Source organism: Bradyrhizobium sp. Cp5.3 (genome assembly GCF_000426265.1).
GTDB lineage: Bacteria > Pseudomonadota > Alphaproteobacteria > Rhizobiales > Xanthobacteraceae > Bradyrhizobium > Bradyrhizobium neotropicale.
Genome location: NZ_AUFA01000010.1, coordinates 274898 through 332568, shown reverse-complemented (window position 1 = coordinate 332568; position 57671 = coordinate 274898). Strand labels below are relative to the sequence as shown.

The window sequence follows — 57671 nt, the reverse complement described above, 5'->3', positions numbered from 1 at the left end:
GACCATGTCGTGCGCGCTGCTCCATTCGTGAGGCGGCGATACGAAAGTATGGGGGTCTGGCCGAGCCAAGGTAGGGGGAGGGGCTGGCGGATATTGTCAGCTATATCGCGCTCAAGGCGCGCTTCACGAAAAGCGCGTCGACTTCACTCACAGGGGAGGAGAGCGTGATACGTCTGCTGCTGCTGTTGCCGTTCATCGGTCTGATGATCGTGCCGTTCTACAATATCCGGGAGCCCCATCTGTTCGGCTTCCCATTCTTCTACTGGTATCAGCTCGCCTGGGTGCCGCTGACCTCGCTGCTCACCTACATCGTCTACAGGAGCGTGCGCCGTGCTGACTAATGTCGATAGCGCGGCGTTCGCCGTATTCCTCGTCCTGTTCATCCTCGTCACCGGCATGGGCTTCGTCGCCTCGCGCTGGCGCAAGCCGGAGACGCTCGCCCATCTCGACGAATGGGGCCTTGGTGGCCGCAAGTTCGGGACCTGGATCACCTGGTTCCTGGTCGGCGGCGACTTCTACACCGCCTACACCGTGATCGCCGTCCCTGCGCTCGTCTATGCGGTCGGCGCCTACGGATTCTTCGCGCTTCCCTACACCATCATCGTCTATCCCTTCGTGTTCGCGGTGATGCCGGTGTTGTGGAAGGTCGCCAAGGAGCGCGGCTACGTCACCGCGGGCGACGTGGTGCGCGGCGCTTACGGTTCGCGCGGGCTCGAGCTTGCCGTTGCTGCCACTGGCGTGCTTGCGACGATGCCCTACATCGCGCTTCAGCTCATCGGCATGGAGGTGGCGATCAAGGCGCTCGGCCTGAACGGTGAGGTGCCGCTCGTCCTCGCGTTCCTGGTGCTGGCGCTCTACACCTATTCGTCGGGCCTGCGCGCACCAGCGCTGATCGCCTTCGTCAAGGACATCATGATCTACATCGTGGTCATCGCCGCGATCGCGATCGTGCCATCCAAGCTCGGCGGCTATGGCGCGATCTTCACCGCGGCGGATACGGCGTTCGCAGCGAAAGGCTCGGGCGGCATCCTGCTGTCGCCGGCGCAGATCGTGCCCTACGCGTCGCTGGCGCTCGGCTCGGCGCTCGCCGCCTTCATGTATCCGCACACGCTGACCGGCATCTTCGCGTCCTCGGGCGGCAACACCATTCGCAAGAATGCGATGCTGCTTCCGGCCTATACGCTCCTGCTCGGCCTGCTTGCGCTGCTGGGCTACATGGGCCATGCCGCGGGCCTCAAGCTCGCGAGCAACAACGACGTCGTGCCGGAGCTGTTCAAGACGCTATTCCCGAGCTGGTTCGCAGGTTTTGCGTTCGCGGCGATTGCAATCGGAGCGCTGGTGCCGGCCGCCGTCATGAGCATCGGTGCGGCCAACCTGTTCACCCGCAACTTCTGGAAGGTGTGGGTCGATCCGAAGGTGACGCCGGCGGGTGAGGCGAAAGTCGCCAAGATCACCTCCATGCTGGTGAAGGTCGGCGCGCTGCTCGCGATCCTCTTGATGCCGACGCAGTTCGCGCTCGACCTGCAGCTGCTCGGGGGCCTCTGGATCCTGCAGACGCTGCCGGCGCTGGTGTTCGGCCTGTACCTGAACTGGTTCTCGAGCCCGGCGCTGCTGGCCGGCTGGGCCGTCGGTCTTGCCGGCGGATCATGGCTCGCCTGGTCGGACGGGCTGAAGCCGCTGCACGGCATCGACTTCGGCGCCGGCACGGTTGCGGTCTACACCGGGGTGCTGGCGCTCGCGCTGAACATCGTCGTCGCCGTCGTGGTCAACCTCGTGCTCAAGGGCCTGCCGCAGGCGCGGCTGTCGCGCGAGGCGGCCTGAGGTCAAACTCCAACCGGCGGCCGGACACCCGGCCGCCGGTCTGATTTATCCGATGGCTGAAAAGTGCCTTCCACGCGATTGAAAACGCTCTAGTATCCGCCCGCGTTCCGCACCCCGCGCGTGGGTGGGCGGATCGGTCTCGAGTGAGGATGTCTTGCAGGCGTGGTTCGTTCTCGCGGTCGCAGCCGGCTATGTGACCACGCTGTTCCTGATTGCCTGGTGGGGCGATCGGCGGAGCGTGGACGGACCGCTGGTTTCGCCAAAATCCTGGGCGGCCGCGATCAGCTATTGCCTGACGCTTGCGGTCTACAACACCTCGTGGAGCTTCTACGGATCGGTCGGCCGCGCCGCCACCAGCGGCCTGGACTTCGCCACGATCTATATCGGCCCGACGCTGGTGCTGTTGTTCGGCCAGACCTTGCTGTCCAAGGTGATCGCGATTGCGAAGGCGCAGAACGTCACCTCGATCGCGGACTTCATCGCCGCGCGCTACGGCAAAAGCCAGGTGCTTGCGGCCTTCGTGACGCTCGCTTCGCTGCTCGGCGTGCTTCCCTATATCGCGCTTCAGCTCAAGGCTGTCGGCAAGAGCTTTGACTATCTGATCCTGCAGCCGGAGCGGGCCGGCGGCGAGGCGCTGCAGTTCTGGCAGGACTCCGCCTTCGGTGTCGCCGCATCGATGGCGCTGTTCGCGATCGTGTTCGGTGTCCGGCACGTCCACGCCAGCGAGCATCATCGCGGCTTGATGCTGGCGATCGCCTTCGAGAGCGTGGTCAAGCTGGTCGCCTTCCTGATCGTCGCGCTGTTCGTGCTGTTCGGCCTGTCCGGCGGGCCGGTCGCTCTGCTGTCGCAGTTTCAATCGGATCCGCAACTGGGGAGCATCCTGACCTTCGATCCCACGCAGCCGGTCTGGCCTTCGACGATCATCATCTCGGCAATCGCCTTCCTGTGCCTGCCGCAGGCATTTCACGTCGCGGTCGTCGAGAACGAGGCGCCGAGCCACACGCGCACCGCGGCGTGGCTCTACCCAACATATCTTGCGCTGTTCAGCCTGCTGATCCTGCCGATCGCCGCGGCCGGGCTCAACCGCTTCGGCGCGATGATGGACCCCGACACCTACGTCATCTCGCTGCCGATCGCGGCGAATGCAAGCACCATCAGCCTGATCGCCTTCCTGGGCGGACTGTCTGCCGCCACCGGCATGGTGATCATGACCTCCGTCGCGCTGAGCACCATGCTCTGCAACGACGTCATCATGCCGCTGCTGCTGCGCTCGAGATTCTTCGGCCTGCGCGCGGAGAGCCGGCCGATGACTTCGGTGCTGGTCGCCGTGCGCCGGTTCTCGATCCTCGGCATCCTGCTGCTCGCTTATCTCATGCACCGCCTGGTCAACCAGGCGTACCCGCTCACCGTGATCGGACTCCTGTCGTTCGTCGCGGTCGCGCAATTCGGGCCGGCGTTCGTCGGAGGCCTGTTCTGGCAGCGTGCCAACAAGACCGGCGCGGCGATCGGGATCGCGGTCGGACTTTGCATCTGGGCCTATACGCTGCTGCTCCCCTCGGCTGCGCCGCTCTGGCCCGCGATCGAGGAGATCGTTCGCCAAGGCCCATGGCAGTTCGCTTCCCTCAGGCCCAACGCGCTATTCGGCCTCGAAGGGGTCGACCCGATCTCGCATGCCACGCTCTGGAGTCTCGGCGCCAACCTCGTCTGCTTCCTGATGTTCTCGGCGCTCGGGCGGCAATCGACCGTCGAGCGCAACCAGGCGGCGGCGTTCGCCGATGGCGTCGTCCGCGAGTCGATCCCAAAGCTGTCCTCACGCGTGGTGGTGCGCCTCGACGATCTCCGCGCGCTTGCGCTGCGCTTTGTCGGTGCTGAGCGCGGCGCGGCCGCCTTCGACAGCTATATCGCTGCTCGCTCGTCGGGCGCCGGGCCACGCCTTGATTCATCGGGTTTCGTCGATCTCGACTCGATCCGATTCACCGAGAACCTTCTTGCCGGGGCGATCGGCGCGGCATCGGCGCGCGTGGTGATCGCGGCCTCCCTGGAAGGGCACTCGCTGTCGCGGCGGGCGGCGATGGCGATGCTCGACGAGGCGTCGGAGGCGCTACGCTTCAACCGCAGCCTCCTGCAGAGCACGCTCGAGAGCGTGCCGCAGGGCATCTGCGCGTTCGACGCCGACTTCAACATCACGGCTTGGAACGGCCGTTTCATCGCGTTGCTCGACCTGCCGCCGGATTTCGTGCGCGTCGGCCTTTCGCTCGCGGACCTCATCGCCTTCAACGTCGAGCGCGGCGAATATGCCGCGTCCGAATTCGCCGCGCTCCTCGTCAATCGCGACGTCGCCACGCAGAGCTGGCCCTATTTGTACGAGCGCAAGCGGCCGGACGGCACGGTGCTCGAGATCGTCTACGATCGCGTCGCCGAGGGCGGCTATGTCTCGACCTACACCGACGTGACCGAGCGTCACCGCGCCGCGGAAGCGTTGCGGCGCGCCAACGAGGATCTCGAGCTGCGCGTCCGTGAGCGGACCGAGGCGCTCGAGCAGGCGAAGGCGGAGGCCGAGCAGGCCAATCTCGGCAAGACCCGTTTCCTGGCGGCCGCCAGCCACGATCTGCTGCAACCGCTCAACGCGGCGCGCCTGTTCCTGTCCGCGCTCGACGAGAGTCTGCATGCCTCGTCGCAAGCCGGTACAGCCGAGAAGGAGCGCACCCTCGCGGGCAGCGCCATCACCGCGCTGCGCTCGACCGAGCACGTGCTGGACAGGCTGCTCGACATCTCCTCCTACGATGCCGGCGCCGTTCGGGCCGAGCCGTTCGACTTTCCGATCGCGGATATGCTCGTGCAGTTGAACGTGGAATTCTCGGCGATGGCGCGTGAACGCGGGCTCGTCCTTCGCGTCGTCGATTGCCACCTTGCGGTGAACAGCGATCCGCATTTCCTGCGACGGATATTGCAGAACCTGCTGTCGAATGCGCTTCGCTACACGCCCAAGGGGCGCATCCTGCTCGGCTGCCGGCGGCGCGGCGGCGATCTGCGCATCGAGGTCTGGGATACTGGCGTCGGCATCGCCGCGGAGGACCAGAAGCGGATCTTTGAGGAGTTTCAGCGCCTCGTGCCCGGATCGGAGAAGGGGCTGGGCCTTGGGCTCGCGATCGTCGATCGCGTCTCGCGGCTTCTGGGCCATCCCGTCGATGTCCGTTCGCGCCCGGGACATGGCTCGTGCTTTGCCGTCACGGTGCCAATCGCGCGGGGGCCGGGCGTTCCGCTTCAGCGCAAGGCGGCGACTGTAGCGCCGGCGGTGGCGGAGCAGCCACTGACGATCCTGTGTCTCGACAATGATGCGGCGATCCTCGATGGCCTGACGGCGCTGCTTGGCGGCTGGGGGCATCGCGTGCTGGTCGCAACGGACGCCGCCAAGGCGATGGCTGCCGCCGCGGCGAGCCCGCCAGATGTCGTGCTGCTCGATTATCATCTCGACGGGGAGCGTAGCGGCTTGGACTTTCTCGACGATCTGCGGCAGAAGTCGGGGCGCGGCATCTGCGCGCTCGTCGTCACCGGAGATCGCGGCGAGGCGGTGCGCAAGGAGGCGAGGGCGCGCGGCTGCGAGGTCCTGTCGAAGCCGGTCAAGCCGGCAGCGCTGCGGCGCTTCCTCGGCGGCGAAGCCTTGAGCCGGCAGTTCGGGACGAAACAGGGAGCCTCTTCGGCGTAACCATGCGCATCCTCATCGGCGACGATCATCCGCTGGTACAGGCTGCGCTCCGCAGCGCGCTGTCGACCGTGCTGCCCGATCTCGACATCGTCGCCTGCCAATCGCTCGACGAGGCGATAGGCGTGCTGTCGGCCCAGTCCGACGAGATCGACCTGATCCTCTGGGACCTGACCATGCCGGGCATTCAGGGATTCGCCGCGCTGTTCATCCTGTCGGCGCAATTCCCGACGGTGCCGGTCGCGATCATCTCGGCGCGGCAGGATGCCGCCACGATCCGCCGGGCGATTGCCTATGGCGCATCCGGCTACATCCCGAAATCGCTCAGCCTGCCCGAGATGGCGGAGGCGATCACGAAGATCCTGGCCGGCGAGATCTGGATGCCGCTCAATGTCGGCGGCCGCGGCTCGATCCAGAGCGCCGATGTCGAGCTTGCGGCGCGAATGGCCTCGCTGTCGGCGCAGCAGCTGCGCATTCTCGCGATGATCGTCGAAGGCAAGCTCAACAAGCAGATCGCGGGCGAGCTCGATATCGCCGAGCAGACCGTGAAGGGCCATGTCTCGACCATCCTGCGCAAGCTAGGCGTTGGCTCGCGCACCCAGGCCGCCGTCCTGGCCGAGCGGTTGTCATTCGGCCAGCCTGGCGGGACTTAAGTCTTCACCTCAAAACAAAACGGAGGCCGCGAGGCCTCCGTTTTCATTGTGTTGTTCGCGAGCCTTGCCGCTTAGCCCAGCCGTCCCGCCGCGTGTGCGAGCAGGGTGTAGACCAGACCCGTTTCCGAGGTCAGGTGGCTGCGCAGCTCCTGCGGGCCACGGCCGTCGCGGGCGACTTCGTCGAGCAGGCGTTCGAACTCACTGATGTAGCGGTCGACCGTGCCCTTGAAGTTGCGGTCGGCGCGGTACTTGCGGGCGACCTCGTCGAAGGCCTTCTGGCCTGCGGGCGTGTAGAGGCGCTTGGTGAAGGCCTTGTTCTCGCCGCGCTGGTAGCGGTCCCACATCTCGGAGGCGAGATTGCGGTCCATCAGCCGGCCGATGTCCAGCGACAGCGACTCCAGCGGATTGCCACCATTCTGCGGGGCCTGCGGCTGCTGCGGAGTCGCAGCGCGGCCGCGCTGAGCCTCACGTCCGACGGGAGCCGGAGCAGCAGGACCGGTGTCGGCGCGGTTCAAGAGGTCCGACAGCCAGCCGTCACGGCCCTGGTCATTGCCGCCGGGCGCGACCGGGGGAGCCTCGGTGCGGCGCGAAGCGGGCACGCCGAGGTCCGGCGGCGGCAGGGTCGAGGCGCTGGCGCTCTCGCGCGCGCGCGTTTCGGTGCTGCGGCCGCCGACGGCTGCTGCCAGCAGCGGCTCTTCCTGGCGCTGGGCCGTGGCGCGACCCGCTGTCGAGACGTCGAGACCGCGGCCATGCTGAGCGACGATGCGGTTGAGCTCGGCGAGCGCCTCGATCTGGTCGACGATCACCTTGCGCATCTGCGCAGTGCTCTCGGCGGCCTCCTGCGGCATCTCGAGCACGCCGCGGCGCAGCTCGTTGCGGGTGGATTCGAGCTCGTTGTGCATCTCGAACGCCATCTGCTTCATGCTGGAGACGAGGTTGGAGAACTTCTCCGTCGATTGCTTGAACATCGCATCCGCCTCGTCCGTGGTCTGGCGGTAGATGTCGTGCATGGCCTCGATGGTCTGCCGGTGCTCCTCCTCGGACGCGGACCGCACCGCCTCGAACTGGCGGGTGATCGCGGCCGAACCGGCGCCGGCGGTCTCCGCCACGACGCGGGCGATGTCGCGGGCACGCTCTTCGGCGGCGGCGAGCGATTCATCGAGCAGGCCGGTGAAGCGCGAAAGCCGCTGGTCGAGATCGGCCGTGCGCAGGTCGATCGTGGTGACGAGCGATTCCAGCGCCTGCTTGCGCTCGGCAAGCGAAGCGGTGGTGTTCTTGTTGCTCTGCTCGACCACAGAAGCGGCATCGACCAGCGCCTTGCCGTGGGCGTCGAACTGGGTCGACAGCTCGCCGAGATCCTGGAGCGCCCTAGTGGTCTTGGTGTTGAACACGTTGAGCTGGTCTTCCAGGTTCTGCGTCGCAGCGCCGTTGCGCGAAGTGACGTCGTTCATCGCCGAGACGAAGTCTGCGACGCGCGTCACCAGCGCCCGTTCGAGCGAGTTGAGGTTGTCGTGCGCACCGGTCAGCACCTCCTGGAGGAGGATGTTGCCTTCGCGCAGCCGCTCGAACAGGGCGACCGTGTCGGTGCGCAGGATCTTGCTGGTTTCCTGCATCTCGGTGACGGCTGCGATCGAGACCTGGCGCGACTGGTCGATCGCCGAGCGGGAGGCCTGCTCGAGGTCCTTGAGCGACTTGCTGACCGCACCGGTGGCGATTTCGCTCGCCGCGTTGATGGTGCGGGCCACTTCCGAGCCGTTGCCCATCATGGTCTGCGAGAACGCCTGGCCGCGCGTCTCGATCGACTTCAGCGCGTCCGACGTGACGCGGTCGATGTCGAGCGTGAGCTGGCTGGTCTTCGAGCCGATCGCATCGACCAGCGCGCCGCGCTTGGCGTCGATCATGTTCGAGAGACGGTCGGCCTGCTGCTGCACGTAGGTGACGATCTCGTCGGTCTTGCCGGTCATGGCCTGGCCGAAGCTGCTGCTGGCGGCGAGCACCGAGCGCTCGACGTCGGCCGAGCTCGACTTGACCCGCGAGCTCGCCTCGTTGGAGGCCGAGATCAGCGCATTCTGGGCGTTGAGCGCGCTGGTCTGGATGTCGTTGGTCGCGTTGGTGGTGGCCGTGCTGAGCGCGCGCTCGATCTCGGTCGAGATCGTGCGGATCTGGCTCGCGGCGTCCGCCGACGTCGAGGTCAGCGACGTCTGCGCTTCACGTGCGCTGTTGAGGATCGTCGAGGCGGTGTCGGCGCCGACCGCGGTCAGCGTGCGCTCGATATCCGTGGTCAGCGACTTGATCTGGCTCGCCGCGTCGGTCGAAGCGGAGATCAGCGTGCCCTGGGCCTCGCGCACGCCGCTGGTGAGCGCCTCGATGGTGGCGCCGCCGGCGGTCGCCAGCGCGCGCTGCATCTCGGCCGCGAGCGAGCGGACCTGGCCGGTTTGCTCGGCGGAGACCGCGAGCAGGGTGCTCTGGGCGTCGCGGGCGCTGGCCGTGATCGTCTCGGCGGTCGACTGGCCGGCCTGCGAGAGCGAGCGGTGCACTTCCACCGCGAGCGACTTGACCTGGCTCGCCGCGTCCGAGGACGCGGTGACCAGGGTGGTCTGGGCCTCGCGGGCGCCGGCCGTGATGGTCTCGGCCGTCGAAGTGCCAGCCATCGAGAGCGAGCGCTGGACGTCCGAGGACAGCGCCTTGATCTGGTTGGCGGTCTCGGTCGAGGCCGCGATCAGCGTGCCCTGCGCATCGCGTGCGCCGGCGGTGATCGTCTCGGCCGTGGTGGCGCCGGCCATCGACAGCGAGCGCTGCACGTCGGCGGTGAGCGTCTTGACGTGGTTGGCGGCATCCGAGGAGGCGGTCACAAGCGTGGTCTGCACCTCGCGTGCGCCGGCGAGAATCGAGGCGGCAGTCGCCGCTCCCGCTGCCGACAGCGTGCGGTCGATGTCGGCCGACAGGGCCTTGATCTGATTCGATGCTTCGCTCGATGCCCCGACCAGGGTCGACTGCGCCTCGCGGGCGCTGGAGAGGATCGAGTTCGCGGCACCCGTGCCGACCGCGGTCAGCGCGCGCTCGACCTCGGCCGAGGTCATCTTGAGCTGGGCGTTGACGTCGGAGGAGACCGTCATCAGCGACTGCTGGGCAGTGCGCGCACCGGTCTGGATGGTCTCGCTGGTGTTGACCACGAGGTTCGTGAGCGAGCGCTCGGCGTCCTCAACGTGCGAGCGGATCGCGGTGGAGATCATCTCGGAGCGAGACATCAGGTCGTCGCTGGCCTGGCGTCCGCTGCTCTCGATGCGGCCGGCGACGGCCTCGACACGTGAGCCGAGCAGGTCCTCGAACTGGGCCACGCGAACGTCGATGTCGTTGGCGACCGAACCGACCTTGGTCTCGATGGCGTGGTGGATCTCCTGAAAGCGCGCCGTGACCGTGTCGGTCAGGTGCAGGCTGCGGCCGTCGATGGTCTCGGTGACGCCGGCGATACGGCGGTCGACCGCTTCGATCGCCTGCGCGGTGCCGTCCGTGAGCGTCGAGGTCAGGAGGGTGAGGCGCGTATCGATCGACTGCACGGCCTGCGATGCGCCGTTGGTCAGTGTGGCCGTCAGATGGGTGAGGCGGGCGTCGATGGAATCGAGCGCCTGCGATGCGCCCCCGGTGAGCGTCGTCGTGAGGTGGGTCAGCCGCGCATCGAGCGACTGGATCGTCTGTGAGGCGCCGTCGGTGAGCGACGTCGCAAGGTGGGTGAGGCGGGAGTCGATCGACTGGATCGCCTGCGTGGCGCCGTCAGTCAGCGACGTCGCCAGCGTGTCGAGGCGGCTGTCGATGGTGTCGGTGACTGCCCTCGCACGGGTATCGAACGACTGTTCGAGCAGTCCGACGCGGCCGCCGAGCTGGTCGTCGAAGGTCTTGATGTGGCCGTCGATGGTGGAGTCGAGGTTTGCGATCTTGCTGTTGAGCGAGGTGTCGAGGTTGCTGACGCGTTCGCCCAGCGTGGTCTCGAACTGCACCAGGCGCTGGTCGAGCGCCGCGGTGATCTGGCCGCTGTTGGAGGTGACGCGGGTGTCGAAATTCTCGACATAGGTCTTCAGGCTCTCGGCGATGTCCTGCGTGCGCTGACCCATGCGATCGACGATCTCGCCGCCGAAGGTCTTCACGGTGCGGTCGAACTCGGAGATGTGGCGCGTGATCAGCGCGCCCAGCGTGCCGGAGTCGCGGGCGAACTTCTCGACCAGCTCCGAGCCCTGGTTCTTCACCAGCTCGTCGAACGCGCTCATCTGGAGCGACAGCGAGTCGTGTGCGGTCTCGGTCTGGCTCACGACCTTGGCGACCAGCGTGTTCACGGTCGCGTCGAGCGCCTCGCTGGCCTTGTCGCCGGAGGTCATGATCTGGCCGGCGAGCCGGTTGCCGGCGTCGTCGATCTTGGCGGACAGGTCGTTGCTGCGCAGCTCGAGCTCGAGCAGCAGCGAGTCGGACGAATTCTTCAGGGAGTCGTGCACCTGCTCGGTCCGCTCCGAGATGCCATCGACGATCGCGGCGGAGCGCTGCTCGAACTCGCCGGTGATGCGGTCGATGCGCTCGTTGAGCATCTCGTGGACGCGGTCGGCGAGGTCGACGAACTCGTCGTGGACATGGCCGGTCTTGAAGTTGAGGCTGGTGGTCAGCCGCTCGCTGGCGTCGAGCACGGCGCGCGTGGTCTCGTTGCTGGCCTCCTCGAGGCGGTCGAGCAGGTCGCCGCCGCGCTCGCCGAGGGCGAGGATCATGTTGTCGCCGGCGTTGCTCAGTGCGCTCGTGATGTGGGCGCCGCGCTCTTCCAGCGCGCCGGTGATGCTCTTGGCGACCTCGTCGACACGCGAGGCGATCGCGTCCGAGATCAGCGCGATGTCGTGGCGCAGGTCGATCTGCACGCCCGAGATGGCGCTGCGGACCTGCTCGGCCTGGCCGACCAGGTTGTCGCGCTGATGCGCGATGTCCTGGAGCAGGGCGCGAATGCGCACTTCATTGTCGGAATAGGCGCGTTCCAGCGCCGCGACCTCGTTGGCGACCAGGGTCTCGAGCTCGCCGGCGCGCGCGATCGCGCGCTCGATGCCGTCGCCCATGGCCGCGACCTCGCGGCGGATCGCCTGGCCGACGGTGACCATGGAGTCGGAGGCGGAGCCTTCCGGCTCGGAGAAGCGCATCGCCACCTGCGCCATTGCCTGCGCGATCATGCGCATTTCCTGGCCGCGCCAGACGAGGCTCGCGAGGAAGTAGAACAGCATGATCGGCGCGAAGAACATCGCGATCAGGCCGGCGATGACCAGCACGCCGCCGCTCTGGCCCATGGCGGCCTGGATCGAGGGCAGGAAGCCGACGCTCAGCGCAGCGCAGGCCGCGAGCCAGATGCCGGCGAACACGGTCGCGAAGGTGTACACGCTGCGGGCAGGGCGGCCCTTCTGCAGCGCCTGGAGCAGCTGGCCGATGGTCTCGCGGTCGTCATTGGCCGCGCGGTGCGAGGTGCGCGGCTCCTCGATCGGCTCGAACACCGCGCGCTCATTGGCGGCCGGACGCGGCTCGAAGGCGGAATCGTCGAACACGGGAGGCGCTGGCGCTGTCACGGGAGGCACCGCGTCGCTCCGCGCTGCAGATGCAGCGCGGCTGGTATCGGCAGCCGTGTCGCTGATGTTCAGGGCTTCCTGGATCGCAGAGAGTGCCACTTCAGTGGGGTCTTTGACCTTCTTGGGAGTGTTCGCCATGTTCAGTCCGAGCCCTCGTTACTTGTACACGCCCATCGCGAGCCCCGCGCGCCACGCAAGCCCACAGACCGGATCATGCCGCTAAGGCGGATCGCCAGCCGTCCCCACCCGAACGGCTTGTCCGCCAATTTCCGCAACATCCTATTGGCAGAGCGTCGCGAATGAAATGCCCGCGATTAAGACATTCTTAATCATCGTTAACAGGATCGGGCCGTAACGCCTTAGCATTAAATGGAATTCTCCACGGAACTCGCCCGATTGCGGCAACTTTTCGTCAATAAACGGGCAGAATTACGCAAGCGGATCCAAACACTTCGTTAACCATTTCCATGCTTGGGTTGGGCAAAGCTCGCTGCTCGATCGGGGAGCGCCGCGCGATGCCGGGGGGCCTGTCGCCATGACGCCTGAACTGCAACGGATGGATTGGATGCCTTCGCCGCCGCTTGCACCCCTCGAAAGCCCCCTTGACCTCGACCATCTCGCACGCATGACGCTCGGCGATGCCGAGCTGGAACAGGAAGTGCTCGCGATGTTTGCCGAGCAGTCGGTCCGCCTGATCGCCGCGATGGCGGCGCTGCCGGCCGAGGCGGGCGCGCTCGCCCACAAGCTCAAGGGGTCCGCGCGCGGGATCGGCGCCTTTGCGGTGGCCGATGCTGCCGCCGGCCTCGAGGCCGCGATCCGGACCGGCGACAACCCGTCCAGCGCCTTCGCCGCGCTGAAAGAGGCGGTGGCCGAGGTCCGCGCCGCCATCGAGGCGAACCGCAAGGCCTGAGCCGAGATCCCGCGGGGACCCGTGGCTGTGCGCACTAGCGCAGGCCGGATCGACCCGTTATAGGACAGCCCGGACCCTCCCTTATTCCAAGAAATCCCGGCAGCACGAGCACACATGGCCAAGATTCACTTCATCGACCACAAGGGTGAAACCCGCACGGTGGACATCGAGAACGGCGCGACCGTGATGGAAGCCGCCATCCGCAACAGCATTCCCGGGATCGAGGCCGAATGCGGCGGCGCCTGTGCCTGCGCGACCTGCCATGTCTATGTCGATGAAGCCTGGCGCGAGAAGGTCGGCAGCCCGACGCCGATGGAAGAGGACATGCTCGACTTCGGCTTCGACGTGCGCCCGAACTCGCGTCTGTCCTGTCAGATCAAGGTGAGCGACGAACTCGACGGGCTCGTAGTCTCGACGCCGGAGCGCCAGGCCTAATTCTGCTCGACCATCAAGTGCTCGGCAGCGCGACCTCGATGCCGCGCTTGTGCCAGGGTCTGAGCCTCTCGATGATCTCGGCGGTGAGGGGCGCCGGCCGCCGCGTTGCCTCGTCGAGCATGACGCCGACTGACGTCGCCGACGCGATGCACTTTCCTTCCGAAAAAACGACCTGCTCGAAGGTCACAGAGGTCCGGCCCAGTTTCACGACGCCGAGGCCGAGCTCGATGGTGTTGGGCCAGTGCAGTTCGGCGCGGAAATGGATGTCGAGCCGCACCATGATCCAGGCGAGGCCCGGCGGCGTCAGCCCGTATTGCGGGCTCTTCATCAGCGTGACGCGGCCGGTCTCGAAATAGGTTGCATAGACCGCGTTGTTGACGTGCTGGTTGGGATCGAGATCGCCGAAGCGCACGTTGTCGCTGAGCCGGTAGGGGAAGTCCTCCAGTCGCGGCGTCGTGTCGAGGCGGGTTGGCGCGTTCACCGATTGATCTCCGTCATATCGTTAGCTCTTACAGCCCAGTTATCCTGCCCCGGCAAGTAGGCCTGCGTGCGGGGCGCTCCCGCTTTTATGCCTTCCCTGATCCATCCCCGTTGGCTAGACAGGAAAGGTTCCTCTGCCCGCCGGGCGCCGTCCAACCGATAACCACTGGCAAAGAGACGACATGAGCGACGCGATCAAAACCGATGTGCTGATTATTGGCGCCGGCCCCTGCGGTCTGTTCGCCGCCTTCGAGCTTGGGCTTCTCGACATGAAGGTGCATTTCGTCGATATCCTCGACAAGGTCGGCGGCCAGTGCGCCGAGCTCTATCCGGAAAAGCCGATCTACGACATTCCCGGCATTCCGCAGGTCTCCGGCCAGGGCCTCACCGACGCGCTGATGGAACAGATCAAGCCGTTCCACCCGACCTTCCATCTCGGCGAGATGGTGGAGACGGTGGAAAAAATCGGCGATCCCTTGTTTCGCTGCACCACCGACACCGGCAAGGTGTTCGAGTGCAAGGTGGTGGTGATCAGCGCGGGCGGTGGCTCGTTCCAGCCCAAGCGCCCGCCGGTGCCGGGCATCGAGGCTTATGAAGGCAGCTCGGTGCACTATGCCGTGCGCAAGATGGAGGCGTTCCGCGACAAGAACGTGCTGATCGTCGGTGGCGGCGATTCCGCGCTGGACTGGACGCTCAATCTGCATCCGGTCGCCAAGCGCGTGACGCTGCTGCACCGTCGCGACGAATTCCGCGCCGCGCCCCACAGCGTCGAGCAGATGCGTGCGCTGGTCGCATCCGGCAAGATGGATCTGAAACTCGGCCAGGTCACCGCGCTGTCCGGCGCGGACGGCAAGCTCACCGGCGCCACAATCAAGGGCAACGACAACAGCGTGACCGAAATTTCCTGCGACACCATGCTGCCGTTCTTCGGCCTCACCATGAAGCTCGGCCCGGTGGCCAACTGGGGTATTGCGCTGGAGAACAATCTGGTGCCGGTCGAGACGAGCGCGTTCGAGACCAATGTGCCCGGCATCTTCGCGATCGGCGACATCAACACCTATCCGGGGAAGATCAAGCTGATCCTCTGCGGTTTCCACGAGGGCGCGCTGATGGCGCAAAAAGCCCACCGTTACGTCTATCCGGACAAACGGCTCGTGTTCCAGTACACGACCTCGTCCTCCAGCCTGCAAAAGAAGCTCGGAGTCAACTGAGCTGCCGGGGCGGGGAGGCGATACCCCATGTTTCTGGTGCTGGAACCGTTCGCGAAATCGCCGTAGTCTGCGGCCACTCCAGTCGTGGCTTAGCAAGGTGATCATAATGCGGAATCTCTTTCCCGGCTTTCGGCTGCTCTCGCTCCTCACGCTCGCTCTCGCGCTCGGCGCGGTGCGCCCGGCTTCGGCGCAGACGCCTGAGCCCACCGCTGCGGGCCTCTGGCAGAAGATCGAGGACGGCAGGCCGGTGGGATGGTTTCTCTTCATCGACCACAACGGGGTCTTCGAAGGCGTGATCGCCAAGACCTTCCCGCGCCCCGGCGACGATCCGAACGAGACCTGCGCCAAGTGCGCGGACGACCGCAAGAACGCGCCGATCCTCGGCATCTCCTTCGTGCGCAACATGAAGCGCGAGGGCTTGAAGTACGAGGGCGGCAACGTGCTCAATCCGCGCGACGGCAACATCTGGAAGGCCAACATGAAGGTCAGCCCGGACGGGCAGACGCTGACCTTGCGCGGCTATCTCGGCATCTCGCTGCTCGGCAAGGACGAGACCTGGACCCGCCTGCCGGACACCAACATGGCGCAGATCGATCCGGCCATCATCGCCAAATATCTCCCCGCCCAAGCCGCCGCCGCGAAACCGCCGGCACCTGCGGCGAAGAAGGGCGGCGCGATGATGGCGCCGAAGCAGTAACGTACGCCCGCGCCTGTTCCGTTTTCACCGCCGTTAGCCCCACACGTCGCAGTCATTCCCCGCGAAAGCGGGGAAACGGTGCTTCCGTATTCCTTGTACAGTCTCTGGAATGCTGGAGCGCCCTCCCGTGTGCGCAATTGCGGCCACACCAGCCCGAAGACGAATGCCGGGCGTGCCTTGCGCCAGTAGTTCCCCGGAATGCACCTTGGCTCCGGATTTGCAAAGCTGTCCCAAAGCCGTTGGGGAAACGAGTCGCTGTCGCGGCGCCTGACGCTTTCGGCACAGACGGCGGGCGGTGTTGTCCCTTGCGGCGGTGATCTTGATCCGCGGAGACGACATGAGACTTGCAAGACCGTACGCGGCAATGCTGCTCGGCTTGACGACGCTGCCGGCGACATCGGCGCTCGCGCGTGACGACGGGCGCTATGCCAACTCGCCGCTCAAACCCTGGTTCGAGAGCCTGCACAGCGAATACGGGCAGTGCTGCTCGGACGCCGACGGTTACATCATTGCCGACGTCGACTGGGAGTCCGATCGCGGCCACTACCGGGTGCGCATCGACAGCGAATGGGTCACGGTGCCTGACGGCGCCGTCATCACCGAGCCGAACAAGATCGGCCGCACCATGGTGTGGAAGCACTATATCGACGGCCACCCGCGCGTGCGCTGCTTCATGCCGGGCAGCATGACCTGAGGGGGCGAGATCCCGACTGCCACGGCAGGCTAGCGCAGGCGCAGGGCCGCGTGACGGATGTCCGATGGCGTGGCGTTGTAGGCGCGCCGGAACGTGCGGTTGAAATAGGAGAGCTCGCTGAAGCCGCATTCGAATGCGATCACGCTGATCGTCAGTGCCGCAAAATCCGGGTCGCGCAACATGCGCAAAGCGCGCTCGAGCCGGCGGGCGAGGACGAACTCGGAGAAGGTCGTGCCGTCGCGTTCGAACAGCTTCTGGACGTAACGCGGCGTCACGCCGTGCCGCAAGGCAATGGTCGCAGCAGAGAGGTCGCCGTCGCCGACGCGTTCGCGGATCTCCGCCTTGATCGATTGCAGCCGTGCGGCGGCAACGCCGCGTTGCCGCGCCTCGTGCGCCGCATCGGCATTGGCGCCGATCGCAAGTGCCGCGAGATCCACGATGTGGTTCGCGGCGGCCTTCGCCAGTTCGACCTCGAGCGGGCCGCTCTCGTGCAAGGTCTGTACGTAGCGGATCAGCAGCTGCAGCGCGCCGTTCTCGGCCGGGATCTGCCGCGCATAGGCGGCGCCGAGATCCGGGACGAGCGCCGAGACTTCCGGCCGCGGCAGCACGATGGTGATGAAGCTGCCGAAGCTGTGCATCGTGTTCACCGAAGGATCGGTGCCTGATATCACCGAGGCCGTGCCGGGCCGGCAGATGATCTCGCGGCCAAGTTGCTGCGTGGTGGCAGCTCCACTCATCAGCATCGACAATCCGAAGCCGTCCCTCGCGCGGGCAAGGTGTTGCCGCGTGGCGTGATAGTGCGCAGGCGATCGCGATCCCGAGACCAGCCCGACGCCGGGCAGTCCCTGAAAGGTCACGCTGGCATGAAACGGCTCGTCGCCGATCGGCTCGATGTCGACGCTCGCGATGTTGCGCCCATAGAGCTCGCGCCACATTGCGAGGCGCTGGCGGGCCGGAAATGCGTCAGTCGATGCTCGAGCGGGCGAGAAGAACGGCGGAGGCGAGGTCATGCTGCGTAGTCGTGATCCATCGTCCGGCAGTTCGAGGGCCTATCCGCGTTGATAGCGGATTCCGGGGCGCCATTTCAATCGCGTTGGTCCACTGTGGCCGCAATACATCGACTGCCGGCAAAGCGAAAGGCGAGTTCGCTTCAGTCCCATCCAGTTCTTTCCAGTCCGAGCGCGTGACGGCCTCGCGCGGATAGGTGTTCGCTCTCGCGTCGAATTTGGCGCGATCGAAGCTGATTCTGGAGGAGTTGGAATGAGGTTGGGGCTCGGGATTCGCAAAGCGCTGCTCACGACGACGGCGGTCGCCGCGTTTGCTGCGTGTGGCGACACATCCGTCATGGCCGGCGATACCGAGGCTCTGCTTTCGCTGCTTGCCAGCAAGGGCGTGATCTCATCGAGCGAGGCCAGGGCGGTTACCTCCGCGCCACCTGCCGAGCAGAGCGATCGCCTGGTGGCGATCCTGCGCAAGAAGGGGGTGCTTGCCGACGGCGACATGCAGGCGCTGAAATCGAAGTCGCGGCCGGCGAGCGTGGCCACGACGGACGCCCGTCCAGCCCCGGCGTCCGTCGTGGTGCCGCCGGCGGCCGCGCCTGTCGGCTCCGCGCCGATGCCGCGCAAGGCCGCTTCCATCGAAGTCGGCGGCTTCGAGATCGCACCGGTCGGCTATTTCGCGCTGACGGGCGTGAGCCGCAACACCAACACCGGGACGGCGACCACGACCAATTTCGGCACGATCCCGTTCTCCAATACCATCCAGGGTCAGATGACCGAGACGCGTCTGTCGGCACAGAATTCGGTGCTCGGCCTGCGCGCGCACGGCAACATCAGAGGCGTCGATCTCACCGGCTATTTCGAGGGCGACTTCAACGGCAACGATCCCGCCAACGTCTACGTCAATTCAAACAGCCACACCTTCCGCATGCGCCTTGCCTATGCCGATGTAAAGGCCGGCCAGTTCGAGACGACCTTCGGTCAGACCTATAGCTGGCTGACGCCGAACCGGTACGGGATGGGTCCCGATCCCTCGGACATTTTCCTGACCAACAACATCGACCAGAACTATCAGGTCGGCCTGCCCTGGGCGCGCCAGGCGGCGGCGCACTTCGCCTGGCATGCGACGCCGAATTTCACCATCGGCGCCGGCGTCGAGAATCCGCAGCAATATGTCGGTGCCGGCGAGGTGATCTATCCGTTCGCTTTCAATGCGCAGCTCGGACCGCAGTTCGACACTGGATCTATCCCTGGCACGCCGAACCGGACGCCCGACGTGGTCGCCAAGGCTGCCTACGACAGCGACGTGTGGTCCGGGACGCGGCTGCATCTCGAGGCAGCCGGCATGTGGCGGCATTTCCGCAACACCAACCTCCAGCAGTTCATTGGAGGCAATTTCGTCTGGCATGATACGAACGGATGGGCGACGACGGTTGGGGCGAACCTAGAATTCTTCAACACCTTCACGCTCGTCGGCAATGCCTTCTGGAGCGATGGCGGCGGCCGCTATCTCGGAGGGCTCGGTCCTGACGTCGTGCCCACGGTGACGGGTAGCGCGGGCGCGTATGACATCGCGCTCTCGACGGTTCGCTCGCACGGTTATCTCGCCGGCTTCGAGTGGCGCGTGCTTCAGCCGACGGTCCTGGCGGCCTATTACGGTCAGGCGTTCTTCGACAACAATTACTTCCTCGATCCCACCAATCCGCAGCCCAACCGCTATGCCGGCTTCGGCGGCCCGAACTCGCCGGTTGCCGCCAACAAGCAGATCGAGCAGTGGACGCTCGACCTCAAGCATACTTTCTGGGCCGATCCGCAATACGGCGCCATCACGGGCCTCGCGCAATACTCCTATCTGCGGCGCGAGCCCTGGTTCGTGGCGGCCGGCGCGCCGCCCGACGCACATACGCACCTGTTCTTCACTGAACTGCGCTACCAGCTCCCCGGCAATTAAGCGAAACGCGAAGGATGAGACCAATGATCAAGCATGCAATTGCCCTCGCTTCGCTGCTCGGCCTTCTCGCCGGCCAGGCCGTGGCGGCGGATCTCGCGGCCGTGCCCTATGCCCAGGTCACGACCGCCGCACCGTGGACCGGATTCCATCTCGGCGTCGCAGGCGGTTGGGGACGCGGAACGTCGCGTCAGGACCAGACCGGCACTGTGTTCGGCGTCGGTGACTCCGGAGATTTCACCCAGACCGGATGGATCGCCGGTGCTACGGTCGGCTACGACTGGCAGTTCGGCATGTTCACCGTCGGCGTCGAGGGCGACCTCTCCGCGGCCGATATCGACGGTAACACGTCGAATGGCGGCTGTGCCGGCACAGTGCCCTGCCGAACGAAGATCACTTGGCTGCACACCGGCCGCGGCCGCGTGGGTGTGGCGTTTGGCCAGTTCATGCCCTACATCACCGGCGGCGTTGCTTTCGTCGGGCTCAAGGCTTCGAACTTCAACACGGAGAACTCCCAACCGGGCGGTGTGTGGGGCGGGGTCGTCGGTGGCGGCCTGGAATGGATGTTCCTGCCGCAATGGTCGGCAAAGGCAGAGTATCTCTTCATCCCCTCCTTCACGACGACGACACCGAGCGACATGTTCGGCAAGCTGACCGAACGCAATGTCAGCCTCGCGCGGTTCGGTGTGAACTATCATTTCGGGGACGCGCCAGTGACGGCGCGCTACTGATCGCCAGTACGGTACGTACCTGACGCAATCAAAAATGCCGGAAGCAGAGCTCTGCTTCCGGCATTTGTCTTGACTGAATTCACTTGGCGTTCCGAACTCGCGCCGGCAACGACCTTGCGATGTGACGACGGCACTGAAATCTGGGCCGGCGACGATCAGAGCCGGTGCCGTCGTGCCGCCTGCATCAAGCGGTTCCCGATTTTGTCTTCGATCAAGGCACCTGGCGCGTTCTCGTGCGTTACACGAGGTAGCCGAGCGCGAGGAGGTTGGGATGGCCGTCGAAGCCGAGCTGAAATTCCACGTGCCTGCACGCCACCTTGCGGCGTTCGCGAAGGGCCGTGTGCCTGGCGGCAAGGCGGCGGGGACGCGTGACGCGAGCGATCTGCTCTCGACCTATTTCGATACCGCCAAATGCAAGCTGAAACGGCACGGCCTGACGCTTCGCGTGCGGCGGGATGGCCACAAGCACGTCCAGACGGTGAAGTCGGCGAACGGGGCCGAGTTCGGTCGCGGCGAATGGGAGAGCGAAATTAGGGATGACGTGCCGCACCTCGGCAAGGCCGACGGCACGCCGCTCGAGCCGATCGCCTCCAAAAAGCTGCGCCGCAAGCTAAAGCCGGTCTTCGAGACCTCTGTCCATCGCATCACGTTGCCGATCCACACCAGGGGTAGCGAGATCGAGCTGGCCATCGATCGTGGCAGGATCATTGCCGGACAGCGCTCGAGCCCTATCGCGGAGCTTGAACTCGAGCTCAAGAGCGGCCGCCCAGTCGACCTGTTTCGGATGGCCAAGACGCTCGAACGCAAGTCGCAGGCCGAGCTCGACCTGCGATCGAAATCCGACCGGGGTTATGCGCTCGCGCGCGGCGAGGAGCATCCGGTCATGTCCGCCGATGGCATCATCCTGGATGTCGACATGAGCGCGGGCGATGCATTCAGGGTCGTTGCCCGTGCGACCGCGCGCCATTTCTGCGGCAATGCCAACGCCGTGCGCAACGGAGATGCGGAAGGCATTCACCAGATGCGGGTTGGCCTACGGCGCCTGCGCGCGGCGATCTCATTGTTTTCGAAAGTCCTGTCCGGAGCCGGTCGCGAAAGAATCAAGGCGGAGCTGAAGTGGCTGACGAACGAGCTCGCACCGGCGCGCGAGGTCGATGTGTTCGTGAAGGAGAATATCGAACCGGCAAGCCGCGATGCGCTGCTGCGCCGCGGCGGCAAGGCGATTAGACGCGAATTTGCCGAGCGGCGGGAGCGGGCCTTCGAGCGCGCGAGGAGAGCGGTCGATTCGGAGCGATTTCGCGCACTCCTGATCGATACGCTGCAATGGATCGAATCCAGCCGGACCGTCGCGCCGGACCAGGCGAAGGCGCGGATCGGAAAATTCTCGCGCGAGCTGCTCCATCGCCGCATCAAGAAGGCCCGCAAGGATGGCCGGCATCTCGACGAAATGTCGGCGCGCCAGCGGCACAAGTTCCGGATCAGGATCAAGAAGCTGAGATATGCGATCGAGTTTTTCGACAGCCTGTTCACGGACAAGGGCGAGCAGAAGCAGCTCGCACGGCTATCGAAACATTTCAAGAAGATCCAGGACGCGTTGGGTTCGCTCAACGATTTCGTTGCCCATCGCAGGATGGCCGTCGATGCCGCACTTCATGCGCCACGTCGCAACGGCAGAGCGGGCGCCTTTGCTTCGGGCGTCGTGGTCGGTCGCGAGGATCGGGCAGCGAAGCCGCTGATGGCGGCCGCGGCGCGGGAGGTGCGCGCGCTCGAGCGATTTTGAAGCAGTGCCGCCGGGGCGCGGCTTTGCGCGCCCCGGCATGACGGAAGTTGGTTTAGCGCGCCTCGCTCGTCGTGGTCACGCTGGCGAACCGCTTGGCGCGCGGCGACAGCACAGAGACCTGCGCAGGTGAGGCGGGCATGCCGGCGATGGTCAGAGCCGGGGCGGTCGATTGCTCCTGAACGCCGGCGCCGCCGAGTACCTGGACTTGCGTCGCCGAGATCGGAAACGACTTTACTTCATAAGAGGGAAGCTCGCCGGCGAATGCACTGGTCGCGCTCGCAATCATCGCGCCGGCAACGGCAATCATCGAAAGAACACGCATTTCAAATCTCCGTGGAAGGATACCAATCGGAGGTTGGTCGCGCCGGTGCCGGAACAGGTTCGCTTGTGTACGAACATTCGATCACTGTAAGCGGATATATTTGGTTGCGTACTGGGGCCGCAAGGAAGTGAGGACGAAGTTTTTTTCGCCAATGTTTCCGGACAGTTTCGCGCAACCGTCGTGAAATGACGCTGATCGTGCTCTACGCGCCGAGTTTGGATTCTCGCACCACTGCATCCGGTCGGCGGTGCAAACCCGGATTGAGGGCAAGTCCAAGGCCCGGCGCCGTCGGCGCCGACACGATGCCGTTGCTCACGGCCGGAAGCGCGGTGACGAGATCGCGATACCAGGTCGACAGCGTCGCACGTACGACCTCCTGGAAGATCGCGGTCGGCGCATGCAGCGCCAGGTGCAGGCCCGCCATCAGTGCCACCGGGCCGGTGCAGTCGTGCGTGGCGAGCGGCTTGTTGTAGGCTTCAGCCAGTGCCGCGATCTTGCGTGCTTCGCTGAGGCCTCCGCACCAGGCGATGTCGAGCATCACGACATCGACGGCGTCGGCGGCGAGCAGATTGCGGAAGCTCGCCGCGCCCGCCAGCGTCTCGCTGCCGCAGATCGGCGTCTTCACGCGCCGCCTGAGGTCGACAAGGCCCTGCACGTCGTCCATCTTGCCCAGGGGGTCCTCGACCCAGAACACGCCGTAGTCTTCGAGCGCGCGACAGATGCGCTCGGCGGTATGTGCGCCCCACAGGCTGTGCAGCTCGCACATAACCTCGATGCGATCGCCGACCGCAGCGCGGACCTTGCGAAAGGGCTCGAGGCCGGTCTTGAGGTCGGCGAGCGAGATCGAATGGCCGCCATTGGCGGCAAAGGGATCGAACGGCCAGATCTTCATCGCGCCATAGCCTTCGCTCAAGAGGCTTTCGGCGAGCGCGCCGGCGTCGCGCATGAAGGCGATCTGGTCGTCATAGGGGCCGAGCGCCGTATCCTCAGTGCCGATCTCGCGGCGCTTGGCACTCTTGGTGTTGTAGGCGTAGCCGGCGCAGGTGTTGTAGGCGCGAATCTCGAGCCGGCTGGCGCCGCCGAGCGCCTCGTGCACGGGAATGCCGTGGCGCTGGCCCTTGATGTCCCACAGCGCGATATCGATGGCGCTGGCGGCGCGCACTTCGGCGCTGACGCTGTGGAAGCCGAGATAGGGCGTCAAAAGTTGGCGCGAGATCGCTTCAATCCGGCGGGAATCCTGGCCGAGCACCAGGGGCGCGGCGAGCTCGTGCACGGCCGCCTCGACGGCCTGCGCGCCGCGAAAGCTCTCTCCAAGGCCAGTCAGTCCTTCGTCGGTCTCGATCTCGACCCAGATCAGGTTCGGCCGCTCGTCGATGCGGATGGTGCGCAGGGTCGTGATGCGGGACATTGAGAGGTCCTCTTGGTCGTCAGCTTTGGCGTAAACCGTCATTCCGGGGCGACGCATAAGCGTCGAGCCGGGAATCCATCGGGCCGCAGAGACTGCGGATAAATGGATTCCGGGTCTGCGCCTTCGGCGCATCCCGGAATGACGATCGGAAGATGCAACTAGGTCACCGGCGCGGGATTGAACAGCGTGAGATCGTTGTGGATGCCCCAGCGGTCCGACCACGGCTTGGTGCGGCCGCTGGCGACGTCGAGGATCAGGCGGAACAGGTCCCAGCCGGTTTCCTCGATGGTCTTCTCGCCGGTGGCGATGCGGCCCGCATCGAAGTCGATCAGGTCCTTCCAGCGGCGGGCAAGCTCGCTGCGGGTCGCGACCTTGATCACGGGCGCGGCGGCAAGACCATAGGGCGTGCCGCGGCCGGTGGTGAAGACCTGCAGCGTCATGCCGGAGGCGAGCTGCAGCGTGCCGCAAATGAAGTCGCTCGCAGGTGTTGCCGCGAACAGCATGCCCTTCTGCGTCGCCTTCTCGCCAGGCGAGAGCACGCCGGTGATGGCGGAGGACCCGGACTTGACGATCGAGCCCAGCGACTTCTCGACGATATTGGCGAGGCCGCCCTTCTTGTTGCCCGGCGTGGTGTTGGCGCTGCGGTCGGCGCCGCCGCGGGCCAGATAAGAGTCGTACCAAGCCATCTCCCGCACCAGTGCGCGGCCGACATCCTCGTTGATGGCGCGGCGGGTGAGGAGCTGGATGGCGTCGCGCACTTCCGTCACTTCGGAGAACATCACGGTGGCACCGGCACGCACCAACAGGTCGGCGGCGAAGCCGACGGCCGGGTTCGCGGTGACGCCGGAGAAAGCGTCGCTGCCGCCGCATTGCAGGCCGATGACGAGGTCGGAAGCAGGGCAGGTCTCGCGCTTGCGCGTGTTGAGCACTTTCAGCCGCGCCTCGGCCTGGGTCATGATCGCGTCGACGATCGCACCGAAGCCGTCGAAAGCTTCGTCCTGCATGCGCACGATGGCGTCATTGACGCCTTCCGGCACCAGCCGTTCGGGCGCGAGCTTCTCGCAGCCGAGGCCGACGACGAGAACTTCGCCGCCGAAATTCGGATTGAGCGCGATGTTTTGCAGCGTGCGGATCGGCACGACGGCGTCGGGCGCGGTGATCGCGACGCCGCAGCCATAGGCATGGGTGAGAGGAACGACGTCGTCGACGTTCGGATATTTCGGCAAGAGCTCGGCGCGGATGCGCTTCACCGCATATTCCATCGTGCCCTTGACGCATTGCACGGAGGAGGAAATGCCGAGGATGTTCTTGGTGCCGACCGAGCCGTCGGGATTGCGATAGCCCTCGAAGGTGTAGCCTTCGAGCGGCGGCAGCGGAGCGGGAACGGCGGTGGAGATTTCCAGCTTGTCGAGGGCAGGGGCCTCCGGCATGCGGATGCGCGCTTCATCCACCCATTCGCCGGCTGATATCGGCGAGAGCGCGTAGCCGATCACCTCGCCATAGCGGATGATCGGCACATCTTGCGCGATGTCGACCAGTGCCGTCTTGTGCCCCTGCGGCACGAAGGCACGCAGCGTCAGCCCGCAGGCGAAGCGGGAGCCGGCGGGAAGCCCGAAATCATTGACCACGATCGCGACATTGTCGCGCTCGTTGAGCTTGATGTAGCGGGGCTGCTCTTTCGCTGCGATGTCCTGGTCCATGGGAGGACTCCGAAAGTGTAGGGTGGTTAGCCTTGCGACTGGGCGAAGCGCAGTTCGCTGGGCGTAACCCACCAATGTCTCGATCCGCGGAGGCAGAAGAGGTGGGTTACGCTTGCGCTAACCCACCCTGCAGTGATCGGCCTATCAGCCGGGATAGGTGTAGGCCGTCTTCACCGTGGTGTAGAACTCGCGGGCATAGGAGCCCTGCTCGCGGGCGCCGTAGCTCGAACCCTTCCGGCCGCCGAACGGCACATGATAGTCGACGCCGGCGGTCGGCAGGTTGACCATCACCATGCCGGCCTCGCTGTTGCGCTTGTAATGTGAGGCATATTTCAGGCTGCTGGTGCAGATGCCGGAGGCGAGGCCGAACTCGGTGTCGTTGGAGATCGCGAGCGCCTCTTCATAGTTCTTGGCGCGGATGACGGCGGCCACGGGCCCGAAGATCTCTTCACGGGCGATGCGCATGTTGTTGTTGGCTTCCGTGAACAGCGCAGGCTGGAGGTAATAGCCGGGCGTCTCGCGGTTGAGCAGCTCGCCGCCCCAGGCGAGCTTGGCGCCTTCGTCCTGGCCGATCTTGAGATAGCGCAGGTCCTGGTCGAGCTGGCTCTGGTCGACAACCGGGCCGATATGCACGCCGGCCTTCAGCGCGTCGTCGACCGACAGGCCCTTCATGCGCTCGGTCAGCGCAGCGACGAAGCGGTCGTGGATACCTTCCGTGACGATCAGGCGCGAGGAGGCGGTGCAGCGCTGGCCGGTGGAGAAATAGGAGCCGTTGACGGCGACCTCGACCGCGGTCTTCAGATCGGCGTCATCGAGCACGACCAGCGGATTCTTGCCGCCCATCTCGAGCTGGAATTTCTTCATCGGGTTGGAGAGCACGCAGGCCTGCGCGATCTTTCGCCCGGTCTGCACCGAGCCGGTGAACGAAATCGCAGCGACGTCCGGGTGCTCGAGCAGGGTCTGGCCGACCACCGAGCCGGAGCCGACGACCAGGTTGAACACGCCGGCCGGAATGCCGGAGCGGGTGATGATCTCGGAAAGAGCGTGCCCGGAGCCCGGCACGAGCTCGGCGGGCTTGAACACGACGGTGTTGCCGTAGCAGAGCGCGGGGGCGATCTTCCAGGCGGGGATCGCGATCGGGAAATTCCAGGGCGTGATCATGCCGACGACGCCAACCGGCTCGCGGGTGATCTCGACCTCGAGGCCGGGACGGACCGAGGCACCCTTCTCGCCGATCAGCCGCAGGGCTTCACCAGCGAAGAACGCAAAGATCTGCCCGGCGCGGGCGACCTCGCCGATACCTTCCGGCAGCGTCTTGCCTTCTTCGCGGGCCAGCAGGCGGCCGAGCTCTTCCTTGCGGGCGAGGATTTCGGCAGAAATCTTGTTCAGCGCGTCATAGCGCTCCTGCGGCGTCGAGCGCGCCCAGGCGGGGAAGGCGGCCTTCGCGGCAGCGATCGCCTTCTCGGTCTGCGCCTTGTCGGCCTTGGCGTATTCGCCGACGAGGTCGTTGGTATTGGAGGGGTTGATGTTCTTGGTGACGCCGGAGCCGTCGACCCACTCGCCACCGATGAAGTTCTTCAGGATCGCAGTCATCTTGTCCTCCAGTTACTCTTTAGGGGCACAATCCTTATCGGAAAACCGGTGCCCACTTTTCCGGGATCACGCCTAACGCACGAGGCAGGGACGCTTGTCGTCGAAGGTCCAGCCGGGGATCAGGTCCTGCATGGCAATAGCGTCATCGCGGGCGCCAAGTCCATGCTGCTTGTAGAGGTCATGCGCTGCGTCGATGGCTGCCCGGTCAATTTCGATACCCAGGCCCGGCCTGTCGGGGACGGCAATCTTGCCGCCCTTGATCTGGAGCGGCTCCTTGGTCAGCGCCTGGCCGTCCTGCCAGATCCAGTGGGTGTCGATCGCGGTGACCTTGCCGGGGGCGGCGGCGCCGACATGGGTGAACATGGCGAGCGAAATGTCGAAATGGTTGTTGGAGTGCGAGCCCCAGGTCAGGCCGTTGTCGCGGCAGGTCTGGGCAACACGGACCGAGCCTTGCATGGTCCAGAAATGGGGGTCGGCGAGCGGAATGTCCACCGCACCCAGGCGTAGCGCGTGCGAGAGCTGGCGCCAGTCGGTTGCGATCATGTTGGTCGCGGTCGGCAGGCCCGTGGCGCGGCGGAACTCGGCCATGATCTCGCGGCCGGAGAAGCCGGCCTCGGCGCCGCAGGGGTCCTCGGCATAGGCGAGGATACCGTGCATGTCCTTGCAAAGCCGGATCGCCTCATCGCGCGACCAGGCGCCGTTCGGGTCCAGCGTGACGCGCGCATTGGGGAAACGCTTGGCGATCGCCGCGACCGCCTCGATTTCCTGCTCGCCGCGCAGCACGCCGCCCTTGAGCTTGAAATCGGCGAAGCCGTAATGGTCGTGGGTGGCCTCCGCGAGCCGCACCACCGTGTCCGGCGTCATCGCTTCCTGATGGCGGAGGTTGAACCATTCGGGCTTGCCGGTCTCGCCGCCGACATAGTCGAGCTTGCTCTTGCGGCGGTCGCCGATGAAGAAGAGATAGCTGAGCGTCTCGACGCTTCCGCGCTGCTGGCCTTCGCCGAGCAGGGCCGCCACGGGCAGGTCGAGATGCTGGCCGAGCAGGTCGAGCAGGGCGGATTCCACCGCCGTCACCGCGTGAATCATGACGCGAAGATCGAACGTCTGCTTGCCGCGGCCGCCGGCGTCGCGGTCGGCGAAGGCGGTGCGGATGTCGGCGAGGATGTTGTTGCACGCACCGATGGTCTTGCCGATCACGAGATCGCGCGCGTCCTGGAGCGTCTGCCAGATCTTTTGCCCGCCCGGCACCTCGCCGACACCGGTGTGGCCGGCATTGTCGGTAAGGATGACGATGTTGCGGGTGAAGAACGGCGCATGCGCGCCGCTTAAGTTGAGGAGCATGCTGTCGCGGCCCGCGACCGGGATCACCTGCATCGACGTGACGACTGGCGCGCCGGAGATTCCGCTCTCGACCATCCGCTGCTCCTCCCTGTTGTCTGTTATTCTGCCGCCTGTTGTGTCGATCGGATGGCGGGCAGCTTCTCGACCAGCGCGGTCAGTTCCGCAATCTCCTGCTCGGTGAGGTCGGTGAGCGGCGGGCGAACCGGGCCGGAGTCGCGGCCGATCACTTTCATGCCGGCCTTGATGATCGAGACCGCATAGCCCTTCTTGCGGTTGCGGATCGCGATCAGCGGCAGGATGAAGTTCTTCAGGCCGGCGTGGATCGTCTCGTGGTCGCGCTTGCGCACGGCGGCGTAGAAATTGGTCGCGAATTCCGGCACGAAATTGAACACGGCCGACGAATAGGTCGTCACGCCCATGTCGAGATAGGGCAGCGCGAAGGTCTCGGCGGTCGGCAGGCCGCCGACATAGGTCAGGCGATCGCCGAGCTTGGTGTAGACGCGGGTCATCAGCTCGATGTCGCCGATGCCGTCCTTGTAGCCGACGAGGTTGGGGCAGCGCTCGGCGAGGCGCGCGAGCGTGTCGGGCTGGAGGATTGCGTTGTCGCGGTTGTAGACGATGACGCCGATCTTCACCGAGGCGCAGACCGCCTCGACGTGGGCGGCAAGGCCTTCCTGCTCGGAATGGGTGAGATAGGGCGGCAGCAGGAGCAGGCCGTCAGCGCCGGCCTTTTCTGCGCCGATTGCGATCTCGCGCGCGATCGCGGTGCCGTAGCCTGTGCCGGCGAGCACGGGCACGCGGCCCTTGGTCTCCTCGACGGCGACCTTGACCACTTGCGGAACTTCGGTCGGCGTCAGCGAGAAGAACTCGCCGGTGCCGCCAGCGGCGAAGAGACCTGCGACATCGTAACCGCAGAGCCAATCCATGTTGGCGCGGTACGTGGTCTCGTCGAATGAGTAGTCAGCCCTGAACGACGTGACGGGGAAGGACAGGAGGCCCGAGCCGATCTTCTGGGCCATCTCCTGCGGGGTCATCTTGCTCACGGGCGCCACTCCCTTTGTGTTGTGGAGGACGCAACTGCCGCGTCCATGCGCCGTTGTTTAAGAGACCGTTCGATGCGGGTCCAAGCCAAAGCCTATATCGACCGATGCGGAATCAGTATCAATCTTCCGCCGTCTCCGCCGAGGTCAATTCGCCCGCGATTTTCACCAGGGCCGAGAGCAGCGGGTTCTCGTCGTCGCGGCGCCAGACCATGAAGAGTTCGACCGGAACGCGTGTACGCAGCTTGAGCGGGCGCAGACGCACGTCGGAGATCTTCAGGCTCGCGGCCGCAGCCGGCACGATGGCAAGGCCGAGGCCGGCGCGCACCATGGCGAGGATCGAGTGGATCTGGCTCAGGTGCTGGACGTAGCGCGGCAGGATGTCTGCGCGGGTGAACAGTGCCACCAGCAAATCGTGGAAGTAGCGGCTTTCATAGGGCGAATACATCACCAAGGGCTGGTCGTCGAAATCCTTGATGGTGATGCTTTCGGCGTTCGCCAGCGGATGCTTTTTCGGGATCGCGGCGAGCAGGGGCTCGGCGACGACGCGGCGGCTGGTGAGTTCCGGGCGCGCGATCGGCGGCCGCAACAGGCCGGCGTCGATCTGGCCCGAGGTCAGTGCCTCGAACTGGTCGCCCGAGACCATCTCCTTCAGCGAGAAGTCCACCTCCGGCAGTTTGGCGCGGCAGGCCGCGACGAGCTCGGGCAGAAAACCGTAAGCGGCGGCGGCGGTGAAGCCGATCTTGAGCGAGCCGGTCTTGCCGAGCGCGATGCGGCGGGCGACCTGGGATGCGCTCTCCGCAAGCTTGAGGATGCGCCGTGCTTCGGGCAGGAAGCTGCGCCCGGCCGGCGTCAGCCGCACCGAGCGGCTGGTGCGCTCCAGCAGCGGCGCATCGATGATGTGCTCGAGCACCTGGATCTGCCGGGATAGCGGCGGCTGGGTCATGTTCAGCCGCGCGGCGGCGCGGCCGAAATGCAGTTCCTCCGCCACCGTGACGAAACAGCGGAGCTGGTTGAGGTCGAACATCGATACATGCCTTAGATGGATAAGGCGTTTCCCCGGCACTTCTAGCATCGATCACCCCCGAAACAAAGACGGCGGCTGTTGAGGCCGCCGTTGAGTTGCCTGGTCAAGCTCCCATGGGAGCCCTCAGGAGGAACGTTTGAGCACCACCCGCTCGATCTTGCCGACCACGACGAGGTAGGCGATCGCCGCCACCAGCGCGTTGATGCCGACGAACACCAGGGCACCGTTGAACGAGCCGGTCGCAGCCACGATGTAGCCGATCACGATCGGGGTGGTGATCGAGGAGAGGTTGCCGAAGGTGTTGAACAGGCCGCCGGAGACGCCGCCGGCTTCCTTCGGCGAGGTGTCGGAGACGACGGCCCAGCCGAGCGCGCCGATACCCTTGCCGAAGAAGGCGAGCGCCATGAAGCCGACCACCAGCGCGTGGCCATCGACATAGTTGCAGGCGATGATCGACATCGACAGCAGCATGCCGCCGACGATCGGGATCTTGCGCGCCATGGTCAGCGAGCCCGTCTTGCGCAGGATGGCGTCGGAGATGATGCCGCCGAGCACGCCGCCGATGAAGCCGCACAACGCCGGCAGCGTCGCGACGAAGCCAGCCTGCAGGATCGAGAGCCCGCGCTCCTTGACAAGGTAGACCGGGAACCAGGTCAGGAAGAAGTAGGTCAGCGTGTTGATGCAGTACTGGCCGAGATAGACGCCGAGCATCATGCGGTTCGAGAGCAGCTGGCGGATGTGGTCCCATTTCGGGCCGGAGTCCGGCGCGCGCTCGTCCTTGGGGGCGTCGAGATCGACCAGTGCGCCGCCCTCCTTGATGTAGTCGAACTCGGCCTCGTTGATTCCGGGATGCTCCTTGGGCCCGTAGATGGTCTTGATCCAGGCGAGGCCCATGACGACGCCGAGCCCACCCATCACGAAGAAGACGTAGCGCCAGCCGTAGTCATGGGCGATCCAGCCCATCAGTGGCGCGAAGATCACGGTCGCGAAATACTGTCCCGAATTGAAGAAGGCGGACGCGGTGCCGCGCTCGTTGCCGGGAAACCAGGCCGCGACGATGCGGGCATTGGCCGGGAAGGAGGGTGCCTCTGCGATACCGACCAGGAAGCGAAGTGCGAACAGCACGACGATCGCGGTGCCGGCGCTGAAGAAGCCGACCCAGCCCTGCATCAGCGTGAACAGCGACCAGACGACGATGCTGAAGGCGTAGACGAGGCGCGAGCCGTAGCGATCTAGCAGCCAGCCGCCCGGCACCTGCGCGATCACATAGGACCAGCCGAAGGCCGAGAAGATGTAGCCCATGGCGACGGGATCGAGATGGAGCTCCTTGGAGAGCGCGGGGCCCGCGATCGACAGCGTGGCGCGGTCGGCGTAATTGACGGTGGTGACCAGGAACAACATGGTCACGATGAACAGTCTGACGCGAGACCTCCTCACGTCGGCTGCCGACACCACTGCGCTCATCATGCGCCTCCTCAACTCGAATGTTTCCTCGCGAGGACTCCTAGAGGCGCGCGCGGGAAAGTGTCCAAGTTGAAGGGGGTATCGATTGATACCGTTTTTGGATTGATGGAACGGCAGGTGCGCTCACTGCACGACGGACGTAGGGCGGGAGCGGGGAGGCCCGCCTCAGACCAACGCCAGATTCGTCGGATGAACGCCGGCGAAAATGCGTTGTACGCTCTCGTTGCCGAGGCCGAAGACGTGGCCGAACAGATCGGCGAACAGCGCGCGATAGTCGGTCAGCACGGGATAATCGCGGTTCTGGAACAGATGCGGCTGCTCGACCTTGACCTGCTCGCCGAGAATGCGGCCGCCATTGATGCCGCCGCCAAGCACCCAATACACGCTGCCGTGGCCGTGATCGGTGCCGCGGTCGCCGTTCTCGCGGAAGGTGCGGCCGAATTCGGAGATCACGACCACCACCGTATCCCGCCAGGCCGCCGGGCCGATCTCCTCGGAGAAGCCGACGAGGGCGCGCCCGAGCTCGCCGAGCCGATCGGCAAGATAGCCGTTGGCTGCGCCCTGGTTGACATGCGTGTCCCAGCCGCCGACGTCGACAAAGCCGAGGTTGAACTGCTCGCGCATCAGCCGGCCGATCCGCCGTGCCGATAATTCGAAGCCGCGCGGCGAGACCGCGCCGCGGTTGGCGGCATTCATTTCCTCGGAGATCGAGCGGTAGACGTCGTCGCGCACCCTGAAGCCCTCCGACACCGAGGAAGCAAGGTTGGACTGGGCGTACATCTGCTTGATCAACTGGGCCTGACGGTCGTCAACGCCGGGCTTGGCGACATTGTTGATGCTGGTGTTCGGGACCTGGGATTTTCCGCGGAAAATCAGCGGGAGCTGGTCGGTGAATGAGATCGGCCTTGCGCGCGTGAGCTCGGTGGCGAGCCGGCTCATGAAGCCGGAGCGATAGTCGCGCGAGCCGCCGGCGGACTGGCCGAGCTCGATCGTGTCCTGGGTCTCGAAATGGCTCCGGGTCAGGTCGTCGCTGGTGCCGGCGAACGGGATGAAGGCGATCTCGCGCTTGGCCCAGAGCGGATAGATGCTGTCGCGCAAGGCGGGATGCAGTCCCCAGTCGGCGTCGAGCGCGAGGGCCGCGTTCGGATTGCCGACATCGGGCTTGGCGATGGCCAGCGTCGGCCGCGATGCACGGTAGAATTCGCTCGAGACCGGCACGACGACATTTGCGGCGTCATAGGCGCCGCGCAGGAACACGACGAGCAGTCGGGCATCGGTCGCAGGAGCCGCCCAAACGCGGCCCGCAACGGTGAGCGGGGCGAGGGCCGCAAATGTCTTGATCAGCTCGCGACGGTCCATGGCGATCTCCGTAGCTGTCAGTGCATGAATTCCGGGGACGACAGAAACAGCGTGTTCCAGTCTTGCGGTGAAACGGCCTTGTCCATCGATGCCAGCGTTGCCGGGCCAAGAGTTCGGCGGAGGCCGTTGAAGTAGAGGGCATTCTGCAGGAGCGGGAATGCGGGCTGCTCGACCGGGTTCGGCCCGTCGGATTTGAACAGGCCGGACGATCCGGAGCCGATTTGCCGCGCGATCTCGAAGCGAACCATCATCTGTCCGGGCCCGTTCCACGATGCTGATGTCAGTGCATAGCCGTCCGGCGTATCGTGATTGAAGAGGCCTTCGCCGAGGCGATTGATCCAGCCCTGGATCGGTGCCGTATTCAGGATCACCCTGTCATCATAGGCGAGACGGACCGCCGACAGCACGTATTGCACGGGATCCTTGAAGCGTGTGCCGGGCTTCAACGCGGCTTCGAATTCGGCCGAATGGACCATCGTGGCCAGGACCGCAGCGATGTCCCCATCCGTGGATCTGAACGTCTGCGCCATCCGTTGCAGGAGCGCCTCCGGCGGATTGTCCGACACGAAGTAGGTCGCGATCTTGCGCGAGAGATGGCTCGCGGTCGCCGGATGGTGGACCAGGATGTCGATGGCCTCGTCGACTTCGGCGAGCCCGCGTCCCTTGATGGTATGACCGAGGAAGGTCTTGTCGCTGTAATCGTGACGGGACGGGTTGAACTCGAAGGCGCCCTCGCGCACGAGCTGGGATTGCAATTCCGGCTTGAGCTTCGGGTCTTCTGGTTTGGTGTCGATGCCGACGCCCGTGAGTATCTTTGCCAGCGCCTCGACATCAGCCTGCGTGTAGCCCGAGCCGACACCCATGGTGTGCAGCTCCATGATCTCGCGGGCATAGTTTTCGTTGACATGACCTGCGGCGTTGTCGGCGTTGTCGAGATAACGCAGCATCGCGGGATGATGCACGGTAGCCGCCAGCAGGTCGCGAAACTTGCCGAGCGAATAGGGGCGAAGGGCGTGATCGACATAGTCCCCGACCAGCACGCGCAGATTCGATTTGTACTGGTGGACGTTGAAATGATTGAACCAGAACCAGACCATCCGCTCGCGCAGTTGATCAGGCGCGTAGAGCGCGCGCAGGATGGTGCGCGCCGCGGCCTGCCTGGCGCGATCGTTCATCGCCTGCTGGAAGACCTGCTGCGCCGCCTTCTTCTGCTCGGGATCGGCGACCTGGTTGGCGCTCTTGGATTGCTGCTCGAAGGCGACCGCGATGTCGAACGGAAAGCTATGGACGTCGGGCATCGCTTCGATCTGCGCTTTTGCCGCGTCAGGCAGCGCCGGATTGCCAGCCGGGTGCAACTGCTCCTGGAGCCAGCGTTCGGCGCCGATCGTGTGCAGATGCATGGCACTCGACGTGCTCACGCCCCAGGTGAGCCGATCGAGCAAGGCAAGATCGTGCGAGCTGAGATCGTCGGCATGGGAGGCGCTTGCGGTCATTCCTCCTGCGGCGACCACGAGCGCCGCAAGGCTGAAGCGCCGCAACCGGCGATATTCGCCTCTGCAATCCACGATCATCCCCGGCTGGTTGGGTCGCCCCGGGAGCCCATAGCCCCAAAACACGCGCATCATCGTGTGTCGAATCGGCTGAACATGCCCTGAATGGAATGGAATCAAATGACGGCAGCACGATCAATTTCAAGCGAGCGGCGAACCGCAGCGTATCCGGCTCCGGCGGTTTGCGCCGTCGCTCGTTCAAACAAATCGCTGAAGACAGGCGGCTATTGCCGCGTGCCCGGCAAAAGCTGCGGCAGAAATCCCCGCGTCACACCCGGCGGCACGGCATCCAGCCCGAGCACGGCGCTCGCGGCCGGCAGCGCTGCATCCGCCATCGCGGCGTGGCCTTCGGCCGTGGGATGCACGGCACCGCCATAGACGGCCGACAGCACGCCCCAGGTGGCGTCGTGGATGTCGGTTGGCTGGCTCGCCGCAGGCAAGCCCTGCGGATAGGTCATCGCGGCGAAATAGCTGTCATTGGCATCGCGGATCCAGCGGGCGCGCGGCAGATAGGCGCGGTATTCCGAGGCGCCGCGGCCGCACAGCATCGGCTGGCTTGCAGCGGTCACGATGTCCGGATTGAAGCTCTGGCCGTTCTCGGCAAAGCAGGTGCGGTCGAATTCGGGATCGTTGCCGGAATGGGCGCAGAAGCCGTGGTCGGCGAACGCGGCCTGATGCGCATCGACGAAGGTCATGCGATCGGATTCAGGATCGCGGCACAGCGCGCCGCGGGTGCAGGTGGCGAGCCCCTTCAGCTGCGGCAGGAACTCGGTGTCGACGAAGGTCGAGACGTGAGCAAGTCGCTGCGGATCGGCGTTGAAGGCCGGATGGATGTCGAAGCCGGCGCGTCCGCCGCGGCAGGGCACGCCGCCGTCGGCGAGCGCTGGATTGGCGTAGGAGACGTAGACGACGTGCGAGAGGTCGCCGCCGACGAGCGGCTTGAGCGCGTCACGCAGCTTGACGAAATTCCCCGGCAGCTCGCGCGCCAGCGCATCGCGTGAATCGTCGACGCTCGCCATCACGCCGGAGCGGCGGAACAGCGTGCGCTCGGTCGCGGTATCGACGATGACGTCGGCAACGAGGCCGGAGAAGTAGACGTCATTGGCGCCGATCGAGAGCAGCACGAGGTCGAGCGTGCGGTCGGGCTGGCGCTTCTTCGCGGCGGTGAGCGCCTCGCGCAGCTCGGAGACCTGCGCGCTCACGCTGGTCTGGCAGGCGCCGCTCTTGCCGGGCGGACATTCGCGGGCGCGCTGCGAGCCCAGAAGCCCGTCGCCGATGCTGGCCCCGGTGCAGGCGAGTGGCAGATAGGTCACGGCGACGTGGGTGTAGCGCACCGCGAGCGCGAGCGCCGTGCGGGTCTGGTAGCTGTAGAGCGAGCGATGGCAGGGCGAGTTGAGCCAGAGTGCGCCATAGCGCTGCCAGTTGGCGAGCGTATCCGGTGCCTCGCAGGCGCGCCCGCCCTTGAAGCCTGCGCGGCTCGGCCGGTAGTACTGGGCGCCCGCCGTGCCGAGATAGGAGCGGAAGCAGAAGCCTTCGTCGGACAGCGCCAGCGGCCGGTCCGGATTGCCTTCGCCGGACGCAATGCTGTCGCCGAGACCGGCGATGAAGATGTCGCGGACCTGGATCTCGGTCTGGACGCGCTGGGTCGGATCCGAGCCGGAGGAGACGTCGACGGTCGCGACCGTCTGCTTGCCGTAGCGGACGCGCAGGTTCACCGGCTCGGCGCAGTCGAAGGTCGATTGTTGCGGTCCATCGCCGTCGTCGAACGACCAGGCGCAGGTGGCCCCCACCGGCACCGCGCCGGTCAGGCGCACGGTGACGGGATGGTCGAACGGGGTGATGTAGTTCTCTTTGACGTTGTCACGGTTGCAGGGCTGGTTGACCCGGCCCTGGAGGTCGATGCAGAGCCGGTTGACCATATTGCGGGCCCAGCCGCGGCCCTCGCTCTGTATCTCCAGCGACTGCTCGGCGGCAAGGATGCTGCGGTTGCGGGCGTTCTCGACATGGAGCAGGAAATCACGCTCCTCGCGGAACAGGCGGAAGCGGTTGCGAACCTCCCAGCTGATCTGCATCGCGCCCGCGTCCTGGGCGGCGGCGCGCTTGAGCGGCAAGGCGGTCAGCATCCCGGCGAGCAGCAGGGCGCCTGCGGAGAGACTACGAGGGAATAGAGGGACCATGGCCCGCGTCTTCAACGGCAAAGTTGAGGCGGAAATAAGAGAGGAACTGTTCCCCCACCTGCAACATTTGTCTGACGGTTTTGCGGGCGGTCGTCCAGCAGTTAGCGCTTGCTGGCCTGTCGCAGCGACCGTTCGCGCTCCATCGGAGTGACCTGCTTGGGCAGGTTGGCCTGGGCGCAGGCCTCGGCAAGCCGCCGCCGTTCCTGCCACGGCTCGACCACGTTCATCCAGAGCTCGCGCGCGCCCATGATGGAAATAGCAAGCCCGAACGGGATCATGAAATAGAGGATGCGGAAGACCAGGAGGGTGGCCAGCAGCTGCTCGCGGCCGAACTCCGGCAACGCCACCAGCATGGCGGCGTCGAACACGCCGATTGAGCCGGGGGCGTGGCTGGCAAAGCCCAGCAGCGTCGCCAGGATGAACACCACCGCAAGCGACAGGAAGTCGATCGGCGGATTGGCCGGCATCAGCAGGTACATCGCCGTGGCGCAGAAACCGAGGTCGACCACGCCGATCAGGATCTGGACCAGCGTCAGCGGCGCCGACGGCAGCACCACCTTCCAGCCCTTCTGGCCGAGCTCGCGGCGCTTTTCGCCCATGCACAGCCAGACCAGATAGGCGCCGATCGAGGCGAGCCCGCCCACTGCGATCAGCCGGTTGATGGCCGAGGGGAGCTGGTCCATCGACGAGGCTGCGTCCGGGTGGACGACCATGCCGATCGAGAGCACGAAGATGTTACCGAGCCAGAAGGTCAGGCCGGAGAGAAAGCAGATCTTGGCGACGTCGATCGCGTTCAATCCGTAATCCGAATAGATCCGGAAGCGGATCGCCCCGCCGGTAAAAACGGTCGCGCCGATATTGTGGCCGATCGAATAGGAGGTGAAGCTGGAGAGCGCTGCGATGCGATAGGGAACATGTTTCTTGCCGATCGTGCGCAGTGCAAAAAAGTCGTAGAACGTCAGCGTACAGAACGCGAAGAACACGCAAATCGCGGCGAGCCCGATGTTTCCACGGGGAATCTCGGTTAACGCGGTCAGGATGACGCTGGTATCGATACCCTTGAGGGTCCGAACCAGGGTGGTGATCGCGAAGGCGATGATCATGACGCTTGCGGCAATCCCGAGGCGTCGCCAACCGATCCATCTCTTGAAGCCGCGTTTCAGCGCGGGCAGCAGTCCGTGCATTCATCCTCCCGGCGGGGGCAAGAGCGCCCGATCGGGCCGCTGGCCGATCGGGGCGCGATCGCTGCCAAAAGTGGGGCGCCGATCGCTAGGCATGATTTAGCTCAATAAGGCAAAAACGTCGAGTTGTGCAGCCCTTGACAAGGGTGGGGTCTGCATCTGCCCGGCCGCTTCTGTCATACCTGCTACACATTGCAGGCCGTTAACAATTTTTGAGTCGCTGGGGCCCGGCGTTGCGGCGGGCGGCATCGGCATGGTTTCAAATCCTGGCGCCGTCGGCATTGTTCCAGCGCAAGCGATGCAGGCTTTTTCGGAACGTCGGCGCAATGTGCCGGTTAGCGCCCAATCAGCAATCGAACATGGCCGGTTAGGGCTTGCGTGCAAGCCGTGCCGTCCTGTTCCCGAACTTCCAAGGATCGGAACGATGGGACTGTTCACAAAAGACATCAAGACCATGAACGACCTGTTCGTGCATCAGCTGCAGGATATCTACTATGCCGAGCAGCAGCTCACCAAGGCGCTGCCGAAAATGGCAAATAAGGCGAGCGATCCGCAGTTGAAGCAGGGCTTTTTGACGCACCTCGAAGAAACAAAGCAGCACGTCACGCGGCTGGAGGAAGTGTTCAAGATGCATGGCGTCGCCGTGAAGGCGGTCGACTGCCCGGCGATCGACGGGATCATCGAGGAAGCCGAGGACACAGCCGGCGAAGTCGCCGACAAGGCCGTGCTCGACGCCGCCCTGATCAACGCGGCGCAAGCTGCCGAGCATTACGAGATCGTACGTTACGGCAGCCTGATCGCCTGGGCCAAGCAACTCGGCCGCAACGATTGCGCCGCCGTGCTTGCCAAGACGCTGGAGGAAGAGAAGGCGACCGACAAGAAGCTCACCTCGCTCGCCGAGAGCAGGGTGAATTTGCGCGCCGCAAGCTGAGGCGAAATGCCCTCTAAAAACGCCGCGCGTCTCGCGCGGCGTTTTCCGTTGCGACAGCGCTTAACGAGCCTGGTATTTCAGTCCAAACGCGAGGGCGATCACCGCGAAGGCTGCAATGGTCACGGCAAAGACCATGCTCGCCACGGTCGAGCCGATCAGGGTCGAGAGGATGCCGATGCCGATCACCGGAAGCGCGTTGCCGAGGAAGCCGCAGATGAAATAGGCCGAGACCACCTCGGCGCGGCGATCATCCGGCGCGAGCTGGTTCACCACCTGCAGGCTGCCGCGATAGCCGAGGCCCGCCGCCACACCGCAGATCGCGGTGGCCGCGATCATGACGCTCAGCGACTCCACGAACTGTGCGATCACGATCAGGGCAAGGCTCGGCAGCATGAGGCCGAGGGAGCACAGCATCGCGGTGCGGCTGGACAATGACCGCGTCAAGGCGATGACGAGCGCCACGGCGGCCGCGAGCTCGAGGAAGATCGCGCCGGCGACGGCGTGACTGGTTACATGCAGTTCGTTCGCGAGCACGCTCGGAGCGAGCGCGGCGAAAAAGGCGACGAGGGCCATGGCGCCGAAGCCGGTGACCGCCGGCGCCACAAACCTGGCCCGGATGGATGACGGGACGCTCGCACGCGGCCTCATCGAGACGCGGGCAAATGCATTCAGCGGTCGTTCCACGGTCTCGCGGGCGAAGGCAACAAGTACTGCGACCGCGACCAGCACGACGAGATAGGCGATGAACGGCGTGCGCAGCGGATACGCGACATACTCGGCGAGCAGGCCGGCGATCAACGCGCCGATACCGAGGCCGATGAAATTGGCGATCGTGGCAACCACGGTGGCGCGGGAGCGATCCTGTTCGGCGATCAGTTCCGCAAGCCACGCAGTGCCTGTTCCGGCGCCGATCCCGATCGCAAGGCCGCTCAGCATCCGTGCCACGTAGAGTGAGGCAACCCCGTGCGCAAACAGGAACACGAGCGCGCCGATGATGGCGATGCCCATGGCAATCGCGGCAGTCCGCCGCCGCCCGACCTCGTCGGACATGCGGCCGAAAACCAGGAGCGCGGTCAGGTTTCCGACGACGTAGACGGCATAGATCAGGGTCAACGTGATCTGGGAGAATCCGAACTGCTGTTTGTAGATGACGTAGAGCGGGGTTGCGACCGTGCTGCCGGCGAACAGCGTGCCGATCATGCCGCCGACCGCGACGATGGTTGCAGTCCTGCCGAACTCCGATCCTGCAACTGACGGAATCGAGTAGTTGCCAACTCTTGCCATGACTTCTCTGCCTTGAAGACAATATGAAGGGGTCAACACGAAGCAATCTCGCGCTGTTCCCATGCTCTGGCGCAAGCAGGGTTTGCATGGCGAGCAGGGCGAACGGCTTGATGTGTTCCGCAGCACGATACGATCTATCGTACGACAATGCTTCGATCAGAACCGAAGCATGACCACGCAACGGAAGTCTAATGGCAGCGTTCACTCGGCAAAACATCGAGGTGGATCATGCCGGCAAAATCTTTTGAGCTGTACGCGCTACCGCAAGCAGGAAACGCGCGACGCACGCAAGCTGCCTCCTTGCTGACGCTCGCTGCCATGAGCCTCGGCTACGGCGTGGTGCAGCTCGACGTCACCATCGTCAACACTGCGCTCGATGCCATGGGCAAGACGCTCGGCGGCGGCGTCGCCGAATTGCAATGGGTGGTCAGCGCCTACACCATCGCCTTTGCCGCCTTCATCCTCACCGCCGGCGCGCTCGGCGACCGCATCGGCGCTAAGCGCATCTTCATGGCGGGATTCGCCATCTTCACCGCGGCCTCGCTCGCCTGCGCGCTGTCGCCCAATGCGGTGGTGCTGATCGGCGCGCGGCTGGTCCAGGGACTGGCGGCCGCGATCCTGGTGCCGAATTCGCTGGCGCTCTTGAACCACGCCTATACGGACAACCGGCAGCGCGGCCGCGCCGTCGCGGTCTGGGCCGCCGGTGCGAGCCTGGCGCTGACTGCAGGTCCCTTCGTCGGTGGCGGCCTGATCACGCTGGTCGGCTGGCGCGCGATCTTTCTGGTCAATCTGCCCATCGGTCTGACGGGGCTATGGCTGACGTGGCGCTATGCCGACGAGACCATGCGTGCGCCCTCGCGCGAGATCGACCTGCCGGGCCAGCTTGCTGCGATCGGCACGCTGGGCGCGCTCGCCGGCGCGATCATCGAAGGTGGCGCCGTTGGCTGGGGACGTCCGGCCGTGATCGCAGCCTTCGCCGCGGCGGGCATCCTCGGAGGCCTGTTCGTGTGGCAGGAGAGCCGCGCGGTACAGCCGATGCTCCCGCTCTCTCTCTTCAGTCACCGGCTGTTCGCGCTGACCGCGCTCGTAGGCCTTCTGGTGAACGTCGCGATCTACGGCCTGATCTTCGTGCTCAGCCTGTACTTTCAAAGGATCAACGGTCTGTCGGCGTGGTGGACCGGGCTTGCCTTCGTGCCGATGATGGGCGCCGTGCTGCCGGTCAATTTGCTGGCGCCGCGCGTCGCCGAACGCATCGGACCATGCCCGACGATCGTCGTTGGCGTCTGCATCTCGGCGCTCGGCTGCCTCGGCCTGCTCTGGATCGGCGCAGGGACACGCTACTGGTCGATCTGCGCACAGCTGATCGCGATCAGCGGCGGGCTCGGGCTGCTCGTGCCGCCGTTAACCTCGACATTGCTGGGCACCGTGGAGAAGGCCCGCTCCGGCATTGCCGCTGGCGTCCTGAACGCGACGCGGCAAACCGGCAGCGTGCTCGGCGTCGCGCTGTTCGGCTCCCTGGTCGCGGGCGAAGGCGCATTCATGGCCGGTCTGCATCTGTCGCTGGTCATTTCAGCCGCCGTGCTGCTGCTTGCGGCGACCGTAATCGGGCTCTGCGCGCCATCGCGGGCATGAACAGAACAATATGAGCCAGCGCACACATTCTCTGTTCACCATTCCGGTATGCGGTTTGTAGCCGGTTACCGACTGTCCACTTCTGTTGGCTCAAGTGCGGTCCAACAGGGGCCAGCAATGTACCAAGTTCTTTACTGTCTCACGGACGAGCACGACTGGCGCCTTGTGGCGCTCGCCGGCGCAGTGTGCCTGCTTGCCAGCGCGGCTGCGATCAGCCTGTTTCGCCGGGCGCGCGCGGCGCATGGAGGGGCCCGTGTGGCGTGGATTTCGCTCGACGCCGCTGTCGCGGGCGGCGGCATCTGGGCAACTCATTTCATCGCGATGCTGGCCTATGGTCCCGGTGCGGCAGGCGCCTATGACGTTCCGGTCACGGTCCTCTCGCTCATCTTCGCGATCGCCGTCACCTTCATCGGGCTGAGCATCTCGGTGTCGACGACGCGCAGCCCCCTGATCGCGCTCGGCGGCGCCGTCGTCGGCGGCGGTGTGGCGGCGATGCACTATACCGGCATGATGGCGCTCGATATCCCTGCGAACGTCACCTGGGCGACCGGCACCGTGACGGCGTCAATCGTTCTCGGCATCGTCTTCGGATCGCTTGCCTTGTTTGCCGCTGGACGAGGCGACAGTCTGTCCGGCGCGCTGGGCGCGACGGTCCTGCTGACTGTCGCCATCGTCTCACATCATTTCACCGCCATGGGTGCGGTGCAGTTGACGCCGGATCCCGCGCGCGCGATCGGCGGGTTGTCGATCCCGCCGGGCTCGATGTCCTTCCTCACCGCCAGTGCTGCGGTCGCGATCATCGCGATTGCCCTCGTGGCCGCGCTGCTCGATCGCCGCGCCAAGGGTGAGCTGGGACGCCAGCAGGTCGTGCTGGACACCGCGCTCGAGAACATGTCGCAGGGACTGTGCATGTTCGACGCCGACGGCAAGATCATCCTGTTCAACGAACGCTATGCCGCGATGCTCCGCCGCGCCGACATGCCGCTCACCGGCCGTCTGCTCGTCGATGTGCTGAGGGAAGAGCAGGCCAAGGGCCACTGGCAAGGCGATGTCGAGGAATTTTTCGCCCGCCTCGTGGTCGATGCCCGCGAGGGCCGCACCACGACCGACGTCGTCAAGCGTTTCGGCCGCTCGATCCGCGTCGTCAACCAGCCGATGCAGGGCGGCGGCTGGGTCGCGACCTTCGAGGACATCACCGAATGGCTCGAGGCGCAGGCGAAAATCTCGCACATGGCGCGCCACGATGCGCTCACCAATCTGCCGAACCGCATGCTGTTTCACGAGCGGCTCGAGCAGGGACTTCGCGTTGCGAAGGCGAACGACCAACTCGCCGTGCTCTGCCTCGATCTCGATCACTTCAAGGACATCAACGATTCTCTCGGTCACCCGATCGGTGATGCGCTGCTGCAGGAGGTGGGCCGCAGGCTCGCCGCCTGCGCCGGCGAGAACGACACTGTGGCGCGGCTCGGCGGCGACGAGTTCGCCGTGGTCCAGCTCGGCCGGTCAGAGGAGGCGGCTGCGGCGGTCCTTGCCGGTCGTCTCGTCGAGGTGATCTCAGCGCCTTACGAGATCGCCGACCATCAGATCGTGATCGGCGTCTCGATCGGCATTTCGCTGTCCCCGCAGGATGGCAGCAATCCGGACGAGCTTCTGAAGAATGCCGACCTTGCGCTGTACCGCGCCAAGGCCGACGGCCGCGGCACCTATCGGTTTTTCGAAACTGGCATGGATGCGCGCGCGCAGGCCCGGCGCCTGTTGGAAATGGATCTGCGCGCTGCGCTGCAGCGCAACGAGTTCGAGGTCCACTACCAGCCGATCCGCGACGTCGCCAGCGATCGCGTCGTCGCCTTCGAGGCGCTGCTGCGCTGGAACCATCCGCAGCGCGGCCTGATCTCGCCGCTCAACTTCATTCCGCTTGCCGAGGAGACCGGACTTATCGTGCAGCTCGGCGAGCAGGTGCTTCGCTCGGCTTGCGCGGATGCAGCGACCTGGCCGGACGACATCGGCGTCGCCGTCAATCTGTCGCCCGTGCAGTTCAAGAGCCCGAACCTGATTGCGTCCGTGGTCGATGCTCTGGAAGCCTCGGGGCTCGCGGCGAGCCGCCTCGAGCTCGAGATCACCGAATCCGTGCTGCTCCAGAACAGCGAGGCGACGCTTGCCACTCTGCACGAGCTGCGCGCCAAGGGCGTGCGGATCTCGCTCGACGATTTCGGCACCGGCTATTCCTCGTTGAGCTACCTGCGCAGCTTCCCCTTCGACAAAATCAAGATCGACCGCTCCTTTGTGTCTGAGCTTGCGACCCGGCAGGATTCCATGGCGATCATCCGCGCGGTGACAGGTCTGGGGCGCAGCCTCGGCATCGTGACTACGGCGGAAGGTGTCGAGAACGACACGCAGCTCGAGCTGCTGCGGCGCGAGGGCTGCACCCAGGCGCAGGGCTACCTCTTCAGCAAGCCGAGGCCGGCCTCCGACGTGGCGATGATGCTGGAACGGCCGCGGCTGCGCGCCTTGGCGTAAGGGTCACCCGCGGCGGAGCGCGAAATGCGCGCCGCAAAATGCCATCACGGCGCCGAGGCTGAGTGCAGCAAAGCCCGCGAGCACGGCGGAGCCGGTCGGGATCGTGCTCGGCGCGGCCGCCGCTTGGCCCGCACCGGCGAGCAGAAGCACGCCCACCGCGATCAGGAACTGCCGCATCCGCTGCGGGATCTGGCCCGACACGGCGCTATGCATCAGCGTCGCCGTGAAGTAGCCGCCGGAAAAGCCGACCGTTGCGATCAGCCACCAGGCGATCGCCGCGCCCGCCGGCATGAACTCGTGCGCGTCGAAGCGCCAGAGGCCGCCGAGGTCGAGCCCGTAACGCGCGCCCAGCATGTGAACGGCCAGCGCAAGCAGCACGCCGGAGATCACGGCGGCGCCGAGAATCAGGCGGCGCGGAAAAAAGGTCGTCTCAGCCATGCCTCGCTTGTAGGATGGAGGAGGGCGATCGCGCAAGTCGATCGCGGATGGGATCGGTTGAGAAGATGCAGGTTTCCGAAGCGCAGGCCGCTTCAGTCACGAGCTACGCCTACAAGGCCTCGCTGATCGGCTCGGCGCATCGCTTCGAACTGACCGAAGAGGGCCTGTCCTGGCACATCGCAGGCCGCTCCGGCCTGTGGCGCTATGAGGAAATCAGCGCGATCCGCCTGTCGTTCCGTCCCGTCTCGATGCAGCAGCACCGTTTTCGTGCCGACGTCAGCCGTGCCGGCGGCGGCCGTATCGCGATCCTGTCGACGAGCTGGCAGTCCGCGGCCCTGATGGCGGCGCAGGACAATGGCTATCGCGACTTCATCGTGGAATTGCATGCGCGGATGGCGAAAGCCGGCAGCCGAGCAGCGCTGACCGCGGGGCTCGGGCGTACAACCTATGCAGCGGCCCTTGCGCTTCTGGCGGTGCTGGCGGTGGCGATGACCGGGCTCTTGATCCGCGCGCTCATGGTCGGCGAATTCGCCGGCGCGCTGTTCGTCATCGGCTTTGCCGGCTTGTTCACCTGGCAGGTCGGTGGCTTCGTGCGGCGCAACCAGCCACGGAGCTATGCGCTCGATCGTCTGCCGGAGGCCTTGCTGCCTTGAGCGCGGCGACTCGCGCACTACTCGGTCGAGTCGAAATCCTCTTCCTTGGTGCCGAGCAGGGAGGCGATCGTGCGCAGGCCGGAATCGAGCTGCTCGGGCGAGGGCGGGGCGAGCGCGAGCCGCACGGCGTTTGGCGCGTGACCATGTGCGATCGCGAAGGTCGAGGACGGCGTCAGCGCGATGCCGCGCCGGGCCGCCGCGGCGACGAAGGTCTGCGAGCGCCAATGCGGCGGCAGCGTGAGCCACAGATGATAGGACCGCGTGTCGGCCGAGATCTGGTAGCCGGCAAGATGCCTCGCCGCGGCCTGCTGGCGTCGCGTGGCGTCGATCCGTTTCAGCCGCGTCAGCTCGGCGACGGTGCCGTCAGCCATCAGCCGCTGCCCGGCCGCGAGCGCGTGGCCCGAGGCGATCCACCCGCCGGTCCTGACCGCACTCATCACGCTCTCGCGCAGGCGGGGCGGTGTGACCAGGATGCCGAGCGCGAGACCGGGCGCGACCTTCTTGGACAGGCTGTCGAGCACCAGGCAGCGGTCCGGTCCGAGCGCGGCCAGCGGCGTCTCGTCGGCGAGGAAGCCGTAGACGGTGTCCTCGACGATGGTGAGGTCGAGCTTCTCGGCGACGCGCATGATGTCCGCGCGCCGCGCCGCATTCATGGTGACGCCGAGCGGATTGTGGATCGTGGGCTGGATGTACAGCGCAGTGAGGTGCGCCTCGCGATGCGCCTTCTGCACTGCGTCGGGACGCGCGCCGTACTCGTCCATCGCGATCGGGACGAGGGTGATCCCGAGCCGCGCCGCGATGCTCTTGACGTAAGGATAGGTGAGCGCCTCGACGCCGCAGCGGCCACCGGCCGGAACGAGTGCGGAGAGTGCGGCTGCAATCGACTGCTTGCCGTTGGCGGTGAAGACGATCTGGTCGGTCTGTGGCGTCCACTCCTTGCGCGCGAGATAGGCGGCCGCCGCATTGCGTGCGCTCTTCGTGCCGGTGCTGGTCGAGACGCGCAGCGCGGATTCGAGCGCGTCGACGCGCTCGAGCCCGGCAAGGCTCTTGGCGATCATCGCCCATTGCTGCGGCAGCAGCGGGTAATTGACCTCGAAATCGATGCGCGCATCGCGCGGCTCGCTCAGCGCCTCGACCTCGCGCTTGACGTCGCCCGAGATGAACGTGCCGCGGCCGACCTCGCCGACGACGAGCCCGCGGCGCAATAGCTCCGTATAAACACGGCTCGCGGTCGAGACCGCGATGCCACGGTCATAGGCAAAATTGCGCTGCGGCGGCAGCCGGTCGCCGGCCTTTAACGTCCCGTTAGAGATATCGGCCGCAATGGCATCGGCGAGCTTCACGTACTCGAATTTGGACATTATTGCACCGAGAGCAATGTTTTCCTTGCACCGAGGATTGTACTGGAGCATTTAAGTTCCATCAAGTTCCGCGATTGAACCGAGGAAAGCGAGAGCAATCCGAGGGCAACAAGGTGCAGGCGCCTCGCTGGCGTGTGCGCCAACGGCGTCGGCTTCGCCGCGCGGGACGACACGCCGGAGAAGAAGAATGACCACGATCTCGCAAACTGCCGGGCAGAGTTTACGCCCATCCTCATCGGGCGGATTTTTCCGCGCGCTCGCCAGCGGCGCCTATGCGCTGTTTGAGCGGCTGGAGCGCCGCTCCGCCATCAAGACGCTGAACGAGCTCGACGATCGCGCACTGCGCGACATCGGGATCACGCGCAGCCAGATCGAGGACGCCGTCTACGGGCAGGTCAAAGCCGAGCTGACGCGCTATCTCTGAGACCGCCGCGATCAGGCGATCGCGTACTGACCCCACGCCGCGCCAAAGTCTCGATCGTCCTCAGTGCGGTCGGACTTGCGGCGCGGCCTCGCAGCCGAACTTGCGGCGCGCCGGTGTCTGGCACCGACCCGCTGCACGCTGATGCGAAGGCGCGCGAGCAGCGCCGCAGCGCGCGCCGCAGCCTGCTTGACGAGGAATGCAATCGTCGCGGCCCGGCTCAGAATGCTGAGCATCAACACCACCGAGAAGATGTCGATATAGGCGATGAGATCTCCGGCCAGCATCAGCGCGGGCGGAAGCGGGACGCTGTGGTAATAGGCGATCAGCAGGATGGCCAAGGGGAGGAGGGCGGCCACCTTTCGCCACGTCAACCGATCCAGCAGTGCCGCGAACTGCACGACGAGCACCTCCCATAGCGCATCGCCGATCGCGAGCGGCATCTCATGGCTCCACTTGCGCCACCAGTTCTTCACGTCATTGCTCCGAGGTTAGTGCCGGACCACCAGCACAGAGCACTTGGCGTAGCGCACGACATGCCCGGCATTCGATCCCAGGAAATAGGTGCGCATCGCCGGCCGGTGCGAGGTCATGACGATCAAATCGGCCTTCATGTGGGCGGCTTCCTCCAAAATTTCGTGATAAATGCCACCCTGGCGCACCACGCTGGAGATGCGCGCCTCCTCGATGCCGGATTCACGCGCGACGATGGCGAGCGCTTCCTCCGAGGTCTGGCGCTGCTGCTCGTCGAAATCCGCCGGCACATATTCGGCGAGCATCACCGGCGTCATCGGTAGCACGTTGAGCAGCCGTATCGTTCCGCTCCAGGTCTGCGACAGCGTCGCTGCGGTCGCAATCGCCGGTTTTGCCAGATCGGTGTCGGCGAGGTCGATGGGCACCAGAATGGACTTGAACATCTGCGCCTCCCTCTCAATCAAGCTGGATCAACCGGTCGAGACGGCGCCCGCGCGTCTCATCCCAGTCGAAGCAGCTTGGGGCTGACGAACAGCACCAGTTTGCCGCGGCGGTAGGCCACGTCTTCCCAATCCTTGACGTCAAAGTCCAAGATCGCAAGTCCCGCGGTGGGCAGATTGTGGGCGAGCGCCTTGGCGCCGTCCGGATCGCCGCCGCGCATCAGCATCAGGGCCGCCTCGTGCATGCCGGGGTTATGGCCGACCAGCATCAGCCGCCTGGGATCGGCGGGAGCGGTTGCAGTGCGAACGGACTCCAGGATCTGCGCGGGGTCGGCGCCATAGAGTTCCGGCAGGATTTCGACCTGCGGCGCCGGGACGCGGTCCTTCATTGCCTCCCAGGCGAGGTCCCAGGTCTGCTTCGCCCGGGCGGCATGAGACACCAGCACGGCCTCGGGAAACGGCGGATGGGCGGCGATCCAGTCCCCTATCTGCGCCGCATCCCTGTGGCCGCGGTCGTCGAGCCGGCGATCCTGGTCGCGGCCGCTGGGTGCGTCAGTCTCGGTCTTGGCGTGACGCAGCAGCATCAAACGGCGCATGGCATTCTCGAATCGTTTCGCGTGCAGGATAATCTACAGGCGCGGGTTGAGGACAAGGTGACAAGCGCCCGATCGGTCCTTTAAGAAAACGACATGAGCGAGACTTTCACAAGCGTGTCCCAGGAAGAAGCCGGCCTTCGCGAGCGGGCGCGGCTGACGTTCGATCTCGATGCCGACATCTGCGTCATCGGCGCCGGCCTTGCCGGGCTCTCCATCGCGCTGGAGGCGGCCAGGCTCGGCGCCAGCGTCGCGGTACTCGAGGGCCGCCACATCGGCTGGAACGCCTCCGGTAACCAGCTCGGCACCGTGATGACGGGCTTTGCGCTGCCGCTTGCCGATTTGATCGAGCGTATTGGCCTCGAAGACGCTCGCGAATTGTGGGCGCTCTCGAAGGAGGGCGCCGAGTTCGTCCGCGCCAATGCCACCGAAGAGAACATGCCGGGCATTGGCGTCAGCAACGGCGTGCTGGAAGTGTCCAACGTCGATGCCGGCGACCGGCTGATCAGCCGCTTGCAGATGCTCAATGAGGATTTCGACACCGAGGTCGAAGGCTGGCAGGTCGATCGCGTGCGCGACGTGCTCAAGACCGATCACTACTTCCACGGCGTGCACTACCCCAAGGCGTTCCAGGTCGACGGCCGCAAATATGTACATGGCCTTGCGGCGCTGGCGCGGCGGGCGGGGGCGCGGATCTTCGAGGATACGCCGGTCGTCAGCATCGATCATTCCGGCATCCGCAAGCGTATCGTCACGCCGTCGGCACGGCTGCGTGCGACCCACATCGTGCTCGCTGGGAATATCCATCTCGGCGCGCCTTTGAAGCGCCTGTCGGAGACGCTGCTGCCGGTCTCACGCTATGCCGGCATCACCGCACCGCTCGGCGAGCGCGTCCATGACATCATCGCGTTCAAGGGATCTGTGATGGACTCCGACGGCGTCGACCATTTCCGCATCGTCGACGGCGACCGGCTGATGTGGGAGAGCCCGGAGACCACCTGGGCCGCGCGCCCGCAGCGTTTCGCCGGCGCCGTCAAGCGGCGGATCCGCAACATCTTCCCCGAGCTCGGCAATGTCGAGATCGCCGACATGTTCGGCGGCGCCACCGGCCAGACCGTGCACGGCATGCCGCAGATCGGCCAGCTGCGCAAAGGCCTGTGGGTGGCGAGTGGCTTTGGCCGCCAGGGCATGAATACCTCGGCCATGGCCGGGCAATTGATCGCGCGCAGCATCCTGTGGGGCGACGAGCGCTGGCGGCTGTTCTCGCCGTTCGAGCTGGTGTGGGCGGGAGGCGCGACGGGAAGGGTAGCCGGACAGCTGGTCGGGATCTGGGGCAGGGCGAGTTCCGCCGCCGCGGGCTCGCTGGCCCGGTACCGCGAAAAGGTGCGGGTCAAGGATCGTGAACGGGAGGCGCGGCTCGCCGAAGCCAACCGGGCTGCTGGCACCGGTCCGCGTCGCCTGCACCCAGGCCACCCGCCGGTACGGCCTGCCACACCGCGGGAACGGGCTCCAGAGGCGAGCAGGGCCGGGGAGGAGGAACCCGTCTCCCAATAAGTTGAGAAAAATCTCCGCCTGACAGTGTAACGTCGGCCGTTAGAGCCCGTATCTCAGCGCGTGGACTCCCTCGCGCACGGAGAAAGAGATGTTTGACCGCCGCATCCTGTTGACGACTGTCGCCGGCCTGTTCGGCCTTTCGGCCTTTCGCTGGCTGCGAGGATCGCCTGCCGAGGCGGGCGAGAAGACCGCGGAAAAGTTCGAGATCGAGAAGACGGAGGCCGAGTGGCGTGCCCAGCTCACGCCGCAGCAATATGAGATCCTGCGTAACCACGGCACCGAGCGGCCCGGCTCCAGCCCGCTGCTGAAGGAGCACCGCAAGGGCGTCTTCGCCTGCGCCGGCTGCGACCTGCCACTGTTCGCCTCCGACACCAAGTTCGAGAGCGGCACGGGCTGGCCGAGCTTCTACCAGCCGATCGAGGGCAATGTCGGCAAGACCGAGGATCGCACCTACGGCATGGTCCGCACCGAAGTGCATTGCCGCCGCTGCGGCGGCCATCTCGGCCACGTCTTCGACGATGGTCCGAAGCCGACCGGACTGCGCTATTGCATCGACGGTTTCGGGCTGGTGTTCCACCCGGCCGCGGCATCGGCAACCTGAGGCTCCTTTGTTTGACGCGTTTTCTTCACGCGAACCGGTAGCCACTTCGCTCGAAAACGCCATGTAATCCCGGCAATTGTTGCCGGCCCGGCAATTGTGCCCCGGTCAACTGGCCGGGGCCTGTCCATTTAAGTCATTGATTTACTAGGGATACCCGCATTGGCATAGGCCTTGCGACGTCTCCTCCGACTGCGGCCCTGGGTCGACCCGCCGCCGAGATCGGATTTGGAGACAAAGTTATGGGTATCTTCGATGCAATGAACACCTCGGTGGGTGGCCTGCAGGCGCAGTCCTATGCGCTTCAGAACATTTCCGGCAACATCGCGAACTCATCCACCACCGGTTACAAGGGCATCGGGACCAGCTTCGAGGACCTCATTCCCGACGCCTCCGTACCCAACAAGCAGGTTGCGGGCGGCGTCACCGCGCATGCCCAGGCTACCATCACCACGCAAGGCACGATCTCGGCCTCCAGCGTCGCCACCAACATGGCGATCACCGGCGACGGCTTCTTCTCGGTGCAGAAGGCGAATGGCGTCGTCGACAACGTGCCGGTGTTCAACGGCGTCACCTATTACACCCGCCGTGGCGACTTCCAGGTCAATGCCAACGGCAACCTGGTCAACGGCGCCGGCTACTATCTGATGGGCGTCGCGGTCGACCCGAAGACCGGCAACCCGCTCGGCAGCGTTCCGACGGTGCTGCAATTCCAGAACAACTTCATCCCGGCGCAGGCGACGACCTCGATCCAGTATGCGGCGAACCTGCCGACCCAGCCGAACACGGCGGCAAGCACGACGGCGGCGAGCGGCTCGCTCCTCGCGGCTGGCGGGCTGAACCCGTCCGATTTCGGATCCAACCCGCTGATCGTGGGCACGCCGCCCCCGCCCTATACGAATGCGAAGGTCTCCGGCGCGGCGGCCACCGGCAATCTGCGCTCGGCCTATACGTCGACGACCGCGACGGGCTCGGTGGCGCTGCTGAACAGCTCTTCGGCGGTGGCAAACAGCGCTACCTCCCTCGATCCCGGCACGACCCCGCATCTCGCCGCCTCGCTGGCCGGCCAGACGTTGACGATCAACAACGGCAGTGGCGCCTATACGATCTCCTTCGATGGCACCGCCACGGGCATCACGACGACCGCGACCAGCACCGTGATCGGTGTGAAGAGCGGTGCAACTACGACGGTCAATGATATCCTGAACGCGATCGCGACGGCCGGCGGCGCCGGCAACAATGTCACCGCCTCGGTCAGCACCAGCGGCAACATCCAGATCTCAAGCGGCACCAACGTCGACCTCGCGATCAGCGGCAGCGCGGCCACCACCCTGGGCCTCAGCAGCGTCACGCGCGGCGGCAACGTGCTGTCCACGCCTGCGATCACCGGCTCAACCGTGCTAGGTGGCGCTGCGACGCCGGGCGGCTCGGAAGTCCTTTCATCGGGCTTCTCGGTTGGGCCTCCCCCCGATACCATCACGGTGAACGGTAGTACGCTGACTTTCGTCAACACGGCCACGACGCCAGCTAGCCCGAACCAGATCAGCATCACCGACACCATCTCGACCTTGCTGCTCAAGATCGACGGGCTCAGCGGCGCGACGGGGTCTTCGATAGCCAACGGCGTGATCACGCTGAACACCGGTACCGCCAACCCCACCCTCCAGGTGTCGAGCTCGAACACCGCAGCCTTCGCTGCGCTCGGCTTCACGTCAGCCGTCTCCAAGAACCGCGGCGGCGGCGGCACCGCGGGTACGGGCACCGTGATGGGCAGCGACGTCACGACCTTCACCAAGGAATCGATCAGCGGTGGCGCGGTGACGGCCTACAACGCGGCCGGCACGCCGGTGAACCTGCAACTGCGCTGGGCCAAGACCGACAGCGCCTCGCTGGGCACGGGTCATTCCGACACCTGGAACCTGTTCTACCAGACCGATCCGAATGCGACGACCAGCTCGCAGGTCGCATGGACGAACTCGGGGCAGGCCTTCACATTTGCTGCCGATGGCTCGCTGACCTCGCCGAGCGGCTCTGGGATCACCCTCAACAACGTCACCGTCGGCGGCCAGTCGCTCGGCTCGGTCGCCTTCAACATCTCCTCCGGCGGGCTGACGCAATATGCCAGCACGAGCGGCGCGGTCACCATCAACACCATCACGCAGAACGGCTACGCCGCCGGTCAGCTCCGCTCGGTCGCGGTCAGCAACAACGGCCTGGTGGTCGGCACCTTCTCCAACGGCCAGAACCTCGATCTCGCTTCGGTGACGCTGTCCCACTTCAACGGCACCAACTACCTGAAGGCGATGGATGGCGGCGCCTACGCCGTGACCGACCAGTCGGGCCCGGCGATCGCCGGCGCCTCAGGCACCATCAGCGGCTCGTCGCTGGAGGGATCCAACACCGACATCGCCGACGAATTCACCAAGCTGATCGTGACCCAGCAGGCCTATTCGGCCAACACCAAGGTGATCACGACGGCGAATTCGATGGTGCAGGACCTCTTGAACGTGTTGCGCTGATCGGCGCGTAACGTAACCAAAGGCGGCAAGTAACATGGGTTTGAGTTCAGCCCTTGCCAGCGCGATGAGCGGCCTGCGTGCCAACCAGGCCGCGCTCTCGATCGTCTCCTCGAACGTCGCAAATTCGCAGACGCCGGGCTACGTCGCCCAGACGCCGAACCAGATCGAGGTCTCCACCGGCGAGTTCGGCTCGACGGCGATGACGACCGGCGTCAGCCGGGAGCTCGACACCTTTGTGCAGAACCAGCTGCGCACCGAGACCGGTGGCAGCGGCTACGCCGACCAGATGGCCAACATTCTGAAGCAGCTTCAGAATGTCTACGGCACGCCCGGCAATGACGGAACGCTCGAAACCGCGCTGAACAATTTCACCTCGTCGCTGCAGGCGCTGTCGACGAGCGCCGGCTCGTCGTCGGCGCAGAGGGTTGCTCTCGGTGCGGCGCAGACGCTGGCGCAGCAGCTCAACACCACCACCAAGGGTATCCAGTCGCTTCGCTCCAATGTCGAGCAGGATCTCGGCACCTCGGCGCAGCAGGCGAACGCGGCGATGCAGAAGGTCGCCGACATCAACACCAAGCTGCAGGGCCTGTCACCGAACGATCCATCGGCCGCCACGCTGATGGATCAGCGCGACCAGGCCATCAACACGCTATCGAAATACGTCGACGTGCGCGTCGTCACCGACGGTTCGAACCAGGCCAATATCTTCACCAACACCGGCATCCAGCTCGTCGGCGCCGGGCTTGCCTCGCAATTCTCCTTTGCACCGGCAGGCGCGCTCACGGCGACCTCGCTCTACAACGCCGATCCGTCCAAGTCCGGCGTCGGCGCGTTCACCATCAAGCTGCCGAACGGCTCGCAGGTCGACGTCGCCGCCAATGACGTCGTCTCCTCCGGCCAGATCGCGGCCGATCTGAAGCTGCGCGACCAGACGCTGGTGCAGGCGCAGAACCAGATCGACCAGCTTGCCGCGACGATGTCGAGCGCGCTGTCCGACAAGACGACGGCCGGCAGCACGGTCTCCGGCCCGCCGGCCGGCTTCGACGTCGACCTCGCCGGTGCGCAGCCCGGCAATACCGTCAACATCACCTATACGGACACGACGACCAACACCCAGCGTCAGATCACGCTGATCAACGTCACCGATCCGGCGGCGCTGCCGCTCCAGAACGCCACCAATGCCAACCCGATGCAGGTCGGCGTGAACTTCTCCGGCGGCATGGGCGCGATCGCCGCCGCGCTCAACACCGCACTTGCCGGCACGCATCTGACGTTCTCCGCCGCGCCGTCGCCGGCCACTGCCACCACGCTGCGGATCACCGATGACAACACTGGCTTCACCAAGGTCAATTCGTCGTCCAGCACCAAGACGATCTCCTCGCTGACCTCGGGCAATCCGCAATTGCCGCTGTTCACGGACGGTGGACAGGCGCTGTATACCGGCGCGATCACGGCATCGGGCTCGCAGATGACCGGCCTTGGCGGCCGCATCGCCGTCAACACGTCGCTGGTGACCGACCCGACCCGGCTGTCGGTCTACAACACCTCGCCGGTGACGCCGGCCGGCGACACCACGCGATCGGACTATCTTTACTCGCAGCTCACCACGGCGGTGTTCTCCTATTCGCCGCAGACCGGCCTCGGCTCGGCGAGCCAGCCTTTTGCCGGCAGCGTCTCGAACTACCTCCAGCAGTTCCTGAGCGTCCAGAGCAACGCGTCGACGCAGGCGACCCAGCTTCAGCAAGGGCAGAGCGTCGTGGTGTCGACGCTCCAGGCCAAGTTCAACTCGACCTCCAGCGTCAACATCGACTCGGAGATGTCGAACCTGATCCAACTCCAGAATGCCTATGCCGCCAACGCCCACGTCATGTCGGTGGTGCAGAGCATGATGAACACCTTGATCCAGGCTCAAGTGTAACCAGTACAAGGCTCTGAAAGATGTCGATCAGCAGTATCAACTACTCCTCGTCGGTCCTCGGCGCGCAGATCCGCAACATCAATCAGCAGCTCACCGACCTGTCGACGCAGCTCTCCACGGGCAAGCTGTCGCAGAATTATTCGGGCATGGGAGCCAACGAAGGCTTTGCGATCGCCTCGCGGGCGCAGCTTTCCAACATCGCGGCCTATACCGACACGATCACCAACGTCAACGTCAACATCAACCTCGCCAACACCGCGCTGCAATCGCTGACGACGATCCGCAATACGGTGCAGAAGGGCTCCGCCAGCACGGCGCAGGATCTCAACGTCAACGGACAGACCGTCGCGCAGAATACCGCTGCCGCCCAGTTCGGCTCGATGGTCGGCGTGCTCAACACGCAGTCCGGCAACCGCTATCTGTTCTCCGGAACCGCGGTGAACACGCAGCCGGTGGCGAACGCCAGCGACATCATCAACGGCACCACCACTCAGGCCGGCTTCAAGACCGTGATGGCGGAGCGCCAGGCGGCCGATCTCGGCGTTAACGGCATGGGACGGTTGGTTCAGACGCAGACGGCAGGCGTGATCAACGTGGCTGAAGACTCTCCGACCTCGCCATTCGGGCTGAAGATCGCAGCGGTCTCCTCGACGCTGACCGGCGCAACCGTGACTGGCCCGAGCGGGTCGCCGGTGTCGTTCTCGGTCAACCTCAACGGCGTCAATCCGAACAATGGTGACAAGCTGAGCGTCCAGTTCACGCTGCCGGACGGCTCGACCGAGCAGATCGACCTGACCGCGTCCAGCGCGACGCCGACACCGGCGGGCAGCTTTGCGATCGATGCGAGCGTCCCGGTCAACCCCGCCAATACGGCAACGAATCTCAACACGGCTCTGAACACCGCGATCAAGAAGCTTGCCAACACGTCGCTGGTGGCGGCATCCGCGGTCACCGCCGGTGACAATTTCTTCAACACGACAAGCTCGGCGATGGGTGCTCCGGCCACCAGCCAGGTGCCCGCACCAATTACCGGCGCGACGCTGCTCTCCGGGCCGGCTTCGTCGGACTCGATCGCGCCCGGATTTGCCAATGGCGACAAGATCACGGTCAACGGCACGACCCTGACCTTCGGTGTCGATATCAACACCAATGACAGCATTCAGACCCTGCTCGGCAAGATCGACGCCATCACCGGCACCTCGAAACCATCGACGGTCCATGGCGGTGTGATCACGATCAACACCGACAACGCGGCAAGCCTCAACATCTCGAGCGCGAACACGGCGGCGCTGGCTAAACTCGGTTTCACCTCGTCCCCGATCACCGCCACACAGCCGCCGCTGCGCGTCGGCTCCTCGCCCGCGAGCTCCGCCACCACGCTGGTGAACGGCGCCGCCAACACCGTGAAATGGTACCGGGGCAATGACGGCCCCGGTTCGCCGCGCTCGACCGCCATGGCACGGGTCGACGATTCCGTCACGGTGCAATACGGCGCGCAGGCGGACGAGGACGCGATCCGCCGGCAGCTGCAGGCGATTGCCGTGTTCGGCACGTTCTCCACGTCGCAGACCGGGCAGTATTCGGGCGGGCAGGTCTCGGCGCTCAGCCTGCGCGTGACCCAGGCGCTGACGCAGCAGCCCGGGCAGCAGCGCATCGAGGACATCCAGACCGATATCGCCATGGCCCAGAACACGATGAAGGACGCGACGACGCGCCAGACCCAGGCCAAGGCGCAGCTCCAGACCATCATCGACCAGGCCGAGTCGGCCTCTCCCGACCAGGTGGCGAGCGAGCTCCTATCGCTCCAGAACGCGCTACAGGCCTCCTACCAGACCACGGCGAAGCTCGCGCAGCTCTCGCTCGTCAAGTTCCTGTAAGGGAGCGTTAAGACGCCGTTAACCATGCCTGTTTACCTCTTGGTGAGGATTTGAGCGGGGTGGGGCCGTCGATGTCGGACAGGATGCAACTGGTGGTGGCGACCCCTTGCTTCGGCGGGCAGGTCTCGAGCATTTATGCGAGCTCGATCTTTGCGCTCCAGCGCGCCGTGCACGGCATGTCCAACCTCGAGCTCAAGGTGCACCTGCGGGACGGCGATGCACTGATCACGCGGGCGCGGGCCAATCTGGTCGCGATGTTCCTGGACGATCCCAAGGCGACGCATTTCCTGTTCGTCGACGCCGATATCGGCTTCAGGCCCGAGCAGGTGTTCCGGCTGATCGAATCCGGCGCCGACGTCGTCGCCGGCTGCTACCCGATCAAGCGCGTCAACTGGGACAAGGCGAGGCGGGCGATCACGGCGGGCAGGGCCGACGTGCCGGCGGCTTCTCTCGACTATGTGCTCGAGATCGAGGACCCCGACCGCATCGTGGTGGTCAACGGCTTTACTCGCGTGCGTTATGCCGGCACCGGATTCCTGATGATCCGGCGTCACGTGCTGGAGGCGATGTGCCGCCATCCGAACTATGCCGGGCTGCAGTTCTTTCGCGAGCATTCGCATGATACGCTGGCGGCGAGCCCGAACCGCTTCGCGCTG

At 65.4% G+C, this 57671-nt stretch carries 44 protein-coding genes (1 of these 44 cut by a window edge); 23 read left to right on the top strand and 21 right to left on the bottom strand.

Features of this window, described 5'->3' with window-relative positions:
* Nucleotides 1-164: 164 nt before the first annotated feature.
* From K289_RS48675 to K289_RS0117400, 4 genes are all read left to right on the top strand, one after another.
* Nucleotides 165-341 carry a DUF3311 domain-containing protein gene (locus tag K289_RS48675; RefSeq protein ID WP_027552712.1) on the top strand — a complete coding sequence of 59 codons (177 nt, stop codon included), beginning with the start codon at nt 165-167 and terminating at the stop codon, nt 339-341.
* Nucleotides 331-1821 (top strand): monocarboxylate uptake permease MctP, encoded by a 1491-nt coding sequence (gene mctP, locus K289_RS0117410; RefSeq protein ID WP_027552711.1) that lies wholly within the window; start codon nt 331-333, stop codon nt 1819-1821. Before K289_RS48675 ends, mctP begins: the two co-directional genes overlap by 11 nt.
* 154 nt (nt 1822-1975) lie before the next feature.
* Entirely contained in the window at nt 1976-5527 is a 3552-nt protein-coding gene (locus tag K289_RS0117405; protein WP_027552710.1) for a PAS domain-containing hybrid sensor histidine kinase/response regulator, read from the top strand.
* Between the two features lie 2 nt (nt 5528-5529).
* Nucleotides 5530-6177: a response regulator transcription factor gene (locus tag K289_RS0117400; protein ID WP_027552709.1), complete on the top strand. Its 648-nt coding sequence runs from the start codon at nt 5530-5532 to the stop codon at nt 6175-6177.
* Nucleotides 6178-6248: 71 nt separating this feature from the next.
* On the opposite strand, the gene K289_RS0117395 is transcribed toward K289_RS0117400, so the two are convergent.
* A complete protein-coding gene (locus K289_RS0117395) occupies nt 6249-11897 on the bottom strand; it encodes a negative regulator of septation ring formation (RefSeq protein ID WP_027552708.1) in 5649 nt (1882 codons plus the stop codon).
* A gap of 397 nt (nt 11898-12294) precedes the next feature.
* Between K289_RS0117395 and K289_RS0117390 the strand changes: the two genes are divergently transcribed.
* Both K289_RS0117390 and K289_RS0117385 read left to right on the top strand, forming a co-directional pair.
* Nucleotides 12295-12669: an Hpt domain-containing protein gene (locus tag K289_RS0117390; protein ID WP_027552707.1), complete on the top strand. Its 375-nt coding sequence runs from the start codon at nt 12295-12297 to the stop codon at nt 12667-12669.
* Nucleotides 12670-12783: 114 nt separating this feature from the next.
* Entirely contained in the window at nt 12784-13104 is a 321-nt protein-coding gene (locus K289_RS0117385) for a 2Fe-2S iron-sulfur cluster-binding protein (protein WP_027552706.1), read from the top strand.
* A 13-nt stretch (nt 13105-13117) separates the two neighbouring features.
* Here K289_RS0117385 and K289_RS0117380 read toward each other — a convergent pair whose 3' ends face one another.
* Nucleotides 13118-13585: a thioesterase family protein gene (locus K289_RS0117380; protein ID WP_027552705.1), complete on the bottom strand. Its 468-nt coding sequence runs from the start codon at nt 13583-13585 to the stop codon at nt 13118-13120.
* 181 nt (nt 13586-13766) lie between these two features.
* Between K289_RS0117380 and K289_RS0117375 the strand changes: the two genes are divergently transcribed.
* The 3 genes from K289_RS0117375 (at nt 13767) to K289_RS0117365 (ending at nt 16186) form a co-directional block, all read left to right on the top strand.
* The gene (locus K289_RS0117375; RefSeq protein WP_027552704.1) at nt 13767-14795 is read left to right on the top strand and encodes an NAD(P)/FAD-dependent oxidoreductase; all 1029 of its coding nucleotides are present in this window, start codon (nt 13767-13769) and stop codon (nt 14793-14795) included.
* Between the two features lie 106 nt (nt 14796-14901).
* Nucleotides 14902-15492, top strand: coding sequence for a DUF2147 domain-containing protein (locus tag K289_RS0117370; RefSeq protein WP_027552703.1), 591 nt, complete (start codon nt 14902-14904; stop codon nt 15490-15492).
* A gap of 337 nt (nt 15493-15829) precedes the next feature.
* Nucleotides 15830-16186, top strand: a complete 357-nt coding sequence (locus K289_RS0117365) for a hypothetical protein (protein WP_027552702.1) — start codon at nt 15830-15832, stop codon at nt 16184-16186.
* 29 nt (nt 16187-16215) lie between these two features.
* Here the strand turns inward: K289_RS0117365 and K289_RS0117360 are convergent, their stop codons facing one another.
* Nucleotides 16216-17196, bottom strand: coding sequence for an AraC family transcriptional regulator (locus K289_RS0117360; protein WP_027552701.1), 981 nt, complete (start codon nt 17194-17196; stop codon nt 16216-16218).
* A gap of 250 nt (nt 17197-17446) precedes the next feature.
* Between K289_RS0117360 and K289_RS0117355 the strand changes: the two genes are divergently transcribed.
* The 3 genes from K289_RS0117355 (at nt 17447) to K289_RS0117345 (ending at nt 21643) form a co-directional block, all read left to right on the top strand.
* Entirely contained in the window at nt 17447-19135 is a 1689-nt protein-coding gene (locus K289_RS0117355) for a hypothetical protein (protein WP_156918021.1), read from the top strand.
* 23 nt (nt 19136-19158) lie between these two features.
* Nucleotides 19159-19863 carry an outer membrane protein gene (locus K289_RS0117350; protein ID WP_027552699.1) on the top strand — a complete coding sequence of 235 codons (705 nt, stop codon included), beginning with the start codon at nt 19159-19161 and terminating at the stop codon, nt 19861-19863.
* 271 nt (nt 19864-20134) lie between these two features.
* Nucleotides 20135-21643, top strand: a complete 1509-nt coding sequence (locus K289_RS0117345) for a CYTH and CHAD domain-containing protein (protein WP_027552698.1) — start codon at nt 20135-20137, stop codon at nt 21641-21643.
* A 52-nt stretch (nt 21644-21695) separates the two neighbouring features.
* On the opposite strand, the gene K289_RS0117340 is transcribed toward K289_RS0117345, so the two are convergent.
* The 12 genes from K289_RS0117340 to K289_RS0117285 form a co-directional block, all read right to left on the bottom strand.
* Nucleotides 21696-21965 carry a hypothetical protein gene (locus tag K289_RS0117340; RefSeq protein WP_027552697.1) on the bottom strand — a complete coding sequence of 90 codons (270 nt, stop codon included), beginning with the start codon at nt 21963-21965 and terminating at the stop codon, nt 21696-21698.
* A 202-nt stretch (nt 21966-22167) separates the two neighbouring features.
* Nucleotides 22168-23373 (bottom strand): mandelate racemase/muconate lactonizing enzyme family protein, encoded by a 1206-nt coding sequence (locus tag K289_RS0117335; RefSeq protein WP_027552696.1) that lies wholly within the window; start codon nt 23371-23373, stop codon nt 22168-22170.
* A 158-nt stretch (nt 23374-23531) separates the two neighbouring features.
* Nucleotides 23532-25073 carry a galactarate dehydratase gene (garD, locus tag K289_RS0117330; protein ID WP_027552695.1) on the bottom strand — a complete coding sequence of 514 codons (1542 nt, stop codon included), beginning with the start codon at nt 25071-25073 and terminating at the stop codon, nt 23532-23534.
* 144 nt (nt 25074-25217) lie between these two features.
* Nucleotides 25218-26666 (bottom strand): aldehyde dehydrogenase family protein, encoded by a 1449-nt coding sequence (locus K289_RS0117325; RefSeq protein ID WP_027552694.1) that lies wholly within the window; start codon nt 26664-26666, stop codon nt 25218-25220.
* 72 nt (nt 26667-26738) lie between these two features.
* The gene (gene gudD, locus K289_RS0117320) at nt 26739-28082 is read right to left on the bottom strand and encodes a glucarate dehydratase (RefSeq protein ID WP_027552693.1); all 1344 of its coding nucleotides are present in this window, start codon (nt 28080-28082) and stop codon (nt 26739-26741) included.
* A 23-nt stretch (nt 28083-28105) separates the two neighbouring features.
* Complete coding sequence (kdgD, locus tag K289_RS0117315; RefSeq protein WP_027552692.1) at nt 28106-29050, bottom strand: 5-dehydro-4-deoxyglucarate dehydratase; 945 nt, start codon at nt 29048-29050, stop codon at nt 28106-28108.
* Between the two features lie 118 nt (nt 29051-29168).
* A complete protein-coding gene (locus K289_RS0117310) occupies nt 29169-30074 on the bottom strand; it encodes a LysR substrate-binding domain-containing protein (protein WP_027552691.1) in 906 nt (301 codons plus the stop codon).
* A 123-nt stretch (nt 30075-30197) separates the two neighbouring features.
* Nucleotides 30198-31538 (bottom strand): MFS transporter, encoded by a 1341-nt coding sequence (locus K289_RS0117305; protein WP_027552690.1) that lies wholly within the window; start codon nt 31536-31538, stop codon nt 30198-30200.
* Nucleotides 31539-31703: 165 nt separating this feature from the next.
* Nucleotides 31704-32897, bottom strand: coding sequence for a DUF1501 domain-containing protein (locus K289_RS0117300; RefSeq protein ID WP_027552689.1), 1194 nt, complete (start codon nt 32895-32897; stop codon nt 31704-31706).
* A gap of 17 nt (nt 32898-32914) precedes the next feature.
* Nucleotides 32915-34390: a DUF1800 domain-containing protein gene (locus K289_RS0117295; protein WP_245283943.1), complete on the bottom strand. Its 1476-nt coding sequence runs from the start codon at nt 34388-34390 to the stop codon at nt 32915-32917.
* A gap of 281 nt (nt 34391-34671) precedes the next feature.
* Complete coding sequence (locus K289_RS0117290; protein WP_027552687.1) at nt 34672-36624, bottom strand: hypothetical protein; 1953 nt, start codon at nt 36622-36624, stop codon at nt 34672-34674.
* 101 nt (nt 36625-36725) lie between these two features.
* A complete protein-coding gene (locus tag K289_RS0117285) occupies nt 36726-37808 on the bottom strand; it encodes a YbhN family protein (protein WP_027552686.1) in 1083 nt (360 codons plus the stop codon).
* A 421-nt stretch (nt 37809-38229) separates the two neighbouring features.
* Here K289_RS0117285 and K289_RS0117280 point away from each other — a divergent pair, with 421 nt between their 5' ends.
* Nucleotides 38230-38736 carry a ferritin-like domain-containing protein gene (locus K289_RS0117280; protein WP_027552685.1) on the top strand — a complete coding sequence of 169 codons (507 nt, stop codon included), beginning with the start codon at nt 38230-38232 and terminating at the stop codon, nt 38734-38736.
* Nucleotides 38737-38796: 60 nt separating this feature from the next.
* Here the strand turns inward: K289_RS0117280 and K289_RS0117275 are convergent, their stop codons facing one another.
* Nucleotides 38797-40020 carry an MFS transporter gene (locus K289_RS0117275; protein ID WP_051310610.1) on the bottom strand — a complete coding sequence of 408 codons (1224 nt, stop codon included), beginning with the start codon at nt 40018-40020 and terminating at the stop codon, nt 38797-38799.
* Between the two features lie 228 nt (nt 40021-40248).
* On the opposite strand from K289_RS0117275, the gene K289_RS0117270 reads away from it, so the two are divergent.
* Both K289_RS0117270 and K289_RS0117265 read left to right on the top strand, forming a co-directional pair.
* Nucleotides 40249-41652 (top strand): MFS transporter, encoded by a 1404-nt coding sequence (locus K289_RS0117270; RefSeq protein WP_027552683.1) that lies wholly within the window; start codon nt 40249-40251, stop codon nt 41650-41652.
* A gap of 117 nt (nt 41653-41769) precedes the next feature.
* Complete coding sequence (locus tag K289_RS0117265) at nt 41770-44169, top strand: EAL domain-containing protein (RefSeq protein WP_027552682.1); 2400 nt, start codon at nt 41770-41772, stop codon at nt 44167-44169.
* 3 nt (nt 44170-44172) lie between these two features.
* Here the strand turns inward: K289_RS0117265 and K289_RS0117260 are convergent, their stop codons facing one another.
* The gene (locus K289_RS0117260; RefSeq protein WP_027552681.1) at nt 44173-44607 is read right to left on the bottom strand and encodes a hypothetical protein; all 435 of its coding nucleotides are present in this window, start codon (nt 44605-44607) and stop codon (nt 44173-44175) included.
* 65 nt (nt 44608-44672) lie between these two features.
* On the opposite strand from K289_RS0117260, the gene K289_RS0117255 reads away from it, so the two are divergent.
* Nucleotides 44673-45260 (top strand): hypothetical protein, encoded by a 588-nt coding sequence (locus K289_RS0117255; protein WP_027552680.1) that lies wholly within the window; start codon nt 44673-44675, stop codon nt 45258-45260.
* Between the two features lie 17 nt (nt 45261-45277).
* Here K289_RS0117255 and K289_RS0117250 read toward each other — a convergent pair whose 3' ends face one another.
* On the bottom strand, nt 45278-46621 hold the full coding sequence (locus K289_RS0117250) for a PLP-dependent aminotransferase family protein (protein ID WP_027552679.1): 1344 nt from the start codon (nt 46619-46621) through the stop codon (nt 45278-45280).
* A 187-nt stretch (nt 46622-46808) separates the two neighbouring features.
* Here K289_RS0117250 and K289_RS0117245 point away from each other — a divergent pair, with 187 nt between their 5' ends.
* Nucleotides 46809-47045, top strand: a complete 237-nt coding sequence (locus K289_RS0117245; RefSeq protein WP_027552678.1) for a DUF1127 domain-containing protein — start codon at nt 46809-46811, stop codon at nt 47043-47045.
* Nucleotides 47046-47056: 11 nt separating this feature from the next.
* On the opposite strand, the gene K289_RS0117240 is transcribed toward K289_RS0117245, so the two are convergent.
* From K289_RS0117240 to K289_RS0117230, 3 genes are read right to left on the bottom strand one after another with little or no spacing between them, the layout of a single operon-like run.
* On the bottom strand, nt 47057-47485 hold the full coding sequence (locus K289_RS0117240) for a hypothetical protein (protein ID WP_245283939.1): 429 nt from the start codon (nt 47483-47485) through the stop codon (nt 47057-47059).
* A 48-nt stretch (nt 47486-47533) separates the two neighbouring features.
* On the bottom strand, nt 47534-47959 hold the full coding sequence (locus K289_RS0117235; RefSeq protein ID WP_027552676.1) for a universal stress protein: 426 nt from the start codon (nt 47957-47959) through the stop codon (nt 47534-47536).
* A 56-nt stretch (nt 47960-48015) separates the two neighbouring features.
* Entirely contained in the window at nt 48016-48552 is a 537-nt protein-coding gene (locus K289_RS0117230; RefSeq protein ID WP_027552675.1) for a histidine phosphatase family protein, read from the bottom strand.
* A gap of 93 nt (nt 48553-48645) precedes the next feature.
* On the opposite strand from K289_RS0117230, the gene K289_RS0117225 reads away from it, so the two are divergent.
* The 6 genes from K289_RS0117225 to K289_RS0117200 all read left to right on the top strand — a co-directional run.
* The gene (locus K289_RS0117225) at nt 48646-50103 is read left to right on the top strand and encodes an FAD-binding oxidoreductase (RefSeq protein WP_027552674.1); all 1458 of its coding nucleotides are present in this window, start codon (nt 48646-48648) and stop codon (nt 50101-50103) included.
* 88 nt (nt 50104-50191) lie between these two features.
* Nucleotides 50192-50704 carry a peptide-methionine (R)-S-oxide reductase MsrB gene (gene msrB / locus K289_RS0117220; RefSeq protein WP_027552673.1) on the top strand — a complete coding sequence of 171 codons (513 nt, stop codon included), beginning with the start codon at nt 50192-50194 and terminating at the stop codon, nt 50702-50704.
* 239 nt (nt 50705-50943) lie between these two features.
* The gene (locus K289_RS0117215; RefSeq protein WP_027552672.1) at nt 50944-53220 is read left to right on the top strand and encodes a flagellar hook-basal body complex protein; all 2277 of its coding nucleotides are present in this window, start codon (nt 50944-50946) and stop codon (nt 53218-53220) included.
* A 34-nt stretch (nt 53221-53254) separates the two neighbouring features.
* A complete protein-coding gene (gene flgK, locus K289_RS0117210; protein WP_027552671.1) occupies nt 53255-55138 on the top strand; it encodes a flagellar hook-associated protein FlgK in 1884 nt (627 codons plus the stop codon).
* A gap of 20 nt (nt 55139-55158) precedes the next feature.
* Nucleotides 55159-57015 carry a flagellar protein gene (locus tag K289_RS0117205; RefSeq protein WP_027552670.1) on the top strand — a complete coding sequence of 619 codons (1857 nt, stop codon included), beginning with the start codon at nt 55159-55161 and terminating at the stop codon, nt 57013-57015.
* A gap of 71 nt (nt 57016-57086) precedes the next feature.
* Nucleotides 57087-57671 carry the 5' portion of a hypothetical protein gene (locus K289_RS0117200; RefSeq protein ID WP_027552669.1) on the top strand. 198 nt of this gene lie beyond the right edge of the window, so 585 of the gene's 783 nt are visible here — the first part of the coding sequence; its start codon is at nt 57087-57089; its stop codon lies beyond the right edge, outside the window.

What these genes read in the sequence shown, in the direction of transcription:
- K289_RS0117400 (WP_027552709.1), top strand. Translation starts at nt 5,530, where the DNA reads ATGCGCATCCTCATCGGCGACGATCATCCGCTGGTACAGGCTGCGCTC.
- K289_RS0117395 (WP_027552708.1), bottom strand. Translation starts at nt 11,897, where the DNA reads ATGGCGAACACTCCCAAGAAGGTCAAAGACCCCACTGAAGTGGCACTC.
- K289_RS0117390 (WP_027552707.1), top strand. Translation starts at nt 12,295, where the DNA reads ATGACGCCTGAACTGCAACGGATGGATTGGATGCCTTCGCCGCCGCTT.
- K289_RS0117385 (WP_027552706.1), top strand. Translation starts at nt 12,784, where the DNA reads ATGGCCAAGATTCACTTCATCGACCACAAGGGTGAAACCCGCACGGTG.
- K289_RS0117375 (WP_027552704.1), top strand. Translation starts at nt 13,767, where the DNA reads ATGAGCGACGCGATCAAAACCGATGTGCTGATTATTGGCGCCGGCCCC.
- K289_RS0117370 (WP_027552703.1), top strand. Translation starts at nt 14,902, where the DNA reads ATGCGGAATCTCTTTCCCGGCTTTCGGCTGCTCTCGCTCCTCACGCTC.
- K289_RS0117365 (WP_027552702.1), top strand. Translation starts at nt 15,830, where the DNA reads ATGAGACTTGCAAGACCGTACGCGGCAATGCTGCTCGGCTTGACGACG.
- K289_RS0117360 (WP_027552701.1), bottom strand. Translation starts at nt 17,196, where the DNA reads ATGACCTCGCCTCCGCCGTTCTTCTCGCCCGCTCGAGCATCGACTGAC.
- K289_RS0117355 (WP_156918021.1), top strand. Translation starts at nt 17,447, where the DNA reads ATGAGGTTGGGGCTCGGGATTCGCAAAGCGCTGCTCACGACGACGGCG.
- K289_RS0117350 (WP_027552699.1), top strand. Translation starts at nt 19,159, where the DNA reads ATGATCAAGCATGCAATTGCCCTCGCTTCGCTGCTCGGCCTTCTCGCC.
- K289_RS0117345 (WP_027552698.1), top strand. Translation starts at nt 20,135, where the DNA reads ATGGCCGTCGAAGCCGAGCTGAAATTCCACGTGCCTGCACGCCACCTT.
- K289_RS0117340 (WP_027552697.1), bottom strand. Translation starts at nt 21,965, where the DNA reads ATGCGTGTTCTTTCGATGATTGCCGTTGCCGGCGCGATGATTGCGAGC.
- K289_RS0117335 (WP_027552696.1), bottom strand. Translation starts at nt 23,373, where the DNA reads ATGTCCCGCATCACGACCCTGCGCACCATCCGCATCGACGAGCGGCCG.
- garD (WP_027552695.1), bottom strand. Translation starts at nt 25,073, where the DNA reads ATGGACCAGGACATCGCAGCGAAAGAGCAGCCCCGCTACATCAAGCTC.
- K289_RS0117325 (WP_027552694.1), bottom strand. Translation starts at nt 26,666, where the DNA reads ATGACTGCGATCCTGAAGAACTTCATCGGTGGCGAGTGGGTCGACGGC.
- gudD (WP_027552693.1), bottom strand. Translation starts at nt 28,082, where the DNA reads ATGGTCGAGAGCGGAATCTCCGGCGCGCCAGTCGTCACGTCGATGCAG.
- K289_RS0117310 (WP_027552691.1), bottom strand. Translation starts at nt 30,074, where the DNA reads ATGTTCGACCTCAACCAGCTCCGCTGTTTCGTCACGGTGGCGGAGGAA.
- K289_RS0117305 (WP_027552690.1), bottom strand. Translation starts at nt 31,538, where the DNA reads ATGAGCGCAGTGGTGTCGGCAGCCGACGTGAGGAGGTCTCGCGTCAGA.
- K289_RS0117300 (WP_027552689.1), bottom strand. Translation starts at nt 32,897, where the DNA reads ATGGACCGTCGCGAGCTGATCAAGACATTTGCGGCCCTCGCCCCGCTC.
- K289_RS0117295 (WP_245283943.1), bottom strand. Translation starts at nt 34,390, where the DNA reads ATGACCGCAAGCGCCTCCCATGCCGACGATCTCAGCTCGCACGATCTT.
- K289_RS0117290 (WP_027552687.1), bottom strand. Translation starts at nt 36,624, where the DNA reads ATGGTCCCTCTATTCCCTCGTAGTCTCTCCGCAGGCGCCCTGCTGCTC.
- K289_RS0117285 (WP_027552686.1), bottom strand. Translation starts at nt 37,808, where the DNA reads ATGCACGGACTGCTGCCCGCGCTGAAACGCGGCTTCAAGAGATGGATC.
- K289_RS0117280 (WP_027552685.1), top strand. Translation starts at nt 38,230, where the DNA reads ATGGGACTGTTCACAAAAGACATCAAGACCATGAACGACCTGTTCGTG.
- K289_RS0117275 (WP_051310610.1), bottom strand. Translation starts at nt 40,020, where the DNA reads ATGGCAAGAGTTGGCAACTACTCGATTCCGTCAGTTGCAGGATCGGAG.
- K289_RS0117270 (WP_027552683.1), top strand. Translation starts at nt 40,249, where the DNA reads ATGCCGGCAAAATCTTTTGAGCTGTACGCGCTACCGCAAGCAGGAAAC.
- K289_RS0117265 (WP_027552682.1), top strand. Translation starts at nt 41,770, where the DNA reads ATGTACCAAGTTCTTTACTGTCTCACGGACGAGCACGACTGGCGCCTT.
- K289_RS0117260 (WP_027552681.1), bottom strand. Translation starts at nt 44,607, where the DNA reads ATGGCTGAGACGACCTTTTTTCCGCGCCGCCTGATTCTCGGCGCCGCC.
- K289_RS0117255 (WP_027552680.1), top strand. Translation starts at nt 44,673, where the DNA reads ATGCAGGTTTCCGAAGCGCAGGCCGCTTCAGTCACGAGCTACGCCTAC.
- K289_RS0117250 (WP_027552679.1), bottom strand. Translation starts at nt 46,621, where the DNA reads ATGTCCAAATTCGAGTACGTGAAGCTCGCCGATGCCATTGCGGCCGAT.
- K289_RS0117245 (WP_027552678.1), top strand. Translation starts at nt 46,809, where the DNA reads ATGACCACGATCTCGCAAACTGCCGGGCAGAGTTTACGCCCATCCTCA.
- K289_RS0117240 (WP_245283939.1), bottom strand. Translation starts at nt 47,485, where the DNA reads ATGCCGCTCGCGATCGGCGATGCGCTATGGGAGGTGCTCGTCGTGCAG.
- K289_RS0117235 (WP_027552676.1), bottom strand. Translation starts at nt 47,959, where the DNA reads ATGTTCAAGTCCATTCTGGTGCCCATCGACCTCGCCGACACCGATCTG.
- K289_RS0117230 (WP_027552675.1), bottom strand. Translation starts at nt 48,552, where the DNA reads ATGCGCCGTTTGATGCTGCTGCGTCACGCCAAGACCGAGACTGACGCA.
- K289_RS0117225 (WP_027552674.1), top strand. Translation starts at nt 48,646, where the DNA reads ATGAGCGAGACTTTCACAAGCGTGTCCCAGGAAGAAGCCGGCCTTCGC.
- msrB (WP_027552673.1), top strand. Translation starts at nt 50,192, where the DNA reads ATGTTTGACCGCCGCATCCTGTTGACGACTGTCGCCGGCCTGTTCGGC.
- K289_RS0117215 (WP_027552672.1), top strand. Translation starts at nt 50,944, where the DNA reads ATGGGTATCTTCGATGCAATGAACACCTCGGTGGGTGGCCTGCAGGCG.
- flgK (WP_027552671.1), top strand. Translation starts at nt 53,255, where the DNA reads ATGGGTTTGAGTTCAGCCCTTGCCAGCGCGATGAGCGGCCTGCGTGCC.
- K289_RS0117205 (WP_027552670.1), top strand. Translation starts at nt 55,159, where the DNA reads ATGTCGATCAGCAGTATCAACTACTCCTCGTCGGTCCTCGGCGCGCAG.